General features: G+C 46.9%; 52 protein-coding genes, 1 tRNA gene and 1 other annotated feature. Of the genes, 23 read left to right on the top strand and 30 right to left on the bottom strand.

Annotation, left to right across the window (positions count from 1 at the left end; translation table 11 throughout):
• Nucleotides 1–23: 23 nt before the first annotated feature.
• From E7L17_RS11390 to E7L17_RS11365, 6 genes are all read right to left on the bottom strand, one after another.
• Entirely contained in the window at nt 24–254 is a 231-nt protein-coding gene (locus E7L17_RS11390; protein ID WP_316323337.1) for a hypothetical protein, read from the bottom strand.
• A 127-nt stretch (nt 255–381) separates the two neighbouring features.
• Nucleotides 382–1,263 carry a 3-hydroxy-5-phosphonooxypentane-2,4-dione thiolase gene (gene lsrF / locus E7L17_RS11385; protein ID WP_316323336.1) on the bottom strand — a complete coding sequence of 294 codons (882 nt, stop codon included), beginning with the start codon at nt 1,261–1,263 and terminating at the stop codon, nt 382–384.
• A gap of 59 nt (nt 1,264–1,322) precedes the next feature.
• Nucleotides 1,323–2,453: a substrate-binding domain-containing protein gene (locus tag E7L17_RS11380; protein WP_316323335.1), complete on the bottom strand. Its 1,131-nt coding sequence runs from the start codon at nt 2,451–2,453 to the stop codon at nt 1,323–1,325.
• Nucleotides 2,454–2,522: 69 nt separating this feature from the next.
• Nucleotides 2,523–3,557 (bottom strand): ABC transporter permease, encoded by a 1,035-nt coding sequence (locus tag E7L17_RS11375; RefSeq protein ID WP_316323334.1) that lies wholly within the window; start codon nt 3,555–3,557, stop codon nt 2,523–2,525.
• A complete protein-coding gene (locus E7L17_RS11370) occupies nt 3,554–4,579 on the bottom strand; it encodes an ABC transporter permease (protein WP_316323333.1) in 1,026 nt (341 codons plus the stop codon). The genes E7L17_RS11375 and E7L17_RS11370 overlap by 4 nt, the downstream gene beginning before the upstream one ends.
• Entirely contained in the window at nt 4,576–6,117 is a 1,542-nt protein-coding gene (locus E7L17_RS11365) for a sugar ABC transporter ATP-binding protein (protein WP_316323332.1), read from the bottom strand. The genes E7L17_RS11370 and E7L17_RS11365 overlap by 4 nt, the downstream gene beginning before the upstream one ends.
• Before the next feature lie 500 nt (nt 6,118–6,617).
• On the opposite strand from E7L17_RS11365, the gene E7L17_RS11360 reads away from it, so the two are divergent.
• The 3 genes from E7L17_RS11360 to E7L17_RS11350 are packed head-to-tail and all read left to right on the top strand — an operon-like array spanning nt 6,618 to nt 9,542.
• Nucleotides 6,618–7,541, top strand: a complete 924-nt coding sequence (locus E7L17_RS11360) for a sugar-binding transcriptional regulator (protein ID WP_316323331.1) — start codon at nt 6,618–6,620, stop codon at nt 7,539–7,541.
• 51 nt (nt 7,542–7,592) lie between these two features.
• Complete coding sequence (gene lsrK, locus E7L17_RS11355) at nt 7,593–9,161, top strand: autoinducer-2 kinase (protein ID WP_316323330.1); 1,569 nt, start codon at nt 7,593–7,595, stop codon at nt 9,159–9,161.
• Nucleotides 9,162–9,173: 12 nt separating this feature from the next.
• A complete protein-coding gene (locus tag E7L17_RS11350) occupies nt 9,174–9,542 on the top strand; it encodes a cupin domain-containing protein (RefSeq protein WP_410470662.1) in 369 nt (122 codons plus the stop codon).
• Nucleotides 9,543–9,684: 142 nt separating this feature from the next.
• Here the strand turns inward: E7L17_RS11350 and E7L17_RS11345 are convergent, their stop codons facing one another.
• Complete coding sequence (locus E7L17_RS11345; protein WP_316323329.1) at nt 9,685–10,374, bottom strand: metallophosphoesterase; 690 nt, start codon at nt 10,372–10,374, stop codon at nt 9,685–9,687.
• Nucleotides 10,375–10,552: 178 nt separating this feature from the next.
• On the opposite strand from E7L17_RS11345, the gene E7L17_RS11340 reads away from it, so the two are divergent.
• Entirely contained in the window at nt 10,553–11,899 is a 1,347-nt protein-coding gene (locus E7L17_RS11340) for a D-alanyl-D-alanine carboxypeptidase family protein (protein ID WP_316323328.1), read from the top strand.
• A gap of 110 nt (nt 11,900–12,009) precedes the next feature.
• Here the strand turns inward: E7L17_RS11340 and recG are convergent, their stop codons facing one another.
• The 5 genes from recG to rny all read right to left on the bottom strand — a co-directional run bounded on the left by recG (nt 12,010) and on the right by rny (nt 19,066).
• Nucleotides 12,010–14,037, bottom strand: a complete 2,028-nt coding sequence (gene recG / locus E7L17_RS11335) for an ATP-dependent DNA helicase RecG (RefSeq protein WP_316323327.1) — start codon at nt 14,035–14,037, stop codon at nt 12,010–12,012.
• Between the two features lie 23 nt (nt 14,038–14,060).
• Nucleotides 14,061–15,767, bottom strand: a complete 1,707-nt coding sequence (locus E7L17_RS11330; protein ID WP_316323326.1) for a DAK2 domain-containing protein — start codon at nt 15,765–15,767, stop codon at nt 14,061–14,063.
• 383 nt (nt 15,768–16,150) lie between these two features.
• Entirely contained in the window at nt 16,151–16,411 is a 261-nt protein-coding gene (locus tag E7L17_RS11325; protein WP_101697122.1) for a stage V sporulation protein S, read from the bottom strand.
• A gap of 119 nt (nt 16,412–16,530) precedes the next feature.
• Nucleotides 16,531–17,304 (bottom strand): TIGR00282 family metallophosphoesterase, encoded by a 774-nt coding sequence (locus tag E7L17_RS11320; RefSeq protein ID WP_316323325.1) that lies wholly within the window; start codon nt 17,302–17,304, stop codon nt 16,531–16,533.
• Nucleotides 17,305–17,530: 226 nt separating this feature from the next.
• Nucleotides 17,531–19,066, bottom strand: a complete 1,536-nt coding sequence (gene rny / locus E7L17_RS11315) for a ribonuclease Y (RefSeq protein ID WP_316323363.1) — start codon at nt 19,064–19,066, stop codon at nt 17,531–17,533.
• A gap of 610 nt (nt 19,067–19,676) precedes the next feature.
• Between rny and thrS the strand changes: the two genes are divergently transcribed.
• The 5 genes from thrS (at nt 19,677) to E7L17_RS11290 (ending at nt 24,558) form a co-directional block, all read left to right on the top strand.
• A complete protein-coding gene (gene thrS / locus E7L17_RS11310; protein ID WP_316323324.1) occupies nt 19,677–21,617 on the top strand; it encodes a threonine--tRNA ligase in 1,941 nt (646 codons plus the stop codon).
• Nucleotides 21,618–21,985: 368 nt separating this feature from the next.
• Nucleotides 21,986–22,059 (top strand) — tRNA-Gly (locus tag E7L17_RS11305).
• Between the two features lie 453 nt (nt 22,060–22,512).
• Nucleotides 22,513–23,145, top strand: coding sequence for a nitroreductase family protein (locus E7L17_RS11300; protein ID WP_316323323.1), 633 nt, complete (start codon nt 22,513–22,515; stop codon nt 23,143–23,145).
• 112 nt (nt 23,146–23,257) lie between these two features.
• Nucleotides 23,258–23,578, top strand: coding sequence for a hypothetical protein (locus E7L17_RS11295; protein WP_316323322.1), 321 nt, complete (start codon nt 23,258–23,260; stop codon nt 23,576–23,578).
• Nucleotides 23,579–23,709: 131 nt separating this feature from the next.
• Nucleotides 23,710–24,558 carry an AraC family transcriptional regulator gene (locus E7L17_RS11290; RefSeq protein WP_316323321.1) on the top strand — a complete coding sequence of 283 codons (849 nt, stop codon included), beginning with the start codon at nt 23,710–23,712 and terminating at the stop codon, nt 24,556–24,558.
• A gap of 95 nt (nt 24,559–24,653) precedes the next feature.
• Here E7L17_RS11290 and E7L17_RS11285 read toward each other — a convergent pair whose 3' ends face one another.
• The 9 genes from E7L17_RS11285 to E7L17_RS11245 all read right to left on the bottom strand — a co-directional run bounded on the left by E7L17_RS11285 (nt 24,654) and on the right by E7L17_RS11245 (nt 30,053).
• Nucleotides 24,654–25,295: a hypothetical protein gene (locus E7L17_RS11285; protein WP_316323320.1), complete on the bottom strand. Its 642-nt coding sequence runs from the start codon at nt 25,293–25,295 to the stop codon at nt 24,654–24,656.
• A gap of 267 nt (nt 25,296–25,562) precedes the next feature.
• Nucleotides 25,563–25,937, bottom strand: coding sequence for a 50S ribosomal protein L7/L12 (rplL, locus tag E7L17_RS11280; protein ID WP_316323319.1), 375 nt, complete (start codon nt 25,935–25,937; stop codon nt 25,563–25,565).
• A 40-nt stretch (nt 25,938–25,977) separates the two neighbouring features.
• On the bottom strand, nt 25,978–26,514 hold the full coding sequence (gene rplJ, locus E7L17_RS11275) for a 50S ribosomal protein L10 (protein ID WP_316323318.1): 537 nt from the start codon (nt 26,512–26,514) through the stop codon (nt 25,978–25,980).
• A gap of 73 nt (nt 26,515–26,587) precedes the next feature.
• Nucleotides 26,588–26,746, bottom strand: a sequence feature (ribosomal protein L10 leader region).
• 61 nt (nt 26,747–26,807) lie between these two features.
• Nucleotides 26,808–27,506 (bottom strand): 50S ribosomal protein L1, encoded by a 699-nt coding sequence (gene rplA, locus E7L17_RS11270; RefSeq protein WP_085834237.1) that lies wholly within the window; start codon nt 27,504–27,506, stop codon nt 26,808–26,810.
• A gap of 54 nt (nt 27,507–27,560) precedes the next feature.
• The gene (gene rplK, locus E7L17_RS11265) at nt 27,561–27,986 is read right to left on the bottom strand and encodes a 50S ribosomal protein L11 (RefSeq protein WP_085834238.1); all 426 of its coding nucleotides are present in this window, start codon (nt 27,984–27,986) and stop codon (nt 27,561–27,563) included.
• Nucleotides 27,987–28,108: 122 nt separating this feature from the next.
• Entirely contained in the window at nt 28,109–28,633 is a 525-nt protein-coding gene (gene nusG / locus E7L17_RS11260; protein WP_316323317.1) for a transcription termination/antitermination protein NusG, read from the bottom strand.
• Nucleotides 28,634–28,648: 15 nt separating this feature from the next.
• Nucleotides 28,649–28,876: a preprotein translocase subunit SecE gene (gene secE / locus E7L17_RS11255; RefSeq protein ID WP_085834240.1), complete on the bottom strand. Its 228-nt coding sequence runs from the start codon at nt 28,874–28,876 to the stop codon at nt 28,649–28,651.
• A gap of 18 nt (nt 28,877–28,894) precedes the next feature.
• Complete coding sequence (rpmG, locus tag E7L17_RS11250) at nt 28,895–29,044, bottom strand: 50S ribosomal protein L33 (RefSeq protein ID WP_020074232.1); 150 nt, start codon at nt 29,042–29,044, stop codon at nt 28,895–28,897.
• 205 nt (nt 29,045–29,249) lie between these two features.
• Nucleotides 29,250–30,053, bottom strand: coding sequence for a hypothetical protein (locus tag E7L17_RS11245; RefSeq protein ID WP_316323316.1), 804 nt, complete (start codon nt 30,051–30,053; stop codon nt 29,250–29,252).
• Nucleotides 30,054–30,344: 291 nt separating this feature from the next.
• Here E7L17_RS11245 and E7L17_RS11240 point away from each other — a divergent pair, with 291 nt between their 5' ends.
• From E7L17_RS11240 to E7L17_RS11220, 5 genes are all read left to right on the top strand, one after another.
• Nucleotides 30,345–30,566, top strand: a complete 222-nt coding sequence (locus tag E7L17_RS11240) for a hypothetical protein (protein ID WP_316323315.1) — start codon at nt 30,345–30,347, stop codon at nt 30,564–30,566.
• 238 nt (nt 30,567–30,804) lie between these two features.
• Nucleotides 30,805–31,878, top strand: coding sequence for a D-alanine--D-alanine ligase family protein (locus E7L17_RS11235; protein WP_316323314.1), 1,074 nt, complete (start codon nt 30,805–30,807; stop codon nt 31,876–31,878).
• A gap of 50 nt (nt 31,879–31,928) precedes the next feature.
• Nucleotides 31,929–32,390 carry a DUF1934 domain-containing protein gene (locus tag E7L17_RS11230; RefSeq protein ID WP_316323313.1) on the top strand — a complete coding sequence of 154 codons (462 nt, stop codon included), beginning with the start codon at nt 31,929–31,931 and terminating at the stop codon, nt 32,388–32,390.
• Nucleotides 32,359–34,050, top strand: a complete 1,692-nt coding sequence (argS, locus tag E7L17_RS11225; RefSeq protein WP_316323312.1) for an arginine--tRNA ligase — start codon at nt 32,359–32,361, stop codon at nt 34,048–34,050. The genes E7L17_RS11230 and argS overlap by 32 nt, the downstream gene beginning before the upstream one ends.
• 111 nt (nt 34,051–34,161) lie before the next feature.
• Nucleotides 34,162–35,364: a homocysteine S-methyltransferase family protein gene (locus E7L17_RS11220; protein ID WP_316323311.1), complete on the top strand. Its 1,203-nt coding sequence runs from the start codon at nt 34,162–34,164 to the stop codon at nt 35,362–35,364.
• Nucleotides 35,365–35,666: 302 nt separating this feature from the next.
• Here E7L17_RS11220 and E7L17_RS11215 read toward each other — a convergent pair whose 3' ends face one another.
• Nucleotides 35,667–36,443, bottom strand: a complete 777-nt coding sequence (locus tag E7L17_RS11215; RefSeq protein WP_410470664.1) for a CAP domain-containing protein — start codon at nt 36,441–36,443, stop codon at nt 35,667–35,669.
• Between the two features lie 627 nt (nt 36,444–37,070).
• Here E7L17_RS11215 and E7L17_RS11210 point away from each other — a divergent pair.
• Nucleotides 37,071–37,721 carry an HAD-IB family phosphatase gene (locus E7L17_RS11210; RefSeq protein ID WP_316323309.1) on the top strand — a complete coding sequence of 217 codons (651 nt, stop codon included), beginning with the start codon at nt 37,071–37,073 and terminating at the stop codon, nt 37,719–37,721.
• Between the two features lie 163 nt (nt 37,722–37,884).
• Here E7L17_RS11210 and E7L17_RS11205 read toward each other — a convergent pair whose 3' ends face one another.
• The 4 genes from E7L17_RS11205 to E7L17_RS11190 all read right to left on the bottom strand — a co-directional run bounded on the left by E7L17_RS11205 (nt 37,885) and on the right by E7L17_RS11190 (nt 43,116).
• Nucleotides 37,885–38,337, bottom strand: coding sequence for a GNAT family N-acetyltransferase (locus E7L17_RS11205; RefSeq protein WP_316323308.1), 453 nt, complete (start codon nt 38,335–38,337; stop codon nt 37,885–37,887).
• Nucleotides 38,338–38,361: 24 nt separating this feature from the next.
• Complete coding sequence (locus E7L17_RS11200) at nt 38,362–38,802, bottom strand: DUF3783 domain-containing protein (RefSeq protein WP_316323307.1); 441 nt, start codon at nt 38,800–38,802, stop codon at nt 38,362–38,364.
• Nucleotides 38,803–38,836: 34 nt separating this feature from the next.
• Nucleotides 38,837–39,604 carry an SDR family oxidoreductase gene (locus E7L17_RS11195; RefSeq protein WP_316323306.1) on the bottom strand — a complete coding sequence of 256 codons (768 nt, stop codon included), beginning with the start codon at nt 39,602–39,604 and terminating at the stop codon, nt 38,837–38,839.
• A gap of 824 nt (nt 39,605–40,428) precedes the next feature.
• Complete coding sequence (locus tag E7L17_RS11190) at nt 40,429–43,116, bottom strand: calcium-translocating P-type ATPase, PMCA-type (RefSeq protein WP_316323305.1); 2,688 nt, start codon at nt 43,114–43,116, stop codon at nt 40,429–40,431.
• A gap of 1,022 nt (nt 43,117–44,138) precedes the next feature.
• Here E7L17_RS11190 and E7L17_RS11185 point away from each other — a divergent pair.
• The 7 genes from E7L17_RS11185 to E7L17_RS11155 all read left to right on the top strand — a co-directional run bounded on the left by E7L17_RS11185 (nt 44,139) and on the right by E7L17_RS11155 (nt 51,257).
• On the top strand, nt 44,139–45,125 hold the full coding sequence (locus E7L17_RS11185) for a Gfo/Idh/MocA family oxidoreductase (protein WP_316323304.1): 987 nt from the start codon (nt 44,139–44,141) through the stop codon (nt 45,123–45,125).
• A gap of 103 nt (nt 45,126–45,228) precedes the next feature.
• Entirely contained in the window at nt 45,229–46,194 is a 966-nt protein-coding gene (locus tag E7L17_RS11180) for a metal ABC transporter substrate-binding protein (RefSeq protein ID WP_316323303.1), read from the top strand.
• A 46-nt stretch (nt 46,195–46,240) separates the two neighbouring features.
• Nucleotides 46,241–46,987 (top strand): metal ABC transporter ATP-binding protein, encoded by a 747-nt coding sequence (locus tag E7L17_RS11175; protein ID WP_316323302.1) that lies wholly within the window; start codon nt 46,241–46,243, stop codon nt 46,985–46,987.
• 144 nt (nt 46,988–47,131) lie between these two features.
• Nucleotides 47,132–47,926 carry a metal ABC transporter permease gene (locus E7L17_RS11170; RefSeq protein ID WP_410470663.1) on the top strand — a complete coding sequence of 265 codons (795 nt, stop codon included), beginning with the start codon at nt 47,132–47,134 and terminating at the stop codon, nt 47,924–47,926.
• A gap of 19 nt (nt 47,927–47,945) precedes the next feature.
• On the top strand, nt 47,946–48,920 hold the full coding sequence (locus E7L17_RS11165; protein ID WP_316323300.1) for a GTP-binding protein: 975 nt from the start codon (nt 47,946–47,948) through the stop codon (nt 48,918–48,920).
• Between the two features lie 4 nt (nt 48,921–48,924).
• Nucleotides 48,925–50,484, top strand: coding sequence for a permease (locus E7L17_RS11160; protein ID WP_316323299.1), 1,560 nt, complete (start codon nt 48,925–48,927; stop codon nt 50,482–50,484).
• Nucleotides 50,485–50,489: 5 nt separating this feature from the next.
• Nucleotides 50,490–51,257 carry a TIGR03943 family putative permease subunit gene (locus E7L17_RS11155; RefSeq protein ID WP_316323298.1) on the top strand — a complete coding sequence of 256 codons (768 nt, stop codon included), beginning with the start codon at nt 50,490–50,492 and terminating at the stop codon, nt 51,255–51,257.
• A 237-nt stretch (nt 51,258–51,494) separates the two neighbouring features.
• Here the strand turns inward: E7L17_RS11155 and E7L17_RS11150 are convergent, their stop codons facing one another.
• The 4 genes from E7L17_RS11150 to E7L17_RS11135 form a co-directional block, all read right to left on the bottom strand.
• Nucleotides 51,495–52,880: a TrkH family potassium uptake protein gene (locus E7L17_RS11150; RefSeq protein WP_316323297.1), complete on the bottom strand. Its 1,386-nt coding sequence runs from the start codon at nt 52,878–52,880 to the stop codon at nt 51,495–51,497.
• A gap of 24 nt (nt 52,881–52,904) precedes the next feature.
• The gene (locus tag E7L17_RS11145) at nt 52,905–53,441 is read right to left on the bottom strand and encodes a QueT transporter family protein (RefSeq protein WP_316323296.1); all 537 of its coding nucleotides are present in this window, start codon (nt 53,439–53,441) and stop codon (nt 52,905–52,907) included.
• A gap of 153 nt (nt 53,442–53,594) precedes the next feature.
• Complete coding sequence (locus E7L17_RS11140) at nt 53,595–54,260, bottom strand: potassium channel family protein (protein ID WP_316323295.1); 666 nt, start codon at nt 54,258–54,260, stop codon at nt 53,595–53,597.
• A gap of 107 nt (nt 54,261–54,367) precedes the next feature.
• Entirely contained in the window at nt 54,368–54,991 is a 624-nt protein-coding gene (locus tag E7L17_RS11135) for a TrkA family potassium uptake protein (protein ID WP_316323294.1), read from the bottom strand.
• Nucleotides 54,992–55,275: 284 nt separating this feature from the next.
• Here E7L17_RS11135 and E7L17_RS11130 point away from each other — a divergent pair, with 284 nt between their 5' ends.
• Nucleotides 55,276–57,573: a cell division protein FtsA gene (locus tag E7L17_RS11130; protein WP_316323293.1), complete on the top strand. Its 2,298-nt coding sequence runs from the start codon at nt 55,276–55,278 to the stop codon at nt 57,571–57,573.
• Nucleotides 57,574–57,671 lie beyond the last annotated feature (98 nt).

Raw genomic sequence — 57,671 nt, 5'->3', positions numbered from 1 at the left:
GGAAGCGCGAACTCTGCTCAAGCTTATTCCAATGTTTCGCCAATCCCCTGAATCATATCAAAGAACTCCTTGGACTCACTTACGACCAAAATCGGCTCTTTAAAATTAAGGGCATAGATTCCAATATAGCTTTTTGCGTCGACGATAATACTGCCGTCAACAGAATGCAATCCTACGTCGCAAGAGCACTTTGTGGCAAAATATTGCAGTCTCTGCAATTCTTCAATGGTATGGAATTTTTTCTTTTCAATCATGGTAGTTCACCTCTGTTTTCATTATAGAAGAGACCGATACCCCCTATCCGAAATTGGGATAAGGGGTAGTCGGCAGGTTTTATTCTTTTCGCCGTTCTGTAATAACAGGCAAAAACAAAGTCACTTTTTACTGATGAATTGCATCCTGATAGAACTCAAAGGCCTGCTTGTCGGTAAAGCCATGGTGCACGATCTTGCCGATTGCCTCTGCCATAGCGGCAGGATGCTCACTCTGGAAGATATTACGGCCCATGTCCAAGCCGCGAGCGCCCTCACTTATGGAGCGATACGCCAGCGTAAGTGCTTCATCCTCCGGCAGCTTCTTACCACCTGCAACAACAATCGGCACCGGGCAAGCCGAAACGACCTCCTCAAAATTCTCACAGTAGTAGGTTTTAATAATATTGGCACCCAACTCTGCTAACAGGCGGGTTGCGAGCTTAAAGAAACGGTCGGTACGCTCCATCTGTTTACCTACAGCTACTACACCCATGGTAGGAATGCCATAGCGCAGACCAGCATTGATGCTGCGAGACAAATTGTCTAAGCTGGAGAGCTGACCGTCTGCTCCCACAAAGGTTTGCACTGCCATGCAGTCCGCATTCATACGAATGGAATCCTCAATGTCTACCGCAATCACTTCATGGGAGAGGTCATCGTTTAACATGGAGGAGCCGGAAGTGGTACGCAGGGCAATTGCTTTGCGGCACTCCGGGGGAACGCAGGTGCGAAGCGCACCGCGTGTGCCCATCAGAACGTCTATATGCGGTAAAAGCTCAGGAATGAGCAAATCCAAGCGTTCGAGTCCTGCGGTGGAGCCCATGAAATAGCCATGGTCAAAGGCGAACATCACCGTGTTGCCGCTTTTGGGGTCGAAAATATTGGCCAAGTGCTTTTTCATTCCCCAATCCAAATTGTTTGAGCCTTTCACATGAAAACCACCCTGATTAGCAAAAGGCACCTCCACATGATAATCTTTTGCAACTTTGTTGCCGTCTTTGTCAGCCATAATCATTGATCTCCTTTATCCATAAAAAGTCCGTTACGTGTGCAGATGAAATGAACGAATTAGAAATTGTAATTGTCTACATTAGCAGTGGTAAATACAACACGCTCGGGCAATAATACAACGCCGTTGTTACTGTCGCCTGTTTTGGCGTTCGGTACTAAGCTGTCGTTTGCTTTCACTTCAACTTTGCCAATGTTCGGAATGTCGATGGTGTCGCCTACTTTAACGGTGTTACCTGCAGAAAGGTATGCGGCAAGGTAGCAGCCCATTGCGCCCTGAATTCCGCAATCCCACAGGCCCCATTGCTCAATGACATTTGCTTTTGCATAGTCGCGAATGGAGTTCGGGGAAGCAAAACCAGTGATTGTAATCTTATCTTTGGTTAAGCCCTTGTTCTGCGCAGCTTTCAGCTGGCCAGGAAGTGCTGTGGAATCGTTGCAGATAATCAGGTCAATGTCCTTTTGTGCTTCGAGAATGGAGGAACCGATGGAAACGGCTTTCTCTGCATCCTGCTCGGAGTAATAGTTACTGGGGGCTACATTTTCCCAATTGGGGTAGTTTGCTTTAATGTATTCTTCACCAGCTACCTGCCAGGAGTTCTGGTCTGCAACCGTAGCCTGCGAATAGTGCCAGCAATATTTAATTTTATCTTTTTTAATGTCTTTGCCTCTCTTGGTTAGAGAATCGGCACCCATATCAACCAGCATTTTACCGAGAATATCTGGTGTTCCCTGAGAAACCATCAGCGAACGGGCATCCGAAGAAACGTCGGAGTCCCAAGTAGCTACGGTAATACCAGCATCCTTTGCCTTTTTCAGAACGGAATCCAAACCGGTCGCATCTACGGAAGAAATGCAGATGGCATCCGCTCCGCTGGAGATGGCATTGTTCACAACCTGAACCTGATCCGCAACAGCGGCGCTCGGGCTGCCTTGATAATTAACGGTAAATCCCCACTCCTTTGAATATTTCTGCGCACCGGCATTCGCGGATTCAAAGAAAGCGTTACCGGTCAGCTTTGGGATAAATACTACTGTTTTGCCTGCCACACTTTTACCGGTATCTGTACCGGTAGTCTGAGAAGCTGTTGTACCACTGGATGCGGCGGGTTTTTCACTGTTGCCTGCGCAGCCTGCGAGCGGCAGCGAAGCCATTGTTGCCGCAAGGACAAATGCAAGTACCTTTTTCATAGAAAAGAGCCTCCTAATTTTTTATTTGCATGGCGATAATTTGCCAAAACGCGCATTGAAAAGGATTACTCAACTCTTAAGACCGGAGGGACGAGGAATTCTACCTGCCATGAACCGAATTACCTTAGGGTTATAAGAAAGCGCACGGCCCGTTATTACAATCAGCAGAAGTAACCCAACGGGAATATCGAGATATTGCATGTTAATTTTAAAGCACAGCGGCAAGCCGAACCTCAGAATACCAATGACCAATGCCGCCAAGGCAGTACCAATTACACTGCCCTTACCTCCGGTGCTCAGCGTTCCGCCCAACACCACTGCAGTAATAATCGGCAAGGTAAAGGTCACGCCAATATCACTTTTTGCCGTACCCAAATACGAGGTAAGAACAATGCCTGCAATTGCCGCGCTGATTGCAGAAAGCACATAGGTGCTTAGAATAATCAAGCGGCTATTTAGGCCGGAGTACTCTGCTGCTCTGGGGTTTATGCCAATAAGAAATACTTTGCGCCCATATTTGGAGCGGTGCAGCAATAAATAGGCTATGACAGTAAGCCCCGCGAAAATAAGCACTTGGCTTGGAATCACGCCAAACAGCTTAAATGAAGCAATTTGGGTAAAGCCATCCGGAAAACCGCTAATGCCCTTATAGCTTTGTGTAGCAGAAAGCTTTGAAATTAAAAGTGCGATTCCGCTGTACAGAAAGCTGCCGCCGAGCGTTACTACCATGGGCTGTACCCCACAGTAGGCAACAAAAAATCCTGAAACGGCACCGCACAGTGCGGCAACTAGAATCGCAAGTACACAGGCCACCCAAATATTCACACCAAAATCCTGCCATGTAACGCCAACCACAATGGAGGTAAGACCAACAATGGACGCTACCTGAATATCGATGCCACCAGTAATCATGACAAATGTGACAAACAAAGAAATTATACAGATGGAAATAATGTCATTCACACTTCCCAATAAAACATTGGGATTTAAGAATTTTGGGTTTTTCAGGCCGAAGATAACAAATTCTAAAATGAGAATCAACAATAACACCGATTCCCAGCTTTTTGCTTTTTGGCTGAATCGGCCAATCAAGCTTTGCTTCATGATGCAGCCCTCCTCTCACCGGATTCCCCATTCAGCGGGCCAGAACGAGATGCCAATCGCGCATGGCGGGTTTTTACCGCTGCACGGTTCTGCGCAACTGCGTCGACTACCACGATTACGATTAGCAAAATACCGGTGATGGTATTGTCATAATCGGATGAGAAACCAAGGAACACCAAAATGCGACTGATGGAAGACATAATAACCGCACCAATGGAAGCACCAATTAAGCTACCGAGACCACCCGAAAGGCTAACGCCGCCCAATACACAGGCCGCAATTGCTTTCATTTCGTAGCCATTGCCCGCCGTGGGGGTAATAAAACCGATTCGCGAGGAATACAAAATGCCAGCTACTGAAGCAAACAAGCCACACAGTACATACGCCATAATCTTCGTCTGCATGGTTGGGATACCCACCATGGTTGCACCGGCGGGGTTATCGCCAACGGTAATAAAATATTTGCCGCGTCTTGTTTTGGTAAGCACCATATGCGCCGCTACTACCAGCACCAAAACCACTGCATAAAAAGTGGTAAGCTCACCAACGAGCTTTACATTTGCCATTTTCGTAAAGCCGGCCGGCAGATTTTCTACCCAAGCACCGCCTGTGTACACATAAACTAAGCCACGTACCAAGCCATTTGTGCCGAGGGTAAAGATGAGAGAGGGAATCCCCAGCTTTGCAATGCCAAAGCCGTTAAACAGCCCCACCAAGCACCCTACCAGTACCGATGCCAGCACAGCGACCACCGCACTGCCGCCGTCACGAAGAATGGTGGAAGCAACAGCCGCAGAAAGCCCCAATGTAGCACCAATGGAAACATCAATTTCACCTGTTAAAATTACATATGCAATTCCAACTGCCAGTAACGTAAACACCACACTGTCGTTAAAACAGTTAAATAAGCTTGTGGGAGATAAAAAATCGCTGTTAACAAGTCCCACCAAACCAAACAATAATATCAAGAAAAACAAACTGCTGATTTCTCGTACCTTACCAATTCTTTTTAGCAGTGTCATGAAACCACCTGCTCTCTTTGAATTACATCAAAGGCGGCAGCCATCAGGTTATCTTGATTGATCTCCTCTTTGCAGAACTCGCCGTTGATTCTTCCCTGGTACACCGTTACTGCGCGGTCTGAAAGCTCAACAATCTCTTCCATATCGGAAGAAATCAGCATCACCGCAACCCCCTGCTCCTTGAGCTGGTGAATGATGGAATACACCTCGCCGCGCGCTACGGCATCAATTCCGCGGGTTGGTTCATCTAAAATAACCAGCTTTGGTTTTGTTGAAAGCGCCCGTGCAATAACCACCTTCTGCTGGTTTCCACCGGAGAGGCTACCGGTTAACTGCTCTTGGCCGGTTACCTTAATACGAAAATGTTCTATGTATTCTTGCGTAAGTTCTTGCTCCGCCTTGCGATTGAGGAACAGCTTTCCCATCACCATTCGGTTTAGAATTGCCGAAGTAGTATTTGCTGCTACATCACTTATCTTAAACAAGCCGTTCAGGTGCCGATCTTCGGGAACATAATTCACTCCGGCCTCAAGCACTCTTTTGGTGGAAAGCCCGGTAATGTCCTTTCCATTGAGGATTGCACGGCCTCCTAACACCTTATCTTTTCCAAATATAGTAGTGGCAAGCTCGGTGCGCCCCGCACCAACCACGCCAGCTACACCAAGAATTTCACCAGGGTAGATTTTTAAATTGATTCCACGAAAACCGTACCCAGAATAATTTTGAAGTTCGAAGATTGGTTCCGCATCGGAATAATCTACTACGCAAGTTCCCGTAGTTGCTTTAATCTCCTGCTCCTGCATATTGGGGGGCAATAGCCCTTTTACCAGCATTTCGCGTGAGAATTCACCGATTTGCCCATGCAGTGTAATAACGCCGTCGCACATAATTGCAACATGGGTGGCAATGTCGAACACCTCGGTAAGACGGTGTGTTATGTAAATCATACCGATTCCCTTTGCCTGCAAATCGCGAATACAGCGGAATAAGCTTTCTACTTCGTCAAAGGTAAGGGCACTGGTGGGTTCATCAAAAATGAGAAGCTCGGCATTACGCAGCAATCCACGAAGAATTTCAACTAGCTGCTGCTCGGCGATGGAAAGACTGCTTGCCTTTCTGCTTAAATCCAAATGCCAGCCAATGTCATCCATCAACTGTTTCAGTCGGCGGCGAAGCTCCGCTCCGGGAGCGTCGAACCCTACGCCTACCAAAATATTTTCTTCTACTGTCATGTTTGGGAAAAGCATTGGCTCTTGCGGTACCATATAAATACCGTGCGTTAAAGCAACTGAGGGCTTTGTAAGAGCAACCTTCTCGTTTCGAATTTCAATTTCACCTTCGTCTGGCTGGTAAATACCCATAATGATTTTCATTAGGGTGCTTTTTCCTGCTCCGTTACCACCAATTAACGCCAAAATTTCACCGGGGTGAATTTCTAGGTTAATGCCCTTTAGCACCTGATTCATGCTAAACATTTTGCAGATTCCACGAACACAAAGTAAAGACTGGACGGAACGCTCCGTTTGGGATTGCGCCATTTTTCCCCCTCCATACACCTTAAACTCGAACGCTTTCTTTTTTTACAACGACATATGTAACAGCGATTAATACAATTGTTTTTATATTGAATTTTTATCTGCATTTTTATCATACGATATTTTCTTAACCTTGTCAACGGGGTTTTTCGGGTATTCACACATTAAACTAGATAATATCCATTCTAATTTTTAGTATTTATCCTATTTTTTAAGTAATAAAAACAACGAATCGATTTGCAAATAACCATATATTGCCTTTTTGTACATTTTTTGACTGTGTTTAAATTAGCAATTGACACTGAAACTGTTACCTGTTATACTAAAATTCAAGAACAAATGATTGTACTAATAACATTTGTATCGTTCCTGTTCAAATGTTACCTTCCATTATCTTGGGCTGAGCAATCCCGGTTATCCTCCCGGGGGAAGAGGCTCTTGACGCTCCCCCCGCCGGGAATGGTATGATAGGAAAACAAAACCAACTCTGGAGGTGCTTCCTTTTGAATTACGAAGATGTACTGGTTGTAAAAACAGCCTGGTATTACTATGTTGAAAATATGACCCAGCAAAAAATCTCGGAACGGCTGGGCATTTCGCGCATGCGCGTCATTAAATTATTGGAAAAGGCAAGGCAGGACGGTGTCATCCAATTTAAGATACACCAAGACGGGGTTCAGCGTATGGAGCTTGAGCGCCAGCTTTCTGAAACATGGGATTTAAAGGATACCTTTATTGTTCCCACCCCGCCGGATGCCGCAGATGTAAACAAAACCATCGCGCAGGCGGCCTCTATGTATGTAAGCGACCGTATTACAGAGCATTCCTTTATTAATATGGGCTACGGTGATACGCTCAGCCGTGTACTAAACCATTTGGCAACGTTGAGTGAATTCCCCGTATCCGTTGTATCTCTTACGGGTGGCGTAAATTATTACCTGCCAAACACACAATCGCATATCTTTAATGCAAAGCTGTATCTTTTGCCAGCACCCTTGCTCGTATCCTCCCCCGAAATGGTGCAGGCAATGATGCAGGAGCCCTCCGTGACAGAGATTATGCGTATGGCGAAGCTCGCCTCCATGACCTTAATTGGTATCGGCGGTATGGCAGAAAACGCTACCATTATGAGCAATGGCATCGTAAGCAAAAATGATTTTACTTACCTTTCTATGCGAGGCGCAGTTGGTGACGTACTCAGCCACTTTATAGACAAGGACGGCAACCCAGTTCATACCGGAATTGAAGACCGCCTGATCAGCACACCACTAGAGACCCTACGCCAACTCGACAACGTGGTGGGTGTAGCGGCCGGCAAAAACAAGGTAGAGGGAATCCGTGCGGCACTGCGCGGAAGATACTTAGATATTCTCGTCACCGATGAAGAAACCGCTCAGGCGTTAATCGATGGTGAATCAGCAGAATAAAGAACACAAAACTTTTGTATGAATACACTTTCAGACGGGAGGAAACGGAGTATGGCGCGCAAATATTTGATGGCGGTTGATGCCGGTACCGGCAGTGTAAGAGCTGTGCTGTTTGATTTGGATGGAAATCAAGTCGAAGTAGTACAGCAGGAATGGGACCACAAAGAAGACCCCAAATATCCCGGCAGTATGGACTTTGACTGGGTAACCAACTGGGAGCTTGCCTGCGGGTGTATTCGCGGCGTGCTGGAAAAAACCGGAATTAACCCAGCGGAGCTGGCGGCAATATCCACCACCTGCATGCGGGAAGGCATTGTGCTTTACAATACTGAGGGGCAAGAAATTTGGGCTTGTGCCAATGTAGATGCCCGCAGCGAAGATGAAGTAGTCGAATTAATTCAGCGCAACCCCGAAATGGAAAAAGAGATTTATCTGGAGTCTGGCCAAACCTACGCGCTCAGCGCACTCCCCCGCCTGATGTGGCTAAAAAACAAAATGCCCGATTTATACAAAAAAACCGCATCTGTTGGCATGTTTAATGATTGGTTAATTCATAAGCTTACCGGCTTTCTCGCCGTAGAGCCTAGCAACGGTTCCACCACGGGTATCTTTAATTTACATAAGAGGGAGTGGGACCCTACCATTGCGGAAAAATGCGGTCTTCGTACCAACATCTTTCCCACAGTAACCGAGTGCGGCAAGGTGGTTGGCTCTGTGAATGAAGCAGCCGCAAAGCAAACCGGTCTCGCGGTGGGTACTCCTGTTGTCTCCGGCGGCGGCGACGCTCAGCTTGGCTGTATCGGTGTTGGCGTAGTCAATCCCGGGCAAGCGGCGGTATTTGGCGGAAGCTTCTGGCAGTACGAATTCAACACCGCAAACGGGCAAACAGACCCCGAATGCCGTGTTCGCGTCAATTGCCACGCCATCCCCGGAGTATGGCAGTACGAAGCTCTTGCCTTTAAGCCCGGGCTGGTGATGCGGTGGTTCCGTGACGGCTTCTGCGAGCTGGAAAAGCAGCAGGGCGAAAAGCAGGGAAAAGATCCTTATTATTTAATGGATCAAAAAGCCGCTCAAATTCCCGCAGGCTGCTATGGTATGATGTGCACCTTCTCCGATGTAATGAACTTCATTCGTTGGCAGCACGCCGCGCCAACCTTTACTAATTTTGATTTAGACCCACAAAAGTTTAACCGTTATACCTTCTACCGGGCAATTTTAGAGAATACCGCAATGGTGACAAAGGGACACCTTGATTTGGTTCAAGAAGCTACACAAAACATGCCCAAAGAGATTGTATTTGCCGGAGGTGCCTCTAAAAGCCCGTTGTGGTGCCAAATTCTTTCTGACGTATTGGGTCTCCCGGTAAAAGTTCCGGTTGTAAAGGAAGCCACCGCTCTAGGCGCCGCTATATTGGCTGGTGTAGGCGTTGGCATTTACAGCGATGCCACTGAAGCCGCAGCGAAGCTGGTAAAGTGGGATAAAGAATACCAACCAAGCGAGGAAAACCACGCCATATACATGCAAATGTACGGCGTATGGCGCAAAATGTACGCAGCACAGCTTGAGCTTTGCCATGAAAAGCTAACCAAGCCCATGTGGAGCGCACCCGGTATACAATAGAAGAAAGGACGAATGAGATTTATGTATATTGTTGATGAGAATGACAAGGATTACCGCTTTGGCGACAGTGGGCCAAAGTACCTGATGAAAGGGCCACGCATGAATTTTGCTCTCGTGCAGTTTATGCCCGGCCAAGATTTCAAAGCGCATCTTCATAATATAATGGAGGAGAACTTTTATATTATTGAGGGAGAAATTGATATTGTGGTAGACGGTGTGGTGCACCACCTGACCCCCGGCCAATTCATTCACATTGAGCCGCACGAGACACATTACTGCATTAATAATTACGACAAACCGGTCAAAATGGTATCCACTCTTGCGCCATACCAAGAAGTGGATAAGGTTGAAATTGAAAACTACACCTATAACGGAAAATGACGGGACCTCCCCCAAACTTTCCATGAGCATAAAAAATACGGCAGGGGAACGAAGCGATCATCGTTCCCCTGCCGTATTTTTATAGAGCTTATTATAATCCGCTCCTTGCCTCACCGCAAAGGGCGGAATTTTTATTCCTCAATCACCTGTAATGCAATGGCCCACTCCTGCCATCTACTTTTTCCACTTGGTCAAACAAACAAATATGGCTGCCCGTAACACTTCGATTGGTATGAAGGGAGCCAAAGAACCATTTTTGGAATTTTACGGAGCGAATCAACCCTTCAAAATACATCTCTAAAGGGCTAACCTTATGTGCTTCGTCTATTAAGGTGCGCATGCGTGGCGAAGGCTCGTGCGTAACAATATAATCCACCTGCATTTGGTGTTTGGAAAGATTCCCGACTCCTTCTTCCATTTCCTCACGACTCGGCATCTCCTGCCGCCACCAACGGCCAACATCCTTATACATTTGTCGGTCTTTGCTTTCCCCGCCGCCAAAGGTAAAGAACTTTTTGCCCTCCAAAGTAAATACCTGCCCGCGCATTAAATGGTACAAGTTTCCGCTAATCTGCTGTACCTTACCCCCGTTCCATTCGGTAACCGGGTACTGCTCTAAAAGCTCGTAATTTTCATGCGCGCCATCCACAAACAAAATATTATATTTTTTAGAGCCAAGCTTTTTGAGCACCTTTTGCTCGGCTTTTCCGCCATCCCATAAAAAGCCAAAATCGCCACAAATAATCAGGCTGTCACCCCGGCGCAGCCGCCGCACCTCCGGCGACTGAAAGCGTTCCAGCTCACCGTGCGTATCTCCCGTTAGATAAATCAAGACCGTTCCCGCCCATTCTTTTCAAAATTTTCAGATTTTTTTATATCATTCTTTATCTTTTCATATTTAGCTGTTATACTGAATAGGTAAGCGTTTTTTAGTGTAATCGTACATACAAAACGCAAAGTTATGCTCACCCTTTTGCTTATTATCATATCACATTGGAGGCCATTTTTCCATGAAAAAATGCTTAACACCCGTACTGACTTTTTTGCTGACCATTTGTTTGATTTTCTCGTCGGCGCCAGTCTCTGCGGCAGCTTACAACATAGATTTTCCCCTAAATTCCGAAGCGGCTCTGCTGGTAAATCTCGACACTAGCACCGTTGTATTTGAGCAAAATGCAGACAAGAAGATGGAGCCTGCCTCCACAACAAAAATAATGACCTTTATTGTGGCCTCGGAACATATAAAAGACCTAAGCGGAACCAAAATTACGGTGAAAAAATCGGTAGTAGACCAGCTGCAAGGAACCGGTAGTTCACTATCTGGCGTTTTGGAGGGCGAAGAACTCACGGCATTACAGCTTTTAAACTGTCTTATGGTTCCCTCCGGTAATGATGCCGCTATGGTTTTGGCTGACTACGTGGGCGGTGGAGACATCAGCAAATTTGTTGATTTAATGAATGAGAAAGCAAAGGAGCTAAACTGCAAGAATACGCACTTTGCAAACCCGCATGGTCTGCACGACGAACAGCACTACACCACTGCACGTGATTTATATACCATTACAAAATACGCAATGACCCTGCCATACTTTACCGATATTACCTCGCAAACGCGGTATGAGCTGCCCGCAACGAACAAATACCCTAAACCCCGCACCTTGGTAACTACAAACTATTTAACTGACCGCTACACAGGCGGTAACTACTTTTACCGCTACGCCAAGGGTGTGAAAACCGGCTCGCATGATCAGGCAGGATATTGCCTTGTTTCTACCGCAATCCGTGACGGTTACAGCTATATGGCAGTTGCACTGCATGCGCCTAAGGTTGATGCCAACGGCAAGAGTGTTCCCACCCGCGGCGAAATGATTGATTCCAAAAAGCTGTATGAATGGGCATTCAGCAGTCTTCAAATTAAAACCGTAGTTGAAAGTGGTACCAGTGTGGGAGAGGTAAAGCTCGATTACGCATGGAACAAAGACAAGTTGCTTCTTGTAGCTGAAAAGAGCTACGCTACTATATTGCCAAAGGGCGTTTCTGCCTCAAGTGTACTCATTACACCAAAGCTGCCAGAACATGTGGAAGCCCCGATTAAAAAAGGGCAGGTTGTGGGAACCGCAGTACTTACTTATGCGAACCAAGAGTTGACTACCATTAATCTGGTCGCATCGGAGTCGGTCGAGCGCAGTGAACTTTTGCACTCGGCTGATGTAGTTAAAAAGATTGTAACTTCGGTTTGGTTCCTCGTCATTGCGGGAATTATTGTGACTCTGGTGATTGTTTACCTTGTTTTGGCATTGCTGTATAACAAAAAACGCAAAAGACTGCGTAAAGTAAAAAAATACCGCGATATGTAATTATATAAGCATAAGAAAAGCCGCTGGTTTAACCAGCGGCTTTTCTATATCATTATTATATATATTATTAAAAGTTAGACAAATTAAGCTTCCGAAAAGGAAGAAGTCATTTATTCTAAAGAAGTGAACAATTGACGCACCTCTGCGCGCAACCCGCGATGCTCTGGCAGCTCCATTACAGGGTCGCGGGCGAGCAGCTCCTTCGCTTCCCCCTGTGCAAGCTGCAACAGTGCAAAATCGGCGCTCATATCCGCTATTTTTAGTTCGGGTAAACCGTGCTGACGTGCTCCAAAAAAATCACCCGGGCCACGCAGGCGAAGATCTTCATCTGCAATTCGAAAGCCGTCTGTGGTTTCACACATCACGCGCAGGCGCTTCTGCGCTTCTTCATTTTGTGCGTCCGAAACCAGAATGCAGGTCGATTTCTCGGTACCGCGCCCAATACGTCCGCGAAGCTGATGCAGCTGAGAAAGCCCATACCGCTCCGCATTCTCAATGAGCATCACAACTGCGTTTGGCACATCTACACCAACCTCTACCACCGTAGTAGAAACCAAAATATCGGTGCGCCCGGCAGTGAAGTCCTCCATTGCACGCTCTTTCTCAGCAGGTCGCATTTTACCATGAAGCACTCCGACGGTATTCGCCAAAAACCATTTTTCCTGCAAGTCTTTGGCATACTGCGTAACAGAAGCCATGTCACTCTCGCTATCTTCAATCAACGGGCAAATAATATAGCACTGCCTCCCTGCATCAATCTTTTTGCGAAGAAAGCCAAATGCACGGGCTCGCTTGGAGCTATCAATAACATATGTCTCTGTTTTTTGCCGCCCGGGTGGCAGCTCCTTGAGCACGGAAAGCTCTAAGTCACCATAAATCATCAGTGCCAAGGTACGCGGAATAGGTGTAGCAGACATAACCAATATATGCGGGTGGTCACCCTTTTGGGTGAGGGCAGCACGCTGAGCCACACCGAACCGATGCTGTTCATCCGTTACCACCAGACCAAGCCGACGGAATGCAACCGATTCATTCAGAATGGCATGAGTACCCACCAAAAGGTGGATTTTCCCCTCCCGCAACTGCTCTAAAATTTCACGCCGCTTCACAGCCGGAACGGAACCGGTAAGCAGTGCAACTCGTAAATGAAACGGCTCTAACAATCCACTCATGGTAGCAAAGTGCTGGCGAGCCAAAATCTCTGTGGGAGCCATAAATGCCGCCTGCATACCCGAGGCAATTGCACTGTGGCATAGTGCGGCGGCTACGGCAGTTTTACCGCTGCCTACATCCCCCTGCAAAAGGCGATTCATGGGAGAATCCCCCTGCATATCCCTCATACACTCCGCAACGGCTCGCTTCTGTGCATTGGTCGGTACAAATGGGAGAGATTGAAAAAACTCCTCCGAGGCATCCACTTCCATGTGCAAGGAGGTTTGTTGCCGCCCGCGACTTTTTAGGCGCAAAAGGCCAATCTGCAAGACGAGAAGCTCTTCAAAAATCAGCCTGCGGCGCGCTTGTTCCAGCGCTTCACGGTCTTTGGGAAAATGGATATTCTCCAAAGCAAACCGAAGTTCGCATAAGTGGCAGGCCTCCCGCATTGGTTCGGGCAATGGGTCGGAAAGTGGGTTTGGCAGCATCCCTAGAGCCGAGCGAACAGCAGAAGAAATTTGGCGAGACGAAAGCCCAGCGGTTTGCCGGTATATCGGGCGCAACGGTAACGGGCGATTTGCCGGCATAAAATCGGGATTCGCCATTTCACGACGCAGCAGCGTACCGGTCACTTTTCCCCGCAGGAGATACTCTCTCCCCTCAACCAGCATTTCTTTAATATAACGGTTGTTAAAATAGGTGATTAACACGTCATGCTGGCCATCGGTAGCCCGCAGCTTATAGAGGGTCATACCAGAGCGTATCCGTTGCTCTGAAACCGAAGATACCACCGTAACACGCACCACACATACCTGCTCTGCCGAAGCCTGCGCCAAAGGAATCGGATTGCTCCAATCCTCATAATCACGTGGATAAAAACGCAGAAGAGCGCCGACCGTAGGCGCCCCCAGCTTGATAAACAGCTGGGAGCGCTTTTCGCCGACGCCTTTTAATTCAACTATCTCTTTTTGAAACAACGATGCCATGGCAGGTCTTCTCCAAACGGAAATTATTCCACGGAAACGATAAAGTAATACACCGGCTGACCGCCGTCTACCAGGGTGACCTCAACATCACCGCCGATTTTCGATTTAATACGGTTATAAGCATCCTGTGCCTGAATCTCCGTAATACCTTTTCCATAAATCAGTGTGACAAATGAAGTGGTACGGCTCACCATGGAACGGGTTAGCTTTACAACGGTATGCACGGGATCTTTCTCAATCATTTCAAGCTTCCCGTTTTTGAGGCCGAGAATGTCACCCTCTTTAATGCGGTGACCACCAAACTCAGAATCACGCGCAGCAAAGGTTACTTGGCCAGTAGCTACAGAACCGGCAGCCTCCATCATCACCACGGTGTTACGCTCAACACTAATCTCAGGGTCAAACGCCAGCATCGCAGAAAGCCCTTGCGGTATAGTGCGGGTGGGCAACACCACTACCTTACGGTCTTTGACAAGGGGAACCGATTGCTCTGCCGCCATAATAATATTTTTATTGTTTGGCAGCACAATTACTGTTTTTGCCGGAGTGGCAAGTACCGCCGCCATAATATCGTTTGTGCTGGGGTTCATGGTTTGACCGCCGCTCACTACCTGCGAGCAGCCAAGATCCATAAACAAGGAGCGCAAGCCATCACCTGCGGTGACTGCAACAAAGCCAATTTCTTCTTCCGGCTCCGCAACCTGTGGTGCAGCGGGGCGTTCTTCCACAGGTGCCGAAGCCGCCGCCTGGTTCGCTTGATTTTTTTCTGCGGCCACTCGATGCTGCTCTTTCATATTCTCAATCTTTACGGTGAGAAGCTGGCCGTATTCCAATGCCTTTTGCAGCGCATTACCCGGAGTTTCCGTATGCACATGCACCTTGATTATTTCTTCGTCATCCACAACTACAACACAGTCGCCAATGCCCTCAAGGTATGGGCGCAAATCATCCTGTGGGTCAGTATCAATTTCAGGGTCACGACCCACAATGAATTCGGTGCAATAGGTAAAGGTAATCTCTTGGTCAAACTCCGCCGCCACATTGCGGTGGAATTCCTCCGCGGCGCTAATTACGCCCGCTGTGTCAGAAGAGGATACGTTTTGCTCAGTATCCATAATCACGCCATCTTGAAACACGGAGAGCATTCCCTCAAATATAAGGCATAGTCCCTTACCGCCCGCATCCACAACACCGGCTTTTTTCAGTACCGGAAGTAGCTCTGGGGTAGTTTCGAGTGCCTCGTTTGCACCCTTGCAAATCGCAGCCCAAACGCTCACTGCGTCGTCATCGAGCTCTGCAGAAACCTGTCCCTTTTCAAATGCCACACGGGCCACCGTAAGAATGGTTCCCTCGGTAGGCTTCATAACGGCTTTGTAAGCAGCATCCACACCAAGCCCCAGTGCTTTGCACAAATCACTTCCCGTCGCCTGCTCCAAGCCCTCAAGGCCTTTGGAAAAACCACGGAACAGCAAAGAAAGAATGACACCGGAGTTCCCGCGCGCACCGCGCAGCATGGCAGAGGCGACCGTATGGGCAACAGCGCCAATTCCAGTTTCGCCATCCAGCTTTTCCAGCTCCTTTGCAGCGGCTGAAATCGTCATAGACATATTGGTGCCTGTGTCCCCATCCGGAACCGGGAAAATATTCAGCCCATCTACAAGAGCTTTGTTCCGAACAATATGGTTGGCGCCAGATAAGATAGCGCTCTTTAATTCAGCTCCATTGATCAATTGTGTCGCATCTCCTCTTCAATAGATAATTTGGAAAGAGAAACTGCCTGAAAAGGCACTGCAGTTCCAGTAAAATCTCATTTTTACAAATGGGATGCCGCCGGGCGCCTTTAGTGAAAGCGCCGCTGAAGTATGCGTACCAAATTCCCACTTGGTTATAATTATTTACATATTATAACATAATGTTGACCCGGATTCAATCCATTTATTCCCGCCGAGCGCGGCAGTATTGAAATTAAAACGAAATCTGCAATAGAAATGCCACGGGATGAAAAAGCATCCTGTGGCATTTCCAAACGGAATATGAACCGTGCGTTTACTCGAATTTACCCAGATAGCATTTGAGCCCATTCTGCATCATGCCAAACAATAGCGGTAACGCATTACCTTGGCTCCACAATAAGTTTAATTGCAGTCCGTTCGTCACCATCAATATTGATACTGGCAAAGGCGGGGATACACACAATGTCGATTCCAGACGGTGCAAGATAACCACGAGCAATCGCAATTGCCTTGATTGCCTGGTTTGAGGCTCCTGCCCCTACCGCTTGTACTTCAACGGCACCATTTTCACGAATCACACCTGCAATAGCCCCTGCTACGGAATTGGGTGAGGATTTTGATGATACTTTTAATACTTCCATTTTCATAACCTCCCGCCTCTTAAGTTGCTCTTATATCATAAATCAAAAACTAATATTTGGCAAGAGATTTTTGTTAATATAAATCATAATAAAATATAAGTTTGCGCAATATTTGTCGATTATGTCGCGATTTGCACCCTTTCAACAGAAACTGCGTTTCCATTGCGCTCATTAATATGGAAAATTGCGCCATCCATCCGGCAGGCACCATCGGCTATTTCAAAGCGTACCGGCATGTGTGTGCGTAGCTTTTGAATGACTAGCTCGGGTTTTACACCAAGTACGGAATGAATCGGCCCAGTCATGCCCAAATCGGAAAGAAAAGCGGTTCCCTGGGGCAAAAGCTGTTCATCCGCTGTTTGTACATGGGTATGCGTTCCAAATACCGCAGACACCTTACCGTCGAGATAGTAGCCCATGGCCCCTTTTTCTCCGGTTGCCTCCGCGTGAAAATCGACCAGGCGCATCGGCGGAAGATTCGGGTCACTTAAAATACGATCCATCGTAGCAAATGGGCACTCGAGACTCTCTAAATATGAGACACCCATCACATTAATTACAGCTACCTGAACACGCCCCATATCAACAATACACACTCCACGCCCGGGTACGCCACTGGGGAAGTTCGCTGGGCGAAGCAGAGTTTCGCAATCATCATAAAGCTCATAGCTTTCTTTCCGGCGGAAGCTATGGTTACCGGTTGTAATGACATCTACCCCGCTCGAAAACAAAAAGTCTATGGAAGCCGGTGTAATCCCGTTGCCGTCTGCCGAGTTTTCGCCATTGGCAATTACCAAATCAATTTCTTTGTCTTTTTTGAGGCGGGGAAGCTGCTCCCGCAGATACCGACAGCCAATGCTGCCAACAACATCACCTATTGCCAGAATGTTCATCCAATTCACTCTTTCTATTCTAAAAGTAAGATACGTGCGACGACAATTCTCTTACAGCCGCTTTCTCTAAGTGTATAGTAATTATGATATTGTTATTGTACACCATCTAAGGAAAATAACACAATAGGAAGAGGCAAAATGACCGGAACATAAAAAGAGAGGGAACAAATTGTTCCCTCTCCTGCTGCCAAGGCTTTCCACTTGACAAGCGGTTCGCAAAAGTCATTTACTTCGCGTATTCAATCGCTCGGCTTTCACGAATAATATTAACCTTAATTTGTCCGGGGTACTCCAAATCCTGCTCAATCTTATCGCAGATTTCGCGGGCAAGAAGTACCATGCGGTCATCGTTAACCACTTCCGGTTTTACCATAATGCGAATTTCACGGCCGGCCTGAATGGCAAAGCAGCGTTCGACTCCGTTAAAGGAGGATGCCACAGACTCCAGTTTTTCCAGCCTCTTAATGTAGTTTTCCAAATTCTCTCGGCGAGCACCAGGGCGCGCAGCAGAGATTGCATCCGCCGCCTGAACAAGGCAGGCAATCACAGTTTTTGCTTCTACATCACCGTGGTGAGCCTGAATCGCATGTACTACGGCTTCGCTCTCTTTGAACTTTCTCGCTACATCTACACCAATATCCACATGTGAGCCCTCAATCTCGTGATCAAGCGCCTTGCCAATATCGTGCAGTAAGCCGGCTCTACGTGCTAGCGTTGGGTCAAGCCCAAGCTCAGACGCCATAATGCCGGACAGGTAAGCTACCTCAAGAGAATGGTTTAATACGTTCTGACCATAGCTGGTGCGGTAACGCAGCCGTCCCAGCAGCTTAATCAGTTCGGGATGGATTCCGTTTACGCCGGCTTCAATAACGGCACGTTCACCCTCTTGCTTAATTGTGGCGTCTACCTCACGGCGAGCCTTTTCTATGGTTTCTTCAATGCGAGCGGGGTGTATTCGTCCGTCTGAAATCAAGCGTTCCAAAGCGATGCGGGCAACCTCACGGCGCACCGGCTCAAAGCAGGAAAGCGTGATTGCTTCCGGCGTGTCATCAATAATCAGGTCAACACCAGTCATTGTTTCAATGGCACGAATGTTGCGTCCCTCACGGCCGATAATACGGCCCTTCATATCATCGTTCGGCAGCGGCACAACCGAAATGGTTGCCTCCGCCACGTGGTCGGCAGCACAGCGCTGAATGGCCAGCGAAATAATCTCGCGGGCATTATTCTCTGCTTCTTCTCTTGCCTGCTGCTCAAACTCGCGTATTTTGACCGCTTTTTCGTGCGTCAACTTGTCCTCAAGGCTTTTCAGCATATATTCCTTGGCCTGTTCCACAGTAAGACCCGAAATTCGCTCCAGCATATCAAACTGGCTCTTTTTCACGGCCTCTGCTTCTGCAAGCCTTTCATCCGCTTTTTTATTCTTGGAGTTGATCGCGTTCTCCTTCGACTCAAGCCCCTCTAGCTTTTTGTCCAAGGTTTCTTCCTTTTGTTGAATCCTTCGCTCTTGCCGCTGTACTTCTTTTCTGCGTTCGTTTAGTTCTCTCTCCGATTCCGTTCTTTGCCTGTGAATTTCATCTTTACCCTCAAGAATCGTTTCCTTTTTCTTTGCTTCAGCCGCTTTAATGGCATCGCTCACAATGCGCTTTGCCTCTTGTTCGGCTGATCCGATCACAGATTCCGCAACTTTCTTTCTGTGGTTTACGCCTGCGAAAAAAGCAACTATCCCAAAAATAACAGCGCATCCGAGCGCTATTATCAAACATAACCAAAGGGGAACATTCAAATTACGGACACCTCCTTGCTGTGAATTTTTTCATATTTTTTATTACTTTTGTTGTTAATTGGGTGCGTCAATCCCAAAGATGTACCGTCAGGCGCATCTTATTTCTAATTGTATTACTTTTACAGCCCCTCTGTCAAGAAAATTGATTACTATATGGTGCAAAATCGTGAAATATAACGAATCTGTTCCCTTGACAAGGACGATGACGGGTGGTAGTATGAAAACAGAATACAGAAAAGCGTAGAAAAGAAGATTGAATTCAACATTTTGCAGCAGAGAGCACCCGTCATCGGCTGAAAGCGGGAGTGGCAAATAGAATTTCGATTACCATCTTGGAGCGTGCGCCGAATAATCAATTTGGTTTAAGGCGTGACGGCAGGCACCGTTATCGGCCATAAGGAGGGCAAAGCATCTGTTTTGCCGAACCGGGTGGAACCGCGGGATTTCAAGTCTCGCCCCAGGAGTATGGGGTGGGGCTTTTTTTATATCCATTTTTCCATGTAACCCCAATATGGACGGCCTTTTCTCAGCAAAGGAAAAGTGGCTGATATGTATTGCAAACAAAACCAGATCAGGAGGAATCATCATGATTAAAATAGCACTGAAAGACGATGTTCGAGAGTACGATGCTGGCATTACCGTCGCAGAAGTAGCAAAATCCATTGGCGCTGGCCTTTTCAAAGCAGCTTGTGCCGGGCGCGTCAACGGCAAGGTTGTCGATTTACGCACTCCCCTGCAAGAGGACTGTTCCTTAGAAATCCTCACATTTGAGCAGGAAGATGGTAAGCAGGCCTACTGGCATACCACTTCTCATATTATGGCCCAGGCCGTGAAACGCTTGTTCCCAGAAGCAAAGTTTGCAATTGGCCCGTCGATTGAGCGCGGCTTCTATTACGACTTTGATCTGCCCCGCACATTGACTCCCGAAGATTTACCCAAAATTGAAGCAGAGATGAAGAAGATTATTAAAGAGGGCTTGCCGATTGAGCGTTTCTTCCTCTCCCCTGCTGAAGCGAAGAAGCTGATGGAAGAGAACGACCAGCCTTACAAAGTAGAGTTGATTGAAGAGCATGCGGACAAGGGCGAAGACATTTCGTTCTACCGCCAAGGCGATTTTGTAGATCTTTGTGCTGGCCCGCACCTGCTTTCAACTGGAAACATTAAGGCGGTGCGCCTGACTGCGGCAACCTCTGCTTACTGGCGTGGCGATTCTAAGAATAAGGCATTGCAGCGTGTATACGGTATCTCCTTCCCCAAAGCTTCCGAACTTGAGGAATATTTGGCTAAGGTGGAAGAAGCAAAAAAGCGCGACCATAACGTGCTTGGCCGCCAGCTGGAGTATTTCACCACTGTGGATTATATTGGCCAGGGACTGCCGATTATGCTGCCCAAGGGTGCGCGTGTGCTGCAAACCCTCCAGCGCTTTGTGGAAGATACCGAGAAAAAGCGCGGTTACCAGTTAACCAAAACTCCGCTGATGGCAAAGAGCGACCTGTATAAAATCTCAGGCCACTGGGACCATTACCGTGAAGGCATGTTTGTAATGGGCGATGAGGAAAAGGACAAGGAAGTATTTGCCCTGCGCCCCATGACCTGCCCGTTCCAATACCAAGTGTTCCTCAACCGCCAGCGCTCCTACCGTGATTTGCCGATGCGCTTGGGTGAAACCTCCACCCTGTTCCGCAACGAGGACTCCGGCGAGATGCACGGCCTGATTCGTGTGCGCCAGTTCACTATTTCGGAAGGTCACCTCATTTGCACTCCCGAACAGCTTGAGGATGAATTCAGAGGGTGTGTAGAGCTCGCTAACTTTATGCTGGAAACACTCGGCCTGCATGATGACGTCAGCTACCGTTTCTCCCAGTGGGACCCCAAGGATACCAATAAATACATTGGTACACCAGAGCAATGGGACGAGGCGCAGGGCGTGATGGAGCGTATTTTAAACCACTTGGGATTGCAATATTCGGTTGGTGTCGGTGAAGCGGCTTTCTATGGCCCCAAGCTCGATATTCAGATTCGCAACGTGCATGGCAAGGAAGATACTCTCATCACCATTCAGATTGACCAGATGCTGGCTGAAAAATTTGGCATGGAGTTTGTGGATAAGGACGGCGTAAAGAAGAACCCCTATATCATCCACCGCACCTCTCTTGGCTGCTATGAGCGTACCTTGGCACTGCTGATTGAAAAATATGCCGGTGCACTGCCTATGTGGCTAATGCCCGAACAAATTCGCGTGCTGCCCATCAGTGAGCGACTGCACGACCAGGCAGATGAAATTAGGAACCAACTGGAAGAAGCCGGTTTGGAAGTAACCTGCGACCACCGCAGTGAGAAGATTGGGTATAAGATTCGCGAAGCACAGCTTGAAAAAATACCTTATATGCTTGTGATTGGTGATAAGGAAGTGGAAAACGGCGTTGTTGCCGTCCGCAGCCGCCGCGATGGCGATATTGGTACCATGCCCTTGTCTGCCTTTATTGAGAAGGCAAAAGAAGAAGTTCGTTCGAAGGCGAAGCAATAACAAATTGGCATAAATTGCCAATAAATTCGACTTAATTTTCTTGGGGGCCTGACAGATTTCGTGTTAGGCTCCCTTTTTTTATTCCGAATTTTTTAAATTATGTAAACTAATAAATAGTGTAAATTTCCACTTCTTATGTGAATAACCGGTGGGGAAAACCGATTAAAAACTTATAATATCCCATGTAAACAGAGCTTGTATGTGGATAACTCTGTGGAAAGTGTGGAATAAAAAGGGAATATTTTACTGTTGCATTAAAAGTTATGTTAAGTAAAGCAAAAATGAATGAATATTTTCAAAAAACACCTTGAAAACAAAATTAGAATGTGATAGAATTCAATAGTTGTGGATTATAAAATAATATAGTTGCGGATGTAGTTTAGTGGTAGAACTTCAGCTTCCCAAGCTGACCGTGTGGGTTCGATTCCCATCATCCGCTCCAATAAAAACCAGCCTTTGGGCTGGCTTTTTTATTTGGCGGTTGCTTGGGATGAGAACCCAAGAAAAAAGCAGCAAACGGAAATACCGGATTTGGGGTAAGAAGTAGAAAAATGGTTTTACCGCGGTACGCGCGTTTCGACCCCTACACCCGATTCCCATCATCCGCTCCAATAAAAAACCAGCCTGTTGGCTGGCTTTTTTATTTGGCGGTTGCTTGGGATGAGAATCAAAGAAAAAAGTAGCAAACGGAAATAAAACTTTTGGGTAACACATTAGATAAACATTTTTACCGCGGTACGCGCGTTTCGACCCCTACACCCGATTCCCATCATCCGCTTTAATAAAAACCAGCCTGTTGGCTGGTTTTTTTATTATGTTCCTAAAATTGATTTTAATTTCTAGATTATGTTATTATAAAAAATAAAGAAAAAAGATAACAGGAGGTGTCGGTATTATGTGCAAAGACTTTTACGAGGTTGTAAATGCAAGACGTACAATTAGAGATTATGAAAACATATCCATTGATGATGAAGTGATTGAAAGAATTGTTTCGTCAGGGATGAAAGCACCTACCAACGACCATATGAGAGACTGGCATTTCATTATTATTAAGGATAAGCATATCGTTTTGAAATTAGTAAGTAGAATACCAGAGCATATATCCACTGAAGAAGTGTATGAAATTTTGCGGGACTGGAATCTAAACGATGCTTGTCAGCAAAACGCTTACATAGAAGCTATACCAAAGCAATATCAAATGTTAGCCCAGGCTGCTTGCGTGATTATTCCCTTATTTAAACAAAAAACAGATGTATTGCATCCTGAAAACCTTTCTCACCTAAACGGATTTGCTTCAATTTGGTGCTGCATTGAGAATATGTTGTTGGCAATTACCGCCGAGGGGTATTCCTCTGCTTTACGTATCCCTTTGGGAGAGGAAGGTGACTGGGCAAGAAAAGTGCTAAGCTTCCCCGAGAATTACTTAATGCCATGTTTTATAGCGGTTGGCAAAGCGAGTGAAAACGCTTGCTACGTCAAACAAAAGGAATACTCTATCACTGAGAGAATTCATAAAGACATCTGGTAGACAGTAAATACGGTAAAACCAAATTGCACTATCCTTTTATAACACCTGTACATTCTGAATCCCAATATAACGTTAGATCAACTATGAACATCTATCTGGGAAGGAAATAATTATGATTTCAAGAACTTGGCACGGAATGGTTCCGTTACAACATAAATCAGGCTTTGAAAAATATGAATACGAAACCGGTGTAAAAGATACCAAAGCTATAGAGGGCAACCAAGGCGCTTTTTTAAAAGTTGTGGAGCAAGGGGAATTTGCTCACTTCTTTCTCTGCACAAAATGGGACTCAATGGAAAGCATGATTGCTTACGCTGGTAACGAGCCCTCCATTGCCGTCACGTACCCGGAGGATGCGAAATATGGGCTTATTTCAGACCCAATTGTCATCATACAAGAAGTTATGGATGCTAGTAATCCTTTTGATGAGTAAGTTCTTTATCTATGGCGAAGCTGATTCTTTATTTTTCTCAACACAATCAACTGTCCCCTCTCTCTTTTGTGCAGAAATAGAGAGGACGACTCTTCGATTCTTCACTATACTTTGGGTAAGGAGTGAATGATATGGAATGGATTAACCGCTTAAACAAAACCATCGCCTTTTTAGAGGAACACCTTACAGAGGAAATTGACTACGATCAGCTTGCTCAAATTGCCTGCTGTTCGCCGTACCACTTTCAAAGGATGTTTGCCTATATGGCAGATGTTCCGCTTTCTGAATACGTTCGAAGAAGGCGTATGTCTCGTGCTGCGGTAGACTTGCAGGAGGAAAGCAAAATTATAGATATCGCAATGAAGTATGGCTATGCATCCCCTACTGCATTTAACCGCGCTTTTCAAAGCGTGCACGGCATCGCCCCCTCTTTTGTGCGAGAAAAAGGTGCGACTATCAAATCATTCCCTCCAATCAGCTTTACAATCACAATCAAAGGAGTGGAAGAATTGAATTATCGTATCGAAAAGAAAGACGCATTCCGCATTGTAGGGGTCTCACAGCCTCTACACAAAGAAATTGAGAAGAACTTTGAGATTGTACCGCAAATGTGGCAAAAAGCGACTATGGACGGCACCCTACAGCGATTCCCCATGATGATGGACAGCGAGCCAAAGGGAATTCTGGGTGCTAGCGTATGTGGCTGCTCTGATGAGTGGAGATACTTTATTGCAGTAGCAAGCACACAGCCTGCAGTAGATGGACTAGAGGAATACACTGTTCCGGCATTTACTTGGGCCATCTTCTCCGGTTCTGGACAATGCCCCAAGGCTATACAGGAGCTGGAACAGCGTATCATCACAGAGTGGCTTCCTACCTCCGGTTATGAGTACGACAATGGGCCGGATATTGAATTGTATCTCAATGCAGACCCACACGACGCTCAGTTTGAAGTATGGATTCCTGTTGTGAAGAAATAAAACAGTACAAGCTGCGATAAAACAAAGAGGTCAACCCGCTTGGGCTGACCTCTTTTCATCATCGAAACTCCTGCTCCATTTCATCGTGGTTCGCTTTAAAATGCAGACAGTGGATTTCCATCTATAATGATTTGCACCTCTTCATAACCCTCTGGGAAGGCGTAATTATAACGGGCGGGCAATGCAAATACATATTTGGCATTTCTCCCCAGCTCACTTGGGTTCACCGGCGCAGCACCAACCGCAAATTCTCCATTTTGAAGCTGGTTCCACTGTTCCAACGTGAAAGCCATAATGGGTATATCTTGCCGCGGAACCTGCTGTGTCCACCTTGGGTCACGAATCGTCACCTGAGGCCCTTGAAAAGTGCGTGCTTTTTTCCCAGTATTCTTTATGTCATCGCCTTTCCATTCCCCAGTTAGAATGGAATACCCTTTGAATTCCGGTGGCAGTGTAAAGGAGAAGCCCAGTTCTTGATTGGTATAGACGACTGCTTCACCCGATGCAGATGGCAAACTACCTAATTGAGACACGACGGATACTACCCCGGACGATGTTTCGCTTGCACTTGAGGTAATTGGCTGGCTCCCTGCCTGCGACGAAGACGGTACAAACGGTGCTCGCCCTTGTGTCACCCAGAAAAATGCAATAACTCCTACAATTACAGCCAACAAAATGCAAAGGATTATCCACCCCCGGCCTATCCGTGATGTTTTTTTCATATACCTAGCCGACATATCAGCACTTCCTTCTATATTCTTTATAATTTTTGCTTGCTACTGCACAAACGTACCACTATACGGCAAAAATGCGGATGAAAGCATATTAAATCCTACCATATTTTGTATGTTTGTCAACCGTTTCAGATTCAAAGCAATAAAGAGATTTTTATTGTCAGAATATATTTTAGATTATATTACTAGATGAACTATAAATAGAAGGAACTTAAAATAAAAAAAGGATGCTGCGGAAAATCCACAGCATCCCTTATATAAGTGAAAAACTTATTTCACTTCAACTTCAGCGCCAGCCTCGGTCAGCTTAGCCTTAATGGCCTCAGCATCGTCCTTGGAAACAGCTTCTTTAACGTTCTTGGGAGCGCCGTCAACCAGCTCTTTTGCTTCTTTCAGGCCCAGGCCGGTGATCTCGCGAACAACCTTGATAACCTGGATCTTGTTAGCGCCAGCAGCCTTCAGAACTACGTCGAACTCGGTCTTCTCTTCAGCAGCAGGAGCAGCAGCAGCGGGAGCAGCAGCAACAGCAACCGGAGCAGCAGCAGAAACGCCGAACTCCTCTTCGAGAGCCTTAACGAGCTCGGAAAGCTCGAGAACGGTTAGAGCCTTAACATCTTCAATCAACTTAACAACTTTATCAGACATAATGAAACCTCCAAATCAATTTTAAAAAATATTTAAGCAATTAGGCATTTGCAGCCTGTTTCTCGGCAATCGCATTGAGTGCGACTACGAGGCCTTTCATTGTACCGTTCAACACGGTAACGAAACCAGTAATGGGAGCGTTCAAGCCACCCAAAGCCTTTGCAACCAATACCTCTTTGGAAGGTAGCTGCGCCAACTCTTTTACTGCAGCAGCATCAACGGGAGCTCCGTCAACAAAACCTGCCTTAATTTCAAAACTTTTGCTCTTATCTGCGAAAGCAGACAGAATCTTTGCACCGGAAACATAATTGTCATTGCTATAAGCAATTGCGGTAGTGCCTTCCAGTACATGATCCAGACCCTCAATCCCAGCATCACTTAGAGCACGGGACAACAGGGTGTTCTTTACCACGCGGTAGGTATCGCCAGCCTCACGCAGATCTTTTCTTAGCTTGGTGTCCTCTGCCACTGTGATTCCCTTATAGCTGACAATCACACCGACGCATGCGGACTTGAGGCTTTCTTTCAGTTCAGCAACATATTGCTGCTTTTCCGCTAAAATCTTCTCACTTGGCAAATGTATTCACCTCCATCGATCCAAAGGAATCGTGCGTATTGTTATTTTAGAAAATACTGTTTAACAGCACTCTCAAATAAATAAAAAAGCCTTTCCTGCAGGGCAGGAAAGGCGTCACTTAAAAAATCATTAAGACAAAAGTGAACGGCTCTTTCCTCGGCAGGCCGAAACCGAAAGACCGGTTCCATTAAGCATACGCACCTGCTGTCTTTGGACAAAGAACAGCTTTATATACTATATCATTTTTCCAAAAGCTTGTCAAGAAAAAACCGCTCTGCAAAAACTGGAGAAAATTACATTCCGCCAACCTTGCTGGGGTTAATTCTTACGCCGGGGCCCATTGTAGAAGCCACAACGCAGGATTTCACATACTGGCCCTTAGAAGCAGCAGGCTTTGCTTTCACAATCGCGCCGAGCAGAGCAGAGAAGTTCTCTTGCAGCTTTTCGGTACCAAAAGAAACCTTGCCAATGGGGCAGTGAATGATGTTGGTTTTGTCGAGACGATACTCGATCTTACCGGCCTTTGCCTCTTTTACCGCTTTTGCGATATCGGGGGTAACGGTACCGGCCTTCGGGTTCGGCATCAGACCGCGCGGGCCCAAAACCTTACCAAGGCGACCAACCAGACCCATCATGTCGGGTGTGGTGATTAGTACGTCAAAATCCATCCAGTTTTCAGACTGGATCTTCTGAACCATGTCTTCTGCGCCGACAAACTCAGCACCGGCTTCTTCAGCCAGCTTCTGGTTGTCGCCCTTGCAAATAGCCAAAACGCGAACCTGCTTGCCAGTGCCGTTCGGCAGAACGATTGCACCACGAACCTGCTGGTCCGCATGGCGGCCGTCAACGCCCAGCTTCACATGGACTTCAACTGTTTCGTCAAACTTTGCGGTGCCGGTCTTTACGCACAGCTCCAAAGCATCCTGAGGATCATAAAGCTTTGCGCGCTCTACCAGTTTAGCACCGTCTACATATTTCTTACCGTGTTTCATTGGTTTTCCTCCCTATTGAGTGGTAAAATCGGATTATTCCTCCCACCCGGGTGATCAATCTACGACTTCAATGCCCATGCTACGTGCGGTTCCTGCTACCATGCTCATGGCAGTCTCTACGCTCGCGGCATTCAGATCGGGCATCTTCTGCTCCGCAATCTTCTTGACCTGCTCACGGGTAATCTTTGCAACTTTCGTTTTGTTCGGAACACCCGAACCACTCTCGATCCCACATGCCTTCTTAATCAGAATAGCAGCAGGCGGAGTTTTGGTAATGAACGAGAAAGAACGGTCTGCATATACGGTAATCACCACAGGGATGATTAGACCAACGTCGTTCTTTGTGCGCTCATTGAATTCCTTTGTAAATGCCATAATGTTGACACCATGCTGACCAAGAGCAGGGCCAACCGGGGGAGCCGGGGTTGCCTTGCCAGCGGGTATCTGGAGCTTAATAAAGCCCGTAACCTTTTGAGCCATTTTGTTGCACCTCCAAAATTCGTGGTAGATGGCGGAACAGCCGCAAATGCGTCGTCCCTCCCACAGGGGCAAAGCCCCTCATAATGAGCGGTTATACCGCTTATTATACCAAACTGTGTTGTTTAATCAGTCACCAATTCTGCTTGATCAAGCTCAAGCTCTACTGGTGTCTCACGGCCGAACATTGAAACCGTAACACGAACACGGTTTTTGTCCAGATCCACTTCCTCGACTGTACCAACAAATCCTTCCAGCGGGCCATCCACAATATGGACGGAGTCGCCCACCTGGTACGAAACCTCCACGGTTTTCTTCTCTACACCCATGCGCGCCACTTCCTCATCGGTAAGTGGAATCGGCTTGGAGGTAGGGCCTACAAAACCGGTACAGCCGCGAATATTGCGAACAACATACCAGGATTCATCGGTAAGGGCCATCTTAACCAAAACATAGCTGGGGTAAATCTTGCGCTCCACTTCACGCTTTTTCCCGTCTTTGATTTCTGTAACCATCTCAGTCGGAACGCGGATTTCTTGAATCAAATCCTGAAGCTGACGATTTTCCACCGTTTTTTCCAGGTTGGATGCCACTTTGTTCTCATACCCAGAATAGGTATGAATCACGTACCACCTGACGTCTTCCGGCATAGTTATTTCCTCCGCTTACTTCGCAATATTCATAAACAGTCCTAGCAGATTCATAAATACGGTATCCAGACCGAAAATGAACAGGCCGATAATCATAATCACCGCCAGAACTACACCGGTATTCTTAAATACCGACTTTGGGGTAGGCCAGACAATCTTCTTGAGTTCGTTTTTGCAGTCGCGGAAAAACTTCGCCACGCCCTGGCCAAAGCTGACGAGAGGGTTCGGTTTTTTTTCAGCCATCTGTTTTCTCCCTCCGACTTACTTCGTTTCCTTATGAACAGTATGTTTTCTGCAGAATCTGCAGTACTTGTTCATCTCAAGCCTGTCCGGGTCGTTCTTCTTGTTCTTCATTGTGTCATAGTTACGCTGTTTGCACTCTGTGCAGGCTAATGTGACTTTTACTCTCATGACGGCACCTCCCGTTTCACGGAAAAATATTGGATCCGTTAAAGGACCACGGCCTCCCTCTAAAAGGGCGCAAAAAAATAACCCCTATTGAGGTATTATATATTGTAGCATAGAAATCTCTGGTGGTCAACTGTTTTTTCACAAAAAGAAAGACGAAGCGCGCCTGCACGGTACTTTTCGGAGCCGTAAAGCGCACTCCTTTTGCTTATAAACGGTCGTTTAGAGTTTGAACCATTTCGCCGGAATATTTTGGCTGCTTTTTCTTCTTCTCAGGTCGAACCTTTTTGCCCTTAAGAAGCTTTGCTTTGTTATATACCTTTAAAAGGTCCTCACTAAAGTTTTTACTCAGATTTTCAACGACCTGTTCGTCGTTTATTCCATTGAGAAGTACAATGGTAATTAAAGAGCGAACATCCAGATCTCCATGCTCATACATATCATTTAAAACATTGCATAGCTTTTTAAACGGCTCTGTATTTGGGTACGTTTTTGCAAGCTGCTCTACACGGCTAACAATATGCTCCCGTGTAAAGGTAACGCTGCGAACCGTGCCATAGGTTGCTTTCTCTTCTGCAATTTCACCACGCAGCTCAGGAAAAATACTCGCTAAGCGGTTAAAGAAGAACAGCGGATCAGTTGTTGCGTCCTCATCCTTTTTCTTTCTCTTTTTCTGCTGGCGAACAATTTCTTTGCGGCTGCTGCCCCCCAGTGTCTCGGCAAAATCCTCTGCAATGCTTGTTGCATTCGCCATTGAGTCTGCTTCGGGGTCAAACACCCAAGTAGAAAGCTTTTTCCACTCTTTGTCCTCTTTGCCGTCGGCTACTGAGCAGGTGCGCAGGTGAAACAGCTTGGCGTTCTTCTCATACAGCACGCTGTAAGCCGTATCCTCACTGAGATACATCGCAGCTTTTCCCTGTTCCTCCTGCACGTCCTCCTTTCTTTCGAATCCTTGCTCCAAAAGAACGGAACGTACCTTTTCGGCAATCAGGTCAAATGCTTTTTGTTCCAACTGTCATCACTCCTGCTATTATAATCAATCCATCAATCGGTTTTAAGGCAAAAGTATCGCAACAAGCTTCTGCTTGTCCGAATACAGTACAATATAAATGATTGAAAATGCAAAAATACGTAAGTTCAGTATACACTACTTTTTACAGATTGTCACTAGGGCTAATTTTGTAAAGTATATAAAGTTATCTGATCATTCTCACTTTCTTCTTTTTTTAGAAGCATGGATGGGATTCCCTGCATAGTAGAGTTACACGATAAAACCAAATGTTACTGAGCTGAGCACTGGAAGATGATGCATCATGTATTGAATAAAAAGAATATGGCGCACGACATTCTCATCAGATTCATCCTTTACGCTTCTACAAAGCTGCCAAGCATAGCAGCTCGTTTTTTCAGCAGCCCCTCCGTAGACATTCCGTATACGCTCACCTGTCTATTTTGGTTTGTCTTTCTATTGTATATTGCACACTGTATTAAAATGCTATTCGCTGGTGAGTACAAAGAAGACTAAAAACTCTGTAATTTAGATACCGCCCTCACTCCTCACAAAATTCATTTGGGGTGATGGCAGTTTTCATATTGTTTACAACGAATTTCGCATTGCGCGCAACCCCCACTTATGCTATGATATATATTTGAAATATTGTATCTTAACGCAGTGCATGAACCGTGCTTTGGCCGGCGTATGATATAGCAGTGTACACCGAATCGGAGCGTTCGCGATTTTGCAAGGATACGGAGGGAATATCATGTCAAAAACTACTGTCGCCATTCTGTTCGGCGGCTGCTCAACCGAGCATGAGGTTTCGCGCGTTTCAGCGGCCTCTGTCATTCAAAATATTCCGCAGGATAAATACGATGTTGTGAAAATCGGTATTACAAAGGAAGGCCGCTGGCTTCTGTTTTCCGGTGATCCCGCAGAAATGCAAGACGGAAGCTGGGAAAACCACCCCGCAAACCGCTCCGCTCTCATTTCACCGGACCGCACCGTTCATGGTATTCTGGCTCAAACCGAAACCGGCTTTGAAACCATCCACGTAGATGTGGTGTTCCCGGTACTGCACGGCAAAAATGGCGAAGATGGCACATTGCAGGGTCTATTGCAAATGGCAGGTATTCCATTTGTTGGCTGCTCCTCGCTTGTTTCTGGTGTGTGTATGGATAAAGCGATTACCAACAGCCTTCTTGAAACTGCCGGAATTCCGCAAGCACATTACCTGTGGTTCTTTACGGATAATTACCTAACGAGTTCGGAAAAAATCCGCAAGAAGATTGAAGCCCGCCTTGGCTACCCCGTATTCGTTAAGCCGGCAAACTCTGGCTCTTCCGTGGGCGTTAGCAAGGTCAGTTCACCCGAGGAACTGGACGCCGCGATTCAGCTCGCGGCGCGCGAAGACATTAAAATTGTAGTCGAAGAAGCGATTGTGGGGCAAGAGGTAGAATGTGCCGTTTTGGGTCTTTCCCGACCCGAAGCATCTATTGTTGGTGAAATTGCATCTGGTGCAGAATTCTACGATTACGATGATAAATACAAGACCGGAGCGGCAAAACTATTTATACCCGCACATATTTCAGACGAAATTGCGGAAGAGGTACGGCAAAATGCGATGAGAGCGTACCGCATGCTCGGGTGCAGTGGCCTTGCCCGTGTAGATTTTTTTGTACGTAACAGTGATGGCGCAGTACTCCTCAATGAGCTTAATACCCTGCCGGGCTTTACCAGCATCAGCATGTACCCCAAGCTTTGGGAGGCCTCCGGCCTATCTTACCCCGATTTACTCGACCGCCTGATTCAGCTTGCGTTTGAGAAAGTTTATTTCTAACCACGGTGCTTTCGGCTTTAGGAAGAAACCGCAAGGAGAGGATGTTCCCCATGCAAGAGAACTATTGGATTGATATCATCGGCCGCCAAAAAATTGACGACGATGTGGGAGAAATAAAGCTTACGACGCTCGGCTCTTATGTAACAAAGGGCGATACACATTTTATTGTATATAAAGAATACGACGCTGACCGCAACAATGAGTCTACTACCTCTGTACTCAAGGTAGATGGCAACAATACCGTTACCTTAATGCGCGGTAGTGGCAACACCCGTTTAATACTTGAAAAGGGGAAGCGCCACCAGTGCCAATATGACACCGGTTTCGGCGCACTGCTCGTAGGCGTATTCACCAGCGATGTGGACTCCCGCCTGCATGATAAGGGCGGTGAGCTGGCCGTAGATTATACGCTGGATATTAATGCAGATTTATCCAGCATCAATGAAATCCGGATAACCATCAAGGAGGCAGAACACAAAGATGTCGAAAATAGTACAACAAGCAACGGATGAGCTAAGAGAAGCTATATTAAACGCCGTAGGGCGTGCAGTCGCAGCAAACGAGCTGCCGGGTGAGCCCATGCCCGCCTTTACCCTTGAAATTCCAGCAGACCGTACCCACGGGGATTGGTCTGCCAACGCAGCGTTAGTCTCCGCCCGCGCATTCCGTTTGCCCCCGCGCAAAATTGCGGAACTCATTACAAAGCATCTGGTGCTGAACGGCACGTATTTCGACCGTTTCGAAATCGCCGGCCCGGGCTTTCTCAACTTCTTCTTTTCCTCCCGCTTTTATGTGGACGTATTAAAGGATATTTCTGCATTGGGCAGCGATTACGGCCGCAGTGATTACGGCAAGAAGAAAAAAGTGATGGTCGAATTTGTTTCTGCCAACCCTACCGGCCCCATGCACATGGGCAATGCCCGCGGCGGTGCTTTGGGAGACTGCCTTGCCGCTGTATTGGATATGGCGGGCTACGAGGTATGGCGTGAGTTCTATGTCAACGATGCCGGTAACCAAATTGAAAAGTTTGGCTCTTCCCTTTCTGCCCGCTACCAGCAGCTATTTTTGGGCGAAGATGCCGTAGAGTTCCCGGAAGACGGCTACCAAGGGGAAGACATTAAGGACAATGCAAAAGCATATGCCGAGGTATTCGGTGAAAAGCTAATGCAGTGTGACGAAGACACCCGCCGCCGTGAGCTGGTGGAATACGTGTTACCCCGAAACATTCAAAAAATGCAGGAAGACCTGAAAAAATACCGCATTGAATATGACCAGTGGTTTTTGGAGAGCACTCTGCACAATAACGGCGAGCTGAAAGAAGCATTGGACATTCTGGCTCAGCGTGGCGCCACCTATGAAAAGGACGGCGCTTTGTGGTACCGTGCCACCGACTTTGGTGCGGAAAAGGATGAGGTTCTTGTTCGCCAGAATGGCAACCCCACCTATTTTGCGGCAGACATTGCATACCACCGCAACAAAATTATGCGCGGCTATGAGTTGTGCATCGATGTATGGGGTGCCGACCACCATGGCCACGTTGCCCGTATTAAGGGAGCGCTGGATGCCATTGGGCTTTCCGGCAAACAGCTCGATGTAGTACTCATGCAGCTTGTAAAGCTCACACGGGATGGTCAGGTAGTTCGCATGAGTAAGCGTACCGGCAAGGCCATTCAGCTTGCCGACCTGCTCGACGAAGTACCGGTAGACGCGGCGCGTTTCCTCTTTAACATGCGCGAGCCGAATTCGCAGATGGAATTTGACCTCGACTTGGCAGTACAGCAGGATTCGCAGAATCCCGTGTATTATGTTCAGTATGCGAACGCCAGAATTTGCAGCATTTTGCGCAATATTGAGAGCGACAGCTTTACTCCGCGCACCTGCACGGAGAGCGAGCTTGCGCTTCTTACCGCACCGGAAGAGCTGGAGCTGATTCGTCACCTCTCTTCCTTAACGGATGAAATTGTGCAGGCTGCTAAGGATTACGACCCGGCCCGCATCAATCGCTATGTCATTACTTTGGCAACCCTGTTCCACAAATTCTACAATGCTTGCCACGTGCGCGGTGAGGAAGAAAGCCTAATGGCCGCTCGACTCACTCTTTGCACTTCCGTTTCTACCGTAATACGCAACGTGCTTAGCATGTTCAAAATTTCAGCACCCGATAGCATGTAAGCACGTATTAATATGATAAATAAACTCCCTTTATAATTATAGATTTTTCACTATCATTTTTCAGAGCGTCTTATCGTATCTATAAGGGATCAATTTCAGGAGGATGTCATCATGAACGTTCCTTGGAGGCTGCCTTTTCTTTTGGGCGGCCCTGCCGCAGAAGATTTTCACATATCTTCTGCCGGCGACGATCTGAGTGCAGAGCAATGGCTGCTTCAGAACGGTGAACTGCTGCGACAAAAACAGGAGGAGTGGCTCAGTGCCGGTATTGGAGGCCTATGCGCTCCCACCGCTTTTTCTCACGTTTTCTCACCAGACCACCGCGAAGCCTTGCAGGAGCAGGTGCGCCTGCTCAATGCCGGACTTTTAGAGATTTCTAAAACCGCAGCACAGCGCTTTGGTGTACCGGTAGGTGCGCGAATCGGTAGCAGTGAGCTATTTGTTCCGCCATACGGTCAAGCAGATTTTGATGACATTTTCAATGGCTACCGTGACCAAATTCGTGTATTAGAGCAAAGCGGAGCAGACTTTGTTCTAATAGAAAATCAAACCTCTATGGCAGATATGAGAGCGGCGGTGCTCGCATCGCGCACCTCAGACTTCCCGGTGTTCGTCACCTTAACGGTAGACGAAAGCGGCAAAACGCTTACTGGCGGCTCCCTGCTGCCCGCTGTAATAACCTTGCAGGCGATGGGAGTAGAGGCTATTGGACTCGGCGGTTCTATGACTCCACTTGAAATGCTACCTCTTTTAAAAGAGGTTATGCCCCATGCTTCGGTTCCTTTGTGTGCGATTCCCTGTGCAAATGGCCTAACCCCGGATGAATTCGCATTGCAAGCAATTGCTTTACTGCATGCAGGAGTGCCGTTCTTGGGAATTGGGGGCGACCAAACAGCAGAGCACTGGCGCAAACTGAACCAATGCGCGCAGAAGCCCTTTCGGTTTGAATCGGATTACGAGGACGCCGACAATTATGCCGCTGCAACAGAAAATGAGGCTTTTTTCTTGGGAAGCGACATAACACTGAGCGAACCAATTGAATGCTCCATTGCCCTGGAAGAGGATTTAATCGATCTGGACGATGAGCAGGTAAATGCCGCTCTCATTGAGCTGAATACACTGGACGACGTGATGCTGCTCTCTCAGTTTGCCTCGGTCAGCCGTTTACCACTTGCAGTGCATACAGACAACCGTAATATTCTAGAGGCCGCTCTACGATACGTGCAAGGGCGCTTAATTATAGACACGAACTGCCAGATTGAGCTGGAACTCATTGAACGCACCGCAAGCAAATACGGCGCTATCGTTTATTAGCAAGCTTTTATTCTATGACTAAAAAGAAACCCCCATTCGTGGGTTATGAAAAAGGCAGACAGCAAATTTGCTGTCTGCCTTTTCTACGTGTAAATTTAATCATAACTCATTTGGCGCAGAGATTGTTTTGCTTTTTTAATTTATCAATATGAAATAAATTTTTATTACAGCAAAAAAGGCATAGGTCGTTTGACCCATGCCTTTTTCATTTATCCATTCAGCAAGAGAATGTTTTAATAATAATCTTAGCAAATGGTTTTTATAAGGATGAACTAAGCATTTGAAGTTCCAGCTTGGCGAAATTAGCCGATGAACTCCTGTGTCCAATAGCTACCGGATGCTACATAGCCTACACCAATTTCAGTATAAGAGCTATTCAGAATGTTTGCTTTGTGTCCGGGAGAATTCATCCAGCCTTCCATAACGGCTTCGGGAGTACGGTAGCCCATAGCGATATTCTCGCCAGCGGTGCGGTACGTAATTCCAAACTGCTTCATCATGTCAAAGGGAGAGCCGTAGGTGGGGCTGGTGTGAGAAAAGTAGTTTTTATCGTGCATGTCCTGCGATTTTACGCGAGCTACATCAGAAAGCTTCAGGTTCATTTTCAGAGCCTTCAGACCAACCTTTGCGCGCTCTTGGTTCACCAACTCAACGACACGCTCTTCAAAGGTAAGGGAATCGGACGGTTTTGTGGAAGAAACCGTGCTCGAGTTTCCATTGCTGGAAGAAGGTGTGCTAGAGGAAGAGCTGGAAGACGGTGTGCTGGAGGAAGGAGTGCTGGAAGACGGTGTGCTCGAAGAAGAGCCAGAGGAAGGTGCGCTGGAGGTAGTCTGGCTGCTGGAAGATTCTGAGGGCTTGCTGGGGGTCTGACTGCTTGTAGAGCCGCAATTATTCTTGCTTGGCACCGAATAGCCGCAACGCTCTAAAAGATCACGGAAGCAATTCGGCACAGCCACTGCACAGCCGTTTGAAGATTTATTAGCGTTTGCAGCCTGCTTGCAGGAAATCTGGTTTAATACAGAAGACAAATCTGGAACGGAAGTCGCCTTGGGGCAAGTGCTCGTTGTTTGGCTTTTCACAGCTTTGTTATTGCAGTTGGAGCCAGTAGCTGCCTTTACTGTAACATTGTTGCTGTTAGAGCCTGTGGCTGCCTTTACTGCGGTATTTGTTTTGCCAGCCTGGCCAGTTGTGCATTTACCAGCATTAGCTAGTGCCTGATTCACAGCTTTTTCAACATTACTGGAGCAAGCACTCGTATTTTTCACGGTGCTTGTAGGGCTAGAGGTTGCCTTCCCTGCGGTAGGAACAGCCTTTTGCTGGAATGCAACCGCTGATGCAGTTACGCTGGAACCCACGGCAACCGCAATCACTGCGGCATATAACCTATGTAATTTCATTCTTTCGTACCTCCTTGGTGTTTAGCTTGTAATAACTTGTCATAATTGTAACATTTTTGTAATACATTGCAAGCTGTAAATATTGCCAAGTAGTCTTCCTAATTGTACCGTTCTGTAAAAGCCTGCTTTTCGCGGCAGGGAAAGGAAGACTTTAAACTCAATATTTCCATTGCAAATACCCCAAGGAAATGCTAGTCTACATCCCATTTTGTAAATAATGTTAAAAGCAGTATCTTCTGGCATTTTGCTTTTCTCGGCCCCCTCTTTCCGCTATAATAATAGAATCAACTCTAGGAGGGACTATCGTTCATGCTGGAACCTTATTTTATATTTGATTTGGATTCAACCATTACACAAGAAGAAATTCTACCTCTTTTGGCCCGACAGATTGGGCTGGAAGAGAAATCGAGTGAGATTACAGAGCAGGCCAGACGCGGCCTTCTCCCCTTTGAAGAAAGCTATCAACTTCAAATTGAATTACTTCGGCAAATATCCATTGAAGAAGCGCAAAATATTACCCGTGAGATTCCACTAAACGACCACCTCGCTTACTGGATACGTAGCCACCGAGAACACTGTTTTATAGCAACAGAACACCCTGATGTATGGACGCTTCCGCTACTCAAGCGCCTTCATATGGAGGAACGCTGTTTTTCCTCTAAGACGGTTACAAGGAACGGATACATAGACTGTATCTCATTTTATTTGGATAAAAAAGAAATCATCGGGCATTTTCCCACACCAGTTGTTGCGGTGGGTGACGGTGCCAGTGATGCTGAAATGCTGCGCCTTGCCACCACTGGAATTGGGTTTGGTGGATCTCGTTCCATTGCACCGGCAGCACGGGACAATGCTGACTATTGTGTATTTGATGAACAGCAGCTTTGCGCCCTTTTAGATCACCTCGCCTGCCCGCAGCCAGTAGCTTCAACGGCAGTTGCCTCTTTTCTTCGCCCATAATACAGGTATGCAATCGCTTACCTTTTGTGGTTATTTCTTAATATATTTTATATCTTTTTTAATTCAAAACTATATCGTTAGTATCCGTAAATCGCTTAAACCAAAGTTAAAAGCATAAAAACAGGAGCCTTGAAGATTTTTCAAACGGCTCCTGTTTTTGTTTTTACAAGTGACACTCGTAGATTCTGGAGTTTTCACCCCACGGGTGATACCCCTGTGCTATGTACTCAAACCCATAATGCTCATAATAACCTATATGGTCGGTACATAGGTATACATTCTGGTAGCCGGCCTTGATTGCATCCGCCTTAATTCTCTCTATTAGCAAAGAGCCGTAGGAGTTGCCCCTATGCTCTTCCTCGATATAAAGCGCACATAACCACGGGTACAAATCCATTCGGCTAATAAAATCATTTGTAACCATCCCGGCACAGCCAATTAGCTTATCCTCTTTGTAAAGCAAATACCATTGCGGTATGGGGGAATCGGAGTTCAAGCATTGTAAGATGCAATCTTCATACACCATTTTACTCTCTTCACTTGCCCATTGCTTCTGAAAATAATCAATGGCTGTACGAGCGTATTCCTGCTCTTTGCGCACAGAAACGATCTTCATATTGGTTCTCCTAGCTTTTGCTTTTTATTCTTGGGGAATCTGCTCCAGTTCCGCTTTTGCTTTCTCTTGCTGTTCCTGCAGCTGGCGGCGGATTGCTTCTCTTTCACGAGAAAGCTCGCTTAAAAGCTCCCCAAAAGCCCAAGTACGGTTTGTTTCAGTAACAACCGCTTTCATCGCTTGGTTCCGAGGGTCTACGGAATGGAGGCGATTAAGCACTTGGTCAAGCCGGTTTGAGGTAAAGCCCGCAAACACCATTGCACCGCGCTCAGGAATTTCGCCCTCATAGCGTTTTCCTTCCAGAGAGGCAGTTACAAGTGCCCCCACACTTTCTCCCAGTTGTTCCTGTGTTACATGGCGGTAGGGTATTCCGGCTCTGCGAAACGCTTCTACCGCATTTTTCCCCAATTCCGTATCTTCCGGCAGATGGTATAATAAAACCACCTCTTGTGCAACTCTTGCTTTCATCTGTTTTTTCGGCGCATATGCGCGCCACTCCTTTCTATTGGTCTCTCTCTGGCCCTTGCTTTCTCTTCTGCATATGGTAAGAAATGCGAACAAGCAGAGAATCTGGTATTGCACGCATAAAGAATTTCGAAAGCTTCATTGTGCTACCGGGTATAATAACCGGCTGACGAGAGAACATCTGCTGTATTGCAGTCATCGCCACTCTTTGGCTAGTCATGCTTTTCACACTAAAGCGTACATCTGCAACTTGGTCAAACTCTGTTTTAACTGGCCCGGGACAAAGAGCCCCAATATAAACATGGCTGCCCTTGCGGCGCAGTTCCTCACCCACTGCCTGCGTTAAGCGCAGTACATACGCTTTGGAAGCGTAATAAGACGAAAGCAGCGGACCAGGCAAAAACGCGGCACTTGATGAAACATTTAGAATATAACCAGAATCTCGCTTCACAAAATCACGCAAAAACAGCTTGGTGAGAATATGCACAGCTCGAACGTTTAAATCCAGTAACTCAAGCTCCCGATGCAAATCCGTTTCTAGAAAAGAGCCGAACAGGCCGAATCCGGCATTGTTAATGAGTATATCAATATTTTCCTCTTTGGTTTGTTCGTAGAGGGCAAAACAGGCCTTTTCATCTCTTAAGTCACAGCAGATAATTTTCACATATGAGGGCAGGTGATGTTGCAGCTCCTCAAGCCGATCTTTTCGGCGAGCAACTAAAATCAGGTCATAACCACGTCGGCTTAGAATTCTCGCCATGTCCCGCCCTATTCCCGAGCTGGCTCCAGTAATTAACGCTTTCATCTTCTTATCACTCCTTCCAACTTTTTAAGGCTACAAACATGGATTAGTATACCATTAAAATGTGGCTCTACCATAAGCCCATCGTCTCTCGTGTTTCAATAAATAGCCTATAAGTAAGAAAAGTACCATACTCTCTTACACGTCGAAAGCTATGCTTTCGGGCACGCCGTGAGGTTATTCAATCATCTATCTCCTAAATCGCTTTTCATAGAACCCTGCAGGCTGAAAAATAACTAAGCGGATGATTCAATGCTCTCCCTGTCGGCGAAAGCTATGCTTTCGGTCACGCCATGAGGTTATTCAATCATCTATCTCTTAAATCTCTTTTCTTCGAACCTATGCAGGCTAAAAAATAACTAGGCTAATGATTCAATGCTCTCTCAGGCGTCGAAAGCTATGCTTTCGGTCACGCCGTGAGGTTATTCAATCATCTATCTCTTAAATCCCTTTTCATCGAACCAAGCGGGCTGAAAAATACTAAGCGGATGATTCAATGCTCTCCCAGGCGTTGAAAGCTATGCTTTCGGGCACGCCGTGAGGTTATTCAATCATCTATCTCTTAAATCCCTTTTCATCGAACCAAGCGGGCTGAAAAATAACTAAGCGGATGATTCAATGCTCTCTCAGGCGTCGAAAGCTATGTTTTTGGTCACGCCGTGAGGTTATTATAACACAACCAATACAAACCGCAAGACAAAAAACAGGCTAACAAATTAGAAAAACGTTACTTTCGCAGCAGTTAATTAATTGAATCATTCAAAAATCTCAAGAAATTAGAAAAGCCGGATTCCACTAGGAATCCGGCTCATCGCACTTAAGAAAGCTTAATTCTTTTTCGCCATGGCATGCTGTACTGCCTTAATAATTTCAACTGCAACCAACGGGACAAAACTCAAACCGATAACGATCGACCAAGCCTGCATATGCATAAAGTCTACGTTGAAAACGTCGTTGAGGGACGGAACGAGAAGTACAACCAGCATCAAAGCCAAAGAAGCCAAGAACGCACCATTCATGTACTTGTTGGTTAGGAAGCCAACCTTAAACAGAGAATGGCTGGAACGAATGTTAAATGCGTGAATGAGCTGAGAGATTGCCAGTACGGCAAACGCCATGCTCTCACCTAGTACTACATCGATTCCCATAGCATTCGGGGAAATGGGAGTAATCACGCGGCTGCCAAGATAATAGGCAGTCAAGGTAATTATACCAATAATCATGCCTTGTACAATTGCCATTGCACCCACGCCGTGAGCAAAAATACTCTCCGACTTGGAACGGGGCTTGCGGCTCATTACATCAAATTCAACAGGCTCCATACCAAGCGCAAGTGCCGGCAAGCTATCTGTTACAAGGTTAATCCAGAGAAGCTGTACGGGCATAAGCGGAGATTCTTTCCACAGCAGCATTGCAACGAAAACGGTGACAACCTCACCAAGGTTACAAGACAGCAGGAAGTGAACCGCTTTACGAATGTTATCGTAAATACCACGGCCTTCTTTTACAGCGGTAACAATGGTAGAGAAGTTATCGTCTGTCAAAGTCATCGCGGCAGCGCCCTTCGCAACGTCGGTACCAGTAATACCCATCGCACAGCCAATATCCGCGGCTTTCAAAGCCGGGGCATCGTTAACGCCGTCACCTGTCATGGCTACAACCTGGTCTTCATTCTGCCAAGCTTTAACAATGCGGATTTTATCTGACGGTGTTACACGAGCATACACCTTGTAGTGTTTAATGTTCTGAGACAATTCTTCGTCGCTCATTGCCTGAAGCTGTGCACCGGTAATTGCCTGATCGCCTTCACGAAGAATACCCAAATCCTTTGCAATTGCAGAGGCTGTTGCAACGTGGTCACCGGTAATCATGATGGTCTGAATACCAGCCTTGTAGCATTCGGCAATGGATGCCTTAACTTCCTGTCTGGGCGGGTCAATCATACCAACCAAACCAACCAAGGTAAGGTCTTTTTCCAGCTCTTCCGCTGAGTAAGAGGTGAGTTCCTTTTCTAGAACCTTGCTACCAACAGCAAGAACGCGCAGCGCTTCGCTTGCCATTTGCTCGTTTGCACGGGTAGCTGCCTCAATGTCGCCAGTGGTGCAGCGGCCAAAAAGAATATCTGGTGCACCCTTTACAACTACAACAATCTTACCGTCTGTTCTTACAACGGTAGACATAAGCTTACGGTCTGAATCAAAGGGAACCTCGCCGATTCTGGGAGCAGAATGCTCCAAATCTTCGCGAAGAATGCCATTGCGCATTGCGCATGCTACAATCGCGGTTTCAGTCGGGTCACCCAAGTGTTTCTCGGTGCCATCCTCTTCAATGCGAACAATACCATCTGTGCACAAGGTGCCCAAACGCAGCAGAGAGAGAGTTTCGTCTGAAAGAGCACCCTCAAGTGCCAGCACACCCTGTTTTTCGGTATATGCTTTTACCAGAGTCATACGGTTCTGGGTAAGGGTACCGGTCTTATCAGAGCAAATAACAGAGGTGCAGCCCAGAGTTTCAACTGCGGGCAGTTGGCGAATAATTGCGTTTTTCTCAACCATGCGCTGCACGCCAATTGCAAGCACAATGGTTACAATTGCCGGCAAGCCTTCGGGAATTGCCGCAACTGCCAGAGAAACAGCGGTCATAAACATTTCTAAAATGCCGTTAATCGCCTCTTCGCCTTCCAGCGGGCCAACAACGTCTATTAAACCAACAACAAAAACAATTGCACAAATAATCAGGGTGAGTACGCCAAGGTATTTACCAAGCTGTGCCAGCTTCTGCTGCAGCGGGGTAAGACCCTTCTCTTCCTCATCCAGCAACGCGGCAATTTTACCCATTTCGGTATCCATACCGGTACCGATTACCAGTGCTTTTGCTGTACCGTAAGATACCGCACAGCCAGAATGTACCATGTTAAAGCGGTCGCCCAAGGGCGCATCCTCTTTTATGTCGTCTGTTGACAATTTATCAGCGGGAACAGATTCACCGGTTAGCGCCGCCTCGTCACACTTGAGGCTGGAGCTACGAATCAAACGGCAGTCTGCCGGAACAAAATCTCCTGCTTCTAGCTCAATGACATCGCCGGGAACCAAGTTAGAAGAAGGAACGGACTGTATCTTGCCATCACGCAGCGCTTTCGCATTGGGTGCTGTCATGTTCTTCAGTGCTTCGAGTGCTGCTTCCGCGCGGCTCTCTTGAATGACACCCATAATGCCATTGAGCAAAACGATTAATACAATAACTATAGGCTCAATCCATTCCGCTTCATGGCCATTCATCGTATTGTAAATACTTAGTACAACCGAGATGAGTGCCGCAACCATCAGGATGAGTATCATAACATCCTTCATCTGGTCCATAAAACGCTGGAAGAAGGTACGGGGTGGCTTTTCGTTCAGCTTATTTAGACCATATTTCTGCAGGCGAGCTTCTGCTTCTGCAGAGGTCAGACCAAGCTTGAAGTCCGTTTTCAGGTTTTCCTGAACTTTTTCTAGAGCTTCAGCGTGCCAATTCATTCCTAGATGTCAACCTCCAATAATTTGATTTAACCGTAGCCAATCTGGTACAGCCGGTTATTTTCTCTCAGTAATTGCAAGACAGTATTCGTATTCCGTCAAAAAAAGCGGTCGTCTTTGTTTGAGAAATAACAAGATTCTTCCCCCCGAAAGATACGTTAAATCAAAGAAAAAGACGGGAGCGCTAAACAGCAATCCCGAGAAAAACGTGGCTGGAGCCCATATTGCACAGTCGTTCCCCACAATATGAATCCATTTCCTGTTACAAAATCTATTATCTCTCATCAGACATTATTTGTCCAGTGCTTTTTTCAAATTTTCGCGTCATTTTTGAATTTTTTTCACATGTTCCCCGCATTTTCGGCGTTTTTGCGGCTCTTTAGTTTATAAAAATGTTGCAAGAAGAGTAGAATGGGAAAATTTTATGACAATCGCGATAAAAAACGACATAAAATGTCATTTCCCCTGCAATACTTTGTTTAAAAAAAGACGTTCTAATGTATATATTATAGTAGGGTCAACTCTTTCTGTCTACGATTTCTATGTAAATAACTGTTTCACAGATGTTTTTTTAATGTTCTTTACTGCAATTATATATGTATTTCTTCTCGCCTGAATTAAAAGATATGTTTCTCAATTCCGCTGAACGGTGCATTTTGTATTCTCTGTTCAAATGTTGGTGGTATATCACATAACCTTTATTTATTAAAATCATAAGAAGTTCTCCTATTAACTATTTTGGACGTCATTCCCTACATTTCTTTATATCACCTTAAGGACAATTAAGCAATGCACATACTGTGCCCAGAGCTTTGCGGATACACTATACTTGTTTTCGTTTCCCTTACCTGCGGTGCGCGCGGCAGTTACGAATATTGTTAAAATAGAAAAACGTATTCTTGCATTGCATGTCTACTCCTTGATATAATGATAACACATAATTTACTACCAAACTTTACAATTTATAGAAAACACAAGATTCCCATTGATTTAGAACTCGATTTCAGAAAGGAATGCTCACAATGCGCCAATGGAAAATCGGAATTATCGGTACCGGAGGGATTGCCGAAAAAATGGCTCAAACCCTCTCCCAAATCCCGGAGGTACATCTTGTTGCCGTTGCTGCAAGGGATGAACAACGAGCCCTAACATTTGCTCAACGCTTTGGTGCTCCACGAGCGTATGGCTCTTACCTTGCGTTAGCCCAAGACCCTGAGATCGACCTTGTTTATATTGCAACTCCAAATAACTGTCACCATGAGCATGCCTTACTTTGTTTGGAGCATGGTAAAAACGTGCTATGTGAAAAACCTTTTACCATTAATGAAGCCCAAGCACAAGAAGTCTTTGCAAAAGCAGCCGAACAGAACCTGCTTGTTACCGAAGCGTTGTGGACAAGATACATGCCTCTTTCACTCCAGCTTAAAGAGCTGCTCCAAAATGGCGTAATCGGCGAGCCGTATTTGCTGCAAGCCAGCATGAGCGCTTTAGCCCCATTGCAACGCTTGAAAGACCCTGCGCTTGGCGGGGGTGCTCTGCTCGATATTGGGGTATACTTGCTTACAATAGATGCAATGATATTCGGAACAGAGGTTGAAAATATTTCTACCTCTGTCATTAAATCCGAAGAGGGAGTCGATATTCAAAGCTGCCTCTCCCTCAAGCACCCCGGGCAGAAGCTTTCTGTTCTAAATAGCACCATGCTCGCCGTAAGCGACCGAAAAGCATATGTATATGGCAGCAAAGGCTATTTGACAATCAATAACCTAAACAACCCCGAACAAATTGAAGTGTTTGACCAAAATCGCTGCTCAGTTCACATTTTCCAGCGGCCGGAACAAATTAGCGGAATGGAATACGAGGTACTCTCATGCCTGCATGCACTAGAGCAAGGACAAATAGAATGCCCCGAAATTCCCCATGAAGAAACACTGCGTATCTTACGTATGATGGATTCCATCCGTACACAATGGGGAATCTGCTACCCCTGTGAACAACAATCTCGATAATTTTCTTTCTTTTTCTTGACAGTCACTGGAATAGAGGTTTATAATAACCATATTCTAAATGCAAGTGAATCTCATTTGCAAGTGATATTACAGGAGGCTATTCATGAAAAAGATATTACTCGGGCTGGTAAGTGCGGCACTCAGTGCGGTGCTGTTAGTCGGTTGCGCCGGAGGTGCAGGCCCTGCCAGTTCTTCAACCGCTGTAACACCGTCCTCTGGTGAAACTCAAAAGCTAAAGGTTTACACCAGCTTTTATACCATGTACGATTTTGCTCAGAAAATCGGTGGCGATAAAATCGAGGTGGTTAATTTGGTTCCCTCCGGAACAGAACCGCACGATTGGGAGCCGCAGGCCAACGACATTGCCGGGCTGGAAAATGCAGATGTTTTTATCTATAACGGTGCCGGGCTGGAACATTGGGCCGACAGTGTTCTTGGGTCCCTGCAAAATAAAAACCTCGTTACCGTAGAAGCCTCCTCCGGAATATCTTTATTAGAAGGAAAGCATGAAGCGGAAGAGAAGCAAGCGGATGCAAAGGAAGCTTCTACCGACCCGCATGTGTGGCTTAGCCCGGTAAATGCGAAAAAAGAGATGGAAAATATTAAAAATGCGCTTGCAAAAGCAGACCCATCCAACAAAGATACCTTTGAAGCAAATTACAGTAAGTATGCGGCTATGGCAGACGAGCTGGACAATCAGTTCCGTCAAATGACAAACAATCTAAAAAATAAAGATTTAATAGTTGCTCACCAAGCATTTGGCTACCTTTGCAAAGAATACAGCCTCAATCAGGTGGCAATCGAAGGTCTTTCGCCTGATTCGGAGCCGGATGCTGCTCGCATGGCAGAAATCATCCAGTTTGCAAAAGAGCGTAAAATCACTACCATTTTCTTTGAAGAAATGGTAAGCCCCAAAATTGCAGAAACCATCGCGAAAGCTACCGGTGCCAAAACCGCTGTGTTAGACCCCATTGAGGGCCTAAGCGATGAAAACAAAGCGAAGGGCATGGAATACTTCTCCATAATGGAGAAAAATCTTGAGGCAATCCGCGTGGCAAACGGCGGCTAAGCTTAACACCCGCACGGTAAGTGCCTTACAGAAAAGAGCGAATCGAATGAATTCAATTCTTGAAGTTAATCATCTCAGCTTTGCCTATGGCTCGCAGCCCATACTGTCTGACGTAAGCTTTTCCCTAAAGCGCGGCGATTTCACTGCTATCATTGGGGTAAATGGTGCTGGAAAAAGCACTTTGATGAAACTGCTTTTAGGCGAGCTGATGCCTCAACAGGGTGAAATTAAGCTGTTTGGGCAAGAGCTCTCGCAGTTCCACAGCTGGTCGAAAATTGGGTACGTACCACAGAACGGTACAGCCGCCAGCGAAAACTTCCCAGCTACGGCGGAAGAAATCGTGCGTGCAAACCTGTATTCCCGAACCGGGTTTTTGCATTTCTTTGGTAAACGACAGCGAGAGCAAACCCGAAAAGCACTGGAAGCCGTAAACATGCTGCCTTACGCGAAACGAATGCTCAGTGAGCTTTCCGGTGGGCAACAGCAGAGAGTCATGCTTGCCAGAGTGCTTGCAGCGAACCCGCAGATGATGCTTCTTGATGAACCTACCACTGGAGTAGACGCTCAAACGGTGCAGGCATTATACGAGCTGCTCGCCCAGTTAAATCGCGAAACCGGGCTCACGATTATTATGATTACACACGACATTGCCGGTGCGATGGATACGGTAAACCGGGTGTTTTGTTTGGAAGAAGGCTCGTTACTTGAGCTGAACCACCAACAACTGCACGATGAAGCAAAGCACCGGCACAAGCACCCTATTCCGCCAAAGCAAGTTGACCGAACCTACTAAGGCAGCTACTGCCATTATTTTTATGCGATAATACTGTTCTTTCCCGTGCAAGCCATATTCTATTTGGCCTGCACGGGGTTCCTGCTTTTACGACTCTCCCATTGAAAGGAATGGTTTTTGGTGTCCATACTGGACTATGAATTTATGAGGCGGGCCTTTTTGGTCGGTATTCTTTTGGCGGCGACTGTGCCCTGTATTGGTATTGTTGTGGTGCTCAAGCGCCTTTCGATGATGGGCGATGCGCTCTCTCACACCAGTCTTGCCGGTGTTGCTGCGGGTTTGGTACTGGGCATTAACCCCATACTGGGTGCGGTAGTTGCATGTATTGCCGCCGCATTGAGCATTGAGGCAATCCGCAAAAGAATCCCCAAATATTCCGAGCTTTCCATCGCCATTATTTTATCTGCCGGTGTGGGGCTTGCGGGTGTACTATCCAGCTTTGTAAAAAATGCCGCAAATTTTAACAGCTTCTTATTTGGCAGCATAGTTGCCATCAGCGATTTTGAGCTGGTGCTTGTTTGCTGTATCAGCGCGGCTGTTCTCATTTGCTTTCTGGTTTTATATCGCGAATTATTTTTAATCACACTCGATGAACGAACCGCAAGGCTTGCCGGAGTTCCTGTAAAAACAGTAAACTTTATTTTTACCATTCTTACCGCAATTACGGTATCCGTGGCGGCACGTACGGTTGGTGCTCTTATTATATCATCGCTGATGGTTATTCCTGTCACCTGCGCCATGCAAATTGCAAAAAGCTACCGCCAAACGGTGCTTTGGGCAGTTGTGTTTGCTTTGTTTTTCACGGTCTCGGGTTTGTTTTTATCGTACTATGCCCGTTTAAGACCCGGCGCAACGATTGTTTTAATTGGCGTTGTGGTATTGGTTATTATTTTGCTTGCAAAAAGCGTGTTTGGTGCCAATCGGCGAGCAAGTGTCTAGGTTTGCGAAGGAGACTTCTATGAAAACGGATATCTATCTTATCTCTGGTTTTTTGGGCGCAGGAAAAACTACACTGATTGATCGCTTGCTGCGTGAAGCATTCAAACCCGAAGAAACCGTAGTGATTGAAAATGACTTTGGTGAGGTTAGCCTTGATTCCTCCCTCATCCGCTCCGGCGGCTACGCCGTAAAAGAACTGAGTGCCGGCTGTATTTGTTGCAGCCTGACTGGCGATTTTCAGGCGGCCATTCTAGAGGTACTGAACGAATTTTCACCCAAACAGATTCTGATTGAGCCATCCGGTGTTGGCAAGCTTTCCGACATAGAAACCGCATGCCAAGCCGCCAAAATAGCAGAGTTAGCACAGCTACGTCGTAAAATCACGGTTGCAGACGTTGTTCGCTGCCGTATGTACATAGATAATTTTGGCGAATTCTATGAGAACCAAATTCAGCATGCCGATGTGATTCTGCTCAGTCGAACGGAGCAGAATCCAGAGAAAGTGAGCGGAGCAAAAAAGCAGATTGCTTCACTGGCTCCTCACGTTCCAATTTTTGAATGTGTTTGGAGCGAACTAGACATTCCCGCTCTTCTAGGGCAGACTACCCAGCCTGCACAGAAGAACCACGAGGAATGTCACGACGAGGGTTGCTGCCACCATGGACATCATCACCACCATAATGGCGAGTGCTGTCACGAGGATTGCTGCCATGACCATTCCGCAGAGGATGCCTTTGAAACGCTGGATATCCAACTTCCGCAAACTGTAACCACAACCGAACTAAAGCATGCCTTTCGCATTTTACAAGCAGAGAATTACGGTCATATTCTGCGCGCCAAAGGCATTGTAGGCACCAAAACGGGTTCGGTTACCGTACAGTACTTGCCCGGCGAGCTGAATTTAACCCCGTGCGATTTACAGCCGGGTACTCTTTGCATCATCGGCAGAGATTTGAATAAGCAAGCGCTAAAACAGGTTTTTGAAAAGAGGTGAGCACTTGTCTATTCCGGTATATGTAGTAACAGGATTTTTAGAATCCGGTAAAACCGTCTTACTCAATCATCTATTAGAGAACAGAATTAAAAAGCACCGCCTTATCGTGCAGTTTGAATCGGGAGTGGAAGAAATCTCAGAGAAAACTGGCTGCGATATTATGGTTGTACCAAAGCGTGTATTTGAGCAGTCACCAGAAAAAGCGGCCGCAAGCATTGGCAAATATGTGGCAGATTGCCCGCCCGATGAAATATGGGTGGAATGGAATGGTGTTACACCGCTCGAGGAGTTGTATACATTATTTTCGCGTTCGGAGCTTTCTGGCTGCCAAATCAAACGCATGATTCACATGGCAGATGCACAAACACTTTCACAGGTATTGGGCCGCACCGGCTCTGCTCTTCCTGAGCAAATTGCCGCCTGCGATTTTGTTGTGATTCGAAATGCGTTTACCGATGCGGAATTTCACAGTGCCCGAAAGCTTCTACGAGAAATAAATCCTGGCGTTAAGGTGCTGGATGACGACGCCACTTCAAAAATTTTTCAGCGGGCAACACGAAGAAAAAGCAGCCCTGCCGCCGGGTTTGCCCTTTTTATTCTCGCTTTTGCCGCACTGTATATGGGTGCGGAGGCCACCTTCCACTTATCACAAACCCGTATGAATACGGTAATTAACATATTCCTTGGCATTATGCTGCAAGGCATCCCTTTTCTATTAATCGGCGTTTTGATTTCTTCAGCGATACAGGTTTTTATTCCGCAACGAACCATAGAGCGCTTATTCCCCAAAAATCTGGCGGGTGGGATGTTGGTTGCCATTTTAGCAGGATTCTGCCTTCCGGTTTGCGACTGCGCCTCCATTCCCATCTTTCGCAGTCTTGTAAAAAAGGGAGTACCACTGCCGGCGGCGGTCACCTTTATGACAGCCACTCCGGTGATTAACCCTGTGGTTATGCTCTCCACCTACGCCGCATTTAACGGAAACCTTTCGATTATGCTCGGTCGAGTTGGCATGGGAATTCTCTCTGCTATACTCATTGGCGGCTGGTTTGCACTGCGGCCCAGCAAGGCAACCTCCGTTTCCTCGGGTTACGACCACATTATGTGCTCCTGTGGGTGTTACGGTGGTGCAGAGGATGCAACAACTGCGGCACAGCGCATCTCGCTTTTACTGCGCCATTCCCAAGCCGAATTCTTTGGTGTGGCAAAATACCTGACGGTAGGTGCGTTCCTCGCTGCTGTTTTCCAAGTGCTGGTGTCAAACTCCCTGTTGTTGCAAACCCCTACGGATTTTGCACTGTCACTGCTCTTTATGATGGCAATGGCGTTCTTATTGTCACTTTGCTCCTCCTCCGACGCGGTGGTTGCAAAGAGCTTTGCCGCCCGCTTCCCCATGGAGCCGGTGATGGGCTTTCTTGTATTCGGCCCTATGATGGACATCAAAAACGTATTGATGCTATCCGGCGGCTTCTCCCGCCGATTTGTTGCAAAGCTACTGTTCGTATGCTTTGCCGTCTGCTTTGTGGTTGTATACACTACCGCACGCTTTTTTGTAGGAGGCTAATCTCTATGGATAAAAGAACACGCAACTCGCAAACCCTCCTTGAGGCTGCCTGCTGCTTATCGTTCGCCGCCATGATTTTGTATTTAGCAGTTACCGGAGCGTATTTACAGTACGTCACTCCGAAAACACTCCCCTACCTCTACTTTACCGTCGCCATTATGGTACTTTGGGGTGTTTTTGGTCTGCTGCGGCGTACCCGATCCGTTCAAAAACCGCGCGCTGCTCACTGCCTTACTTTGGCTCTTCCGCTTTTATTACTCCTACTCCCCCACAGTGCCGTAACCTCATCCTCGCTTTCTTCTGGCTATGTGGGTGCTGCCAATTCCCCGAACACGGTGCAGCAGCAATCTTCTTCCAATTCCAAGCAGCCAGAGCAAGCCTATGGCGTGCTTACCGGACTCGATGAAGCCAATAAAACTATAACCGTTAGTGATAGTGAGTTTTACTTGTGGATAACCGCATTCTATGAGAACCCTCAAAAATACGATGGCTACCACGTTCGTATGACGGGCTTTGTGTTCCGTGATTCTTCACAGATGAAGAGTAATGAATTTGTACCTGCAAGGTTAATGATGAGCTGCTGTGTAGCGGACTTAACACCACTGGGTTTACTCTGCCAGTATGATAAAGTAGATGATTTAAAAGAAAACGAATGGGTCACTGTGGAGGGCACGCTTCACTACGGGGAGTACCAAGGCACACCGGAACCACAAATTACCATCACCTCCACAACTCCTGCAAAAGAGGTTTCTGGGTATTTGTATCCCATTTAACCCCCCACAACATCATATTAAAAATAAAGAAACTGCCATAAAAATTTTTAAGGCAGTTTCTTTTTTTATTGTTATAGCAACTTATATTCAGTTGGTGTTATTTCCTCAAGAATCTATTATTTTAGCCTGATCAAGCAGTGCAATTTATGCACTACTCTATCTCATGAAAACAGGACACAGGAACACAAAAAGCCTGACGCAAAGAATGCGTCAGGCTCAAGTTTCATACAGCTGTACTTATCCTACTATGATACGCGCCTCCGGCATAACACAGCCGGGCTTCCCAGAATGGCGAATGGAGACTGAAAGGCCTAGTGACACTAGTCCCACACGACCAATAAACATAGCCAAAGAAAGCGCAATTAACGATGGATCATCTAAAAGCGGAGTGAGATTCGGGCTCATGCCGATGGTACTGAACGCCGCCACTGCCTCTTGCAAAGCCGCCATTGCGCCCACGTTGAGCTCCGTATTGCTCAAAAGCACGATACCTGTTGTAACAAATACCGTTAGAATTCCTCCGGTGAAAATCGTAAGCGCACGGTAAACCACATTATGGCTAATCATATGGTGGCGAATGACCGTATCTTCCCGCCCACGCATCACACTTACAACCGTTGCGGTCAGCACCACCAAAGTGGTTGTTTTAATACCGCCACCAGTGGAGCAGGGCGCCGCACCAATAAAGCTGAGCACCAGAGTAATAAGGGTGGTAAGATCTTTCTGCTGTGTTACGTCTACTGCGGTAAACCCAGCGGTTCTTATCGTATTCGACTGAAACCAAGAAGTGATAATTTTATCTCCCCAATTCATGTTGCTCAGTGTATTGTCATACTCCAAGGACAAAAACGCCAGCATACCAAAGGTAAGTAAAACCAACTCACTCACAAGCACCAATACGGTATGAAAGCTTAGCGGAGAGGGCTTTTGCCCCTTTATACGGCGGTAAATCTTTGTGTAATACACATCGCTGATTACCACAAAGCCAACGCCGCCAATTAGCATTAGAATATAGGCCGGAGCCATCACCAAGGGGTCACCCGCATAGGGTGCGAGACTTGCGTAAGGGTGTATAAAACCCATAATATCAAACCCTGCATTGCAGTAAGCCGATACAGAATGAAAGATTGCCAGCCAAAGGCCATACGGCCCAAATTGGGGAACAAAGCGCAGCGCCATAATAAGCGCACCCGCTCCTTCCGCCACAAAGGTTACTGTTAAAATCATGCGGAGAAGTTGAGAAACGTTCAGGTTATCGCCCTGCAAATTTTCGCGTGCCAGTGAAAGCTCGCGCAAACCCACCTTCTGCCGAAAAAGAAGAGCAAAACCAGTGGTAAAGGTAATAATGCCAAGGCCGCCAAGTTGAATTAAAAGCAAGATCACCACTTGGCCGAATGCACTCCAGTGCAGCCAAGTGTCAAACTTGGTGAGACCCGTAACACATACCGCAGATACCGACGTGAACAGGGCATCCGGCAGGCTTGTTCCTTGCCCGCTGCGTGAGCAAACCGGCAGCATTAGAATAAGACCACCAATTAATATTAGAATCAAAAAGCTGATGACCACAAGCCTTACCGGCGGAGTAGTTCTCATTTTTTTGCTCAGAGTCGTGCCCAATCCCATGTGTCTTCTCCCTCAAATATTCAATCAGTATCCCGTCTGGTTAAACAGCTTTTGCGCTGTTCCGGATTTTTCTAACAAGAATGCCAAAGGCAGACCCAGCACCGCAAGAACGACCAGCTCGCCCGCACCAACGGACACCCCAGCAGCGAAAAAGCCCGCTGCCGTAAAGCCAGACGGCAAAAAGAAAGCCAACTCGGCGCCGATTACCAACGCGTTACATAGAACGGGCGGCAAAGCAGACAAAACCGGGAGGCCATGCAGACGAAATCGGCGCAATTGGTAAGAAATAACCGCCGCCAATAACGTGGCTCCTGTTCCACACAAAATGTCTACCACTCCGTATGGGCTCCCTAAATTAGAAATAAGGCACCCAATGGTAATACCGGGAATCGCCGCTGGCGTAAATACCGGTAAGATGGTGAGAGCTTCCGACAGCCGGAATTGTACCGGCCCATAGGCAAGCCCCATGGCAGATGACAAAAAGGTGAGCACCACGTAGAGTGCGGCGATCATAGCGCCCTGTACTAAAAATACAGTGCGCCGGGATACTGTTGTTTTCATTTTTTAATTCCCCCGTAGTTTTATTTTAAGTCAGGATCTTGCGACTGACTATGCCCTTTGGGCATGAAATATAGAATACTCCTTTTGATTTTGAAAATCAATTCATTTCTTGCTGTTTATTATAAATAATTGGCTTTCTTGTGTTCTAAGTAATTAATGGTTTCGTTCCCCAAGAATATGGAGCAGCTTTTTCTGGTTTTTATTCTCGCACACAGCCACCACCTGATCTCCCGCGTGTAAAACCGAACGGCCGTTGGGGATGATCATTTGACCCGCACGCATGATAGAGACAATCAGGGTATTTTCCGGCAAAGAAATATCCATTAAGCGTACCCCATGCAGAGAAGTATCATCTGTTAACACCATGCTACAAATACCGGCACGACCCTTATTGAGGGTAGCCAGCAGGTGCATTTCTGCTAAATCGACCTCTTGCTCAATCATATTGGTAATGATTTCGGTACTAGAGACGGCAATGTCTGGCCCCATGGTTCGAAGAACCTCCAGATTCCGCGGATTATTAGCCCGCACAATCACTTTTTTGGCACCAAACTCCATTTTGGCAAGCTGAGCCGCTACCAAATTATCTTGGTCGCTGCCGGTTACGGCAATGAAAGCGTCGGCATCCCTGGTTAACGCACTCTCCAAAATAGAGGGCTCGGTGCCGTCACCGCAGGTTACCTCAACACCCAAATCGTTCGCTATTTTAACGCATTTGGCATATTCCTTTTCAATTAGGCGAATGTGGTACTTTCGGTCAAGCATATTGCGGGCTACATTGTACCCCAGCTTGCCGCCGCCCATAATGACTATTTTCATCGAATTTCTCCCTTTATATACTGGGCACTCATTACAAGGAATGTGTTCGGCCAGTTCTTGCTCTTCTGCCTGTTACAGAAGAGGTTTATTTTCGTTTTCTTCTATACTTAGTCGCTTACGTGCGCCTGCATCAGCTTTTCGCCTGCTTTTAGCACAATATCATGTTGGTGATCGTAAAGCTCCGATTCAAAATTGGGGTGGATGACACCAAAGGGCACCCAGCCATCTTCAATGGGAATCGTTGATATTCCCTTTCCAATATAGTGCTCGTCCACTTCTTTCACACGGAACGTAACGGAAGCCGTTTCAAACGTCATTTGTACCGGCTCCCACGGTGAGGTAAGCACGGTGTTCATAGCGTCTGCCGCAAGGTTGGTTGGGCAAACGGTACGAAGCCCAAAACGATGAAACACACTCTCCCGCCGGGGATCTGAAATTCGTGCAACCACATTTTCCACCCCGAAAAAGTTCTTCACGATTTGTGCAACTGTTATATTTAAATTATCATCTGGAGTAACAACCGCAACAGCGTCGCAGCTTTGAACTCCAGCCGCTTGCAGCACGCTCTGATCCATGGGCATACCGGTTACTTTAACGCCACTGAAATTTTCAGGCAAACGCAGCAGGTTATCCTCCTGCCCATCCACCACAGCTACGTCGTGGCCCTCCGCATCCAACTGTTCGGCCAGTGCAGAGCCAAGACGCCCGCAGCCCACCACCAAAATATTCAATTCAACTTCCCTCCGGTTCTTTCGCATCAAAACACTGGCAAAATAACAAACCGCCCCTTGGCAATACGCAAAATTGCGCTGCGCCCGGGGCTTTCTGCCAGATAACAGCATCATCATATCATCTTTGCATCGTTCTGTCTAGCACCCATTTTATTTTGTTTTTCTTGTAGGAATAGAGCGCTTTTCCACCTTTCAAGAATTGCATTTTCTACTCTCTTATTGTAATATAGTTGGTATGATTTGGTCGTAATTTGGCGAACACAAAGAAGCGGAGGTCTTTTTCAATGCAGAAAGAAAACCAAGCGTGGCTAACCAACACAGATAGTCGGGAGAAAACCCCACCGGAGAATTATGTGTTTGCACTGGACATTGGTACACGCAGTATTATCGGCATTGTGGGTTTGCCCCGCGGCGAGAAGCTAGAAGTGTGCGCCGTTGAAATAGCAGAACACGAAAAGCGCGCAATGATTGATGGGCAAATTGAAGACATTGAACAGGTGAGCCGCGTAGCCGGTCTGGTGAAAAGCCGGCTGGAGGAACGGGTGGGCTACCCACTTACCCGCGTTTGTGTAGCTGCGGCAGGTCGCGCCCTGCGCACCTGTGAGGTTCATTATGAGCTTAATCTGCAAAGCCCACAGGTGATTACACCTGAAATTCTGTGCCGACTAGAGGCCGGTGCGGTACAACTGGCAGAGCAGGAGTTTGCCCCTACGGTGGAGGAGGACAGCCGCTCCGTATTTTACCTCGTTGGGTATTCTGTTTCGCGCTATTTACTGGACAAATACCCCATGGGGAGTCTGCTTGACCACCGTGGTGAGCTGCTGGAAGCAGACGTAATTGCAACATTTCTGCCGCGTGAGGTTGTAGACAGCCTTTATACTGCCATGCAGAAATGCGGCCTTGAGGTGGCAAGCTTGACCCTCGAGCCAATCGCAGCTATGAATGCGGCCATCCCCCAAAATCTTCGCCTGTTAAACCTTGCATTGGTTGACATTGGCGCAGGTACGTCCGACATCGCCGTTTCAAAGGATGGCGGTGTGGTAGGCTACACAATGGCCACCATTGCAGGCGACGAAGTAACCGAAGCACTCATGCGGGAGTACCTCGTGGATTTCCCCACGGCGGAGCGCATGAAAATGAAGCTGGATCAACAGGAAGACATCTTCTTCCAAGATATATTAGGGCTGGATCAGCAAATAACCGCCGAGGAGCTAAACGAAAAGGTGGCTCCGGTACTTCGCCGTTTGGGTGAAGAAATTAGCCAGCAAATACTTAAAGCCAATGGAGAAGCGCCCAGTGCCGTCTTTTTAGTTGGCGGCGGTAGTAAGCTGCCTGGCCTTTGCCCCTGTGTAGCTGAAATGCTCGAGCTTCCTGCAAACCGTGTGGCCTTGGGAGGGAAAAACTTTTCCACCTATTTGACCAAGGCCGACCCCAACCTGATGACACCGGAATTTGCAACTCCTTTGGGTATCGCGGTTTCATCCGCACTTAATTTAATCAGCGACAGCTTTACCGTTTTACTGAATGGCGCAAGAGCCAAGCTCTTCCGCAGCAACAGCCTCTCGGTACTGGATGTTCTGCTGATGAACGGCTGGAGGCACGACCAGATGATTGGCCGCTCCGGAAAAAGCCTTGTCTTTGAGTTGGATGGTGAGAACAAGGTCATATACGGCGGACACCCCGCAGTGGCAAAAATACAAATTAATGGTGCAGACGCCTCTCTATCCGACACGGTGCGTGCAGGTGACTCCATTTTATTTGAGCCTGCTCAAAACGGCAAAGATGCCACTCTCACCGTTGGCGACGTTGCCGATCTACACTCCCCTGGAACCGTATTTTTAATAAACGAAGAAATCTCCCTTGGTTTGCGGGTCATGGTAAACGGTCACCCCGGTACAGCGGAACAAACCATTTGTGCCCGTGACCGAATTCGCACCCGCCCCGTAAACACACTGGAACAACTGCTCTCTTTTGCCGGCGTTCCAGAAGGTGCTGTGTTTTTGGTAAATGGGGAAGCCCATCCTCCTCACACTTTGCTCCACCCCGGCGACCGAATTGAGCCAATAAATTGGAATCGTAATGAGGTTACGGCAGAGCCCGAATTTGAACCGATGATAGTAGAGTCAAGTATTGCACAACCAGAAATAGAGGAGCAAATACTTTCCAACTTGGAGGAGCAATACCATCTGAAGCCAAAAGATGAGCCCGATTTAGCCGATATACTCGCAAAAGAGGCGCAGGCGCAGAGCCAACAGCTTAAAATGGCAGAGACTAATCTGACAGCACGCCAAGGAGCGGAACCGGATGAACCTGCCGAACCACAGCAGCAGGCAGCACCCATTCAAGAGACCACGCCGCCTGTGCTTGTACTTTTAAACGGGCGCGCTGTACGTCTCAGCGGAAAAACGGACCGTTCCCCCTACTGCCTGATTGACACGCTCAATTTGGTGGATGTTGACCTTGCCACACCGCAGGGCTCGATTGTTTTGCGCATTAATGGGCGCGAAGCAGGCTACTTAGAACCGTTAAAGGACGGCGACGAGGTAGAGATTTACTGGGACGGGCAAATAAGACCCCAATAAAATAAATATCCGCCGGCTAAGCCGGCGGTTTTTCTTAGTCGCCTATAAGGCTCCATTACTGGCCGCCCTTGCAAGGGCATATTACGGTCTGACACTTG

The organism is Clostridium sp., assembly GCF_032576335.1.
Classification (GTDB): Bacteria; Bacillota; Clostridia; order Oscillospirales; family Acutalibacteraceae; genus Faecalispora.
Note: the sequence above shows the minus strand (reverse complement) of the source record. Positions and strands in the feature narration are given on the sequence as shown.

Bases quoted from the DNA above. Each gene is read 5' to 3' on its own strand.
- E7L17_RS11185 (WP_316323304.1), top strand. From the start codon at position 44,139: ATGCGCCAATGGAAAATCGGAATTATCGGTACCGGAGGGATTGCCGAA.
- E7L17_RS11370 (WP_316323333.1), bottom strand. From the start codon at position 4,579: ATGACACTGCTAAAAAGAATTGGTAAGGTACGAGAAATCAGCAGTTTG.
- E7L17_RS11210 (WP_316323309.1), top strand. From the start codon at position 37,071: ATGCTGGAACCTTATTTTATATTTGATTTGGATTCAACCATTACACAA.
- E7L17_RS11230 (WP_316323313.1), top strand. From the start codon at position 31,929: ATGCAAGAGAACTATTGGATTGATATCATCGGCCGCCAAAAAATTGAC.
- recG (WP_316323327.1), bottom strand. From the start codon at position 14,037: ATGGCATCGTTGTTTCAAAAAGAGATAGTTGAATTAAAAGGCGTCGGC.
- rplL (WP_316323319.1), bottom strand. From the start codon at position 25,937: ATGTCTGATAAAGTTGTTAAGTTGATTGAAGATGTTAAGGCTCTAACC.
- E7L17_RS11285 (WP_316323320.1), bottom strand. From the start codon at position 25,295: ATGTCGGCTAGGTATATGAAAAAAACATCACGGATAGGCCGGGGGTGG.
- E7L17_RS11145 (WP_316323296.1), bottom strand. From the start codon at position 53,441: ATGAAAACAACAGTATCCCGGCGCACTGTATTTTTAGTACAGGGCGCT.
- lsrF (WP_316323336.1), bottom strand. From the start codon at position 1,263: ATGGCTGACAAAGACGGCAACAAAGTTGCAAAAGATTATCATGTGGAG.
- rpmG (WP_020074232.1), bottom strand. From the start codon at position 29,044: ATGAGAGTAAAAGTCACATTAGCCTGCACAGAGTGCAAACAGCGTAAC.
- rplK (WP_085834238.1), bottom strand. From the start codon at position 27,986: ATGGCTCAAAAGGTTACGGGCTTTATTAAGCTCCAGATACCCGCTGGC.
- E7L17_RS11205 (WP_316323308.1), bottom strand. From the start codon at position 38,337: ATGAAGATCGTTTCTGTGCGCAAAGAGCAGGAATACGCTCGTACAGCC.
- argS (WP_316323312.1), top strand. From the start codon at position 32,359: ATGTCGAAAATAGTACAACAAGCAACGGATGAGCTAAGAGAAGCTATA.
- nusG (WP_316323317.1), bottom strand. From the start codon at position 28,633: ATGCCGGAAGACGTCAGGTGGTACGTGATTCATACCTATTCTGGGTAT.
- E7L17_RS11375 (WP_316323334.1), bottom strand. From the start codon at position 3,557: ATGAAGCAAAGCTTGATTGGCCGATTCAGCCAAAAAGCAAAAAGCTGG.
- E7L17_RS11165 (WP_316323300.1), top strand. From the start codon at position 47,946: ATGAAAACGGATATCTATCTTATCTCTGGTTTTTTGGGCGCAGGAAAA.
- E7L17_RS11320 (WP_316323325.1), bottom strand. From the start codon at position 17,304: ATGAACATTCTGGCAATAGGTGATGTTGTTGGCAGCATTGGCTGTCGG.
- E7L17_RS11235 (WP_316323314.1), top strand. From the start codon at position 30,805: ATGTCAAAAACTACTGTCGCCATTCTGTTCGGCGGCTGCTCAACCGAG.
- thrS (WP_316323324.1), top strand. From the start codon at position 19,677: ATGATTAAAATAGCACTGAAAGACGATGTTCGAGAGTACGATGCTGGC.
- E7L17_RS11155 (WP_316323298.1), top strand. From the start codon at position 50,490: ATGGATAAAAGAACACGCAACTCGCAAACCCTCCTTGAGGCTGCCTGC.
- E7L17_RS11365 (WP_316323332.1), bottom strand. From the start codon at position 6,117: ATGGCGCAATCCCAAACGGAGCGTTCCGTCCAGTCTTTACTTTGTGTT.
- E7L17_RS11340 (WP_316323328.1), top strand. From the start codon at position 10,553: ATGAAAAAATGCTTAACACCCGTACTGACTTTTTTGCTGACCATTTGT.
- E7L17_RS11350 (WP_410470662.1), top strand. From the start codon at position 9,174: ATGAGATTTATGTATATTGTTGATGAGAATGACAAGGATTACCGCTTT.
- E7L17_RS11325 (WP_101697122.1), bottom strand. From the start codon at position 16,411: ATGGAAGTATTAAAAGTATCATCAAAATCCTCACCCAATTCCGTAGCA.
- E7L17_RS11170 (WP_410470663.1), top strand. From the start codon at position 47,132: ATGAGGCGGGCCTTTTTGGTCGGTATTCTTTTGGCGGCGACTGTGCCC.
- E7L17_RS11180 (WP_316323303.1), top strand. From the start codon at position 45,229: ATGAAAAAGATATTACTCGGGCTGGTAAGTGCGGCACTCAGTGCGGTG.
- E7L17_RS11150 (WP_316323297.1), bottom strand. From the start codon at position 52,880: ATGGGATTGGGCACGACTCTGAGCAAAAAAATGAGAACTACTCCGCCG.
- E7L17_RS11140 (WP_316323295.1), bottom strand. From the start codon at position 54,260: ATGAAAATAGTCATTATGGGCGGCGGCAAGCTGGGGTACAATGTAGCC.
- E7L17_RS11190 (WP_316323305.1), bottom strand. From the start codon at position 43,116: ATGAATTGGCACGCTGAAGCTCTAGAAAAAGTTCAGGAAAACCTGAAA.
- E7L17_RS11295 (WP_316323322.1), top strand. From the start codon at position 23,258: ATGATTTCAAGAACTTGGCACGGAATGGTTCCGTTACAACATAAATCA.
- E7L17_RS11300 (WP_316323323.1), top strand. From the start codon at position 22,513: ATGTGCAAAGACTTTTACGAGGTTGTAAATGCAAGACGTACAATTAGA.
- E7L17_RS11130 (WP_316323293.1), top strand. From the start codon at position 55,276: ATGCAGAAAGAAAACCAAGCGTGGCTAACCAACACAGATAGTCGGGAG.
- secE (WP_085834240.1), bottom strand. From the start codon at position 28,876: ATGGCTGAAAAAAAACCGAACCCTCTCGTCAGCTTTGGCCAGGGCGTG.
- E7L17_RS11380 (WP_316323335.1), bottom strand. From the start codon at position 2,453: ATGAAAAAGGTACTTGCATTTGTCCTTGCGGCAACAATGGCTTCGCTG.
- E7L17_RS11175 (WP_316323302.1), top strand. From the start codon at position 46,241: ATGAATTCAATTCTTGAAGTTAATCATCTCAGCTTTGCCTATGGCTCG.
- E7L17_RS11240 (WP_316323315.1), top strand. From the start codon at position 30,345: ATGATGCATCATGTATTGAATAAAAAGAATATGGCGCACGACATTCTC.
- E7L17_RS11195 (WP_316323306.1), bottom strand. From the start codon at position 39,604: ATGAAAGCGTTAATTACTGGAGCCAGCTCGGGAATAGGGCGGGACATG.
- E7L17_RS11220 (WP_316323311.1), top strand. From the start codon at position 34,162: ATGAACGTTCCTTGGAGGCTGCCTTTTCTTTTGGGCGGCCCTGCCGCA.
- rplA (WP_085834237.1), bottom strand. From the start codon at position 27,506: ATGAAACACGGTAAGAAATATGTAGACGGTGCTAAACTGGTAGAGCGC.
- E7L17_RS11290 (WP_316323321.1), top strand. From the start codon at position 23,710: ATGGAATGGATTAACCGCTTAAACAAAACCATCGCCTTTTTAGAGGAA.
- E7L17_RS11390 (WP_316323337.1), bottom strand. From the start codon at position 254: ATGATTGAAAAGAAAAAATTCCATACCATTGAAGAATTGCAGAGACTG.
- E7L17_RS11200 (WP_316323307.1), bottom strand. From the start codon at position 38,802: ATGAAAGCAAGAGTTGCACAAGAGGTGGTTTTATTATACCATCTGCCG.
- lsrK (WP_316323330.1), top strand. From the start codon at position 7,593: ATGGCGCGCAAATATTTGATGGCGGTTGATGCCGGTACCGGCAGTGTA.